At 50.3% G+C, this 57,671-nt stretch carries 52 protein-coding genes, 5 tRNA genes and 1 pseudogene (2 of these 58 cut by a window edge); 31 read left to right on the top strand and 27 right to left on the bottom strand.

All coding sequences use genetic code 11. The features are described 5' to 3' along the window. A protein-coding gene (locus tag DDT52_RS17030; protein ID WP_136157418.1) for a class II glutamine amidotransferase crosses the window boundary here: on the top strand, positions 1 to 135 show its final stretch. The gene continues 633 nt to the left of window position 1, outside the view; only the last 135 of its 768 coding nucleotides appear in the window; its start codon lies beyond the left edge, outside the window; the stop codon is at positions 133 to 135. Here DDT52_RS17030 and dpaA read toward each other — a convergent pair. Beyond that, positions 106 to 828: a peptidoglycan meso-diaminopimelic acid protein amidase gene (dpaA, locus tag DDT52_RS17035; protein ID WP_109055733.1), complete on the bottom strand. Its 723-nt coding sequence runs from the start codon at positions 826 to 828 to the stop codon at positions 106 to 108. The genes DDT52_RS17030 and dpaA overlap by 30 nt on opposite strands. A gap of 396 nt (positions 829 to 1,224) precedes the next feature. Then, positions 1,225 to 1,995, bottom strand: a complete 771-nt coding sequence (locus tag DDT52_RS17040; protein WP_136157472.1) for a class I SAM-dependent methyltransferase — start codon at positions 1,993 to 1,995, stop codon at positions 1,225 to 1,227. Positions 1,996 to 2,210: 215 nt separating this feature from the next. Here DDT52_RS17040 and dinB point away from each other — a divergent pair, with 215 nt between their 5' ends. Next, positions 2,211 to 3,269, top strand: coding sequence for a DNA polymerase IV (gene dinB, locus DDT52_RS17045; RefSeq protein WP_136157419.1), 1,059 nt, complete (start codon positions 2,211 to 2,213; stop codon positions 3,267 to 3,269). Between the two features lie 96 nt (positions 3,270 to 3,365). On the opposite strand, the gene pepD is transcribed toward dinB, so the two are convergent. Both pepD and DDT52_RS17055 read right to left on the bottom strand, forming a co-directional pair. After that, complete coding sequence (gene pepD / locus DDT52_RS17050) at positions 3,366 to 4,826, bottom strand: beta-Ala-His dipeptidase (RefSeq protein WP_136157420.1); 1,461 nt, start codon at positions 4,824 to 4,826, stop codon at positions 3,366 to 3,368. A gap of 228 nt (positions 4,827 to 5,054) precedes the next feature. Beyond that, positions 5,055 to 5,417, bottom strand: a complete 363-nt coding sequence (locus DDT52_RS17055; RefSeq protein WP_136157421.1) for a hypothetical protein — start codon at positions 5,415 to 5,417, stop codon at positions 5,055 to 5,057. Between the two features lie 241 nt (positions 5,418 to 5,658). Here DDT52_RS17055 and gpt point away from each other — a divergent pair, with 241 nt between their 5' ends. The 7 genes and pseudogenes from gpt to DDT52_RS21285 all read left to right on the top strand — a co-directional run. Then, a complete protein-coding gene (gpt, locus tag DDT52_RS17060; protein WP_109055738.1) occupies positions 5,659 to 6,117 on the top strand; it encodes a xanthine phosphoribosyltransferase in 459 nt (152 codons plus the stop codon). 248 nt (positions 6,118 to 6,365) lie between these two features. Beyond that, complete coding sequence (gene frsA / locus DDT52_RS17065) at positions 6,366 to 7,616, top strand: esterase FrsA (RefSeq protein ID WP_136157422.1); 1,251 nt, start codon at positions 6,366 to 6,368, stop codon at positions 7,614 to 7,616. Between the two features lie 124 nt (positions 7,617 to 7,740). Beyond that, complete coding sequence (crl, locus tag DDT52_RS17070) at positions 7,741 to 8,115, top strand: sigma factor-binding protein Crl (RefSeq protein ID WP_136157423.1); 375 nt, start codon at positions 7,741 to 7,743, stop codon at positions 8,113 to 8,115. Between the two features lie 125 nt (positions 8,116 to 8,240). Continuing rightward, positions 8,241 to 9,344 carry a glutamate 5-kinase gene (proB, locus tag DDT52_RS17075; protein WP_136157424.1) on the top strand — a complete coding sequence of 368 codons (1,104 nt, stop codon included), beginning with the start codon at positions 8,241 to 8,243 and terminating at the stop codon, positions 9,342 to 9,344. A gap of 10 nt (positions 9,345 to 9,354) precedes the next feature. Then, positions 9,355 to 10,608 carry a glutamate-5-semialdehyde dehydrogenase gene (proA, locus tag DDT52_RS17080; protein WP_136157425.1) on the top strand — a complete coding sequence of 418 codons (1,254 nt, stop codon included), beginning with the start codon at positions 9,355 to 9,357 and terminating at the stop codon, positions 10,606 to 10,608. A gap of 190 nt (positions 10,609 to 10,798) precedes the next feature. After that, positions 10,799 to 10,874, top strand: a tRNA-Thr gene (locus DDT52_RS17085). Positions 10,875 to 11,049: 175 nt separating this feature from the next. Beyond that, positions 11,050 to 11,124: pseudogene (locus DDT52_RS21285) on the top strand (Arm DNA-binding domain-containing protein); the annotation flags it as partial. 84 nt (positions 11,125 to 11,208) lie between these two features. On the opposite strand, the gene hxlB reads toward DDT52_RS21285, so the two are convergent. The 7 genes from hxlB to DDT52_RS17130 form a co-directional block, all read right to left on the bottom strand. Beyond that, positions 11,209 to 11,769, bottom strand: a complete 561-nt coding sequence (hxlB, locus tag DDT52_RS17095; RefSeq protein WP_136157426.1) for a 6-phospho-3-hexuloisomerase — start codon at positions 11,767 to 11,769, stop codon at positions 11,209 to 11,211. Between the two features lie 15 nt (positions 11,770 to 11,784). Further along, complete coding sequence (locus DDT52_RS17100) at positions 11,785 to 12,537, bottom strand: SDR family NAD(P)-dependent oxidoreductase (RefSeq protein WP_136157427.1); 753 nt, start codon at positions 12,535 to 12,537, stop codon at positions 11,785 to 11,787. A gap of 115 nt (positions 12,538 to 12,652) precedes the next feature. Then, positions 12,653 to 13,297 carry a ribulose-phosphate 3-epimerase gene (gene rpe, locus DDT52_RS17105; protein ID WP_136157428.1) on the bottom strand — a complete coding sequence of 215 codons (645 nt, stop codon included), beginning with the start codon at positions 13,295 to 13,297 and terminating at the stop codon, positions 12,653 to 12,655. Positions 13,298 to 13,315: 18 nt separating this feature from the next. Continuing rightward, positions 13,316 to 14,569: a PTS transporter subunit IIC gene (locus DDT52_RS17110; protein WP_136157429.1), complete on the bottom strand. Its 1,254-nt coding sequence runs from the start codon at positions 14,567 to 14,569 to the stop codon at positions 13,316 to 13,318. 26 nt (positions 14,570 to 14,595) lie between these two features. Then, on the bottom strand, positions 14,596 to 14,889 hold the full coding sequence (locus DDT52_RS17115) for a PTS sugar transporter subunit IIB (RefSeq protein ID WP_136157430.1): 294 nt from the start codon (positions 14,887 to 14,889) through the stop codon (positions 14,596 to 14,598). Positions 14,890 to 14,909: 20 nt separating this feature from the next. Further along, positions 14,910 to 15,389 carry a PTS galactitol transporter subunit IIA gene (gatA, locus tag DDT52_RS17120; protein WP_425591562.1) on the bottom strand — a complete coding sequence of 160 codons (480 nt, stop codon included), beginning with the start codon at positions 15,387 to 15,389 and terminating at the stop codon, positions 14,910 to 14,912. A gap of 492 nt (positions 15,390 to 15,881) precedes the next feature. Next, positions 15,882 to 16,847: a sugar-binding transcriptional regulator gene (locus DDT52_RS17130; protein WP_136157432.1), complete on the bottom strand. Its 966-nt coding sequence runs from the start codon at positions 16,845 to 16,847 to the stop codon at positions 15,882 to 15,884. Between the two features lie 301 nt (positions 16,848 to 17,148). On the opposite strand from DDT52_RS17130, the gene DDT52_RS21045 reads away from it, so the two are divergent. Next, positions 17,149 to 17,352, top strand: a complete 204-nt coding sequence (locus DDT52_RS21045; RefSeq protein WP_247595579.1) for a tail fiber/spike domain-containing protein — start codon at positions 17,149 to 17,151, stop codon at positions 17,350 to 17,352. Beyond that, positions 17,289 to 17,588, top strand: a complete 300-nt coding sequence (locus tag DDT52_RS21050) for a hypothetical protein (protein WP_210732734.1) — start codon at positions 17,289 to 17,291, stop codon at positions 17,586 to 17,588. Before DDT52_RS21045 ends, DDT52_RS21050 begins: the two co-directional genes overlap by 64 nt. Positions 17,589 to 17,965: 377 nt before the next feature. Here DDT52_RS21050 and DDT52_RS17145 read toward each other — a convergent pair whose 3' ends face one another. From DDT52_RS17145 to DDT52_RS17195, 11 genes are all read right to left on the bottom strand, one after another. After that, positions 17,966 to 18,307: a hypothetical protein gene (locus DDT52_RS17145; RefSeq protein ID WP_136157434.1), complete on the bottom strand. Its 342-nt coding sequence runs from the start codon at positions 18,305 to 18,307 to the stop codon at positions 17,966 to 17,968. A gap of 432 nt (positions 18,308 to 18,739) precedes the next feature. After that, positions 18,740 to 19,474, bottom strand: coding sequence for a hypothetical protein (locus tag DDT52_RS17150; RefSeq protein ID WP_136157435.1), 735 nt, complete (start codon positions 19,472 to 19,474; stop codon positions 18,740 to 18,742). Between the two features lie 16 nt (positions 19,475 to 19,490). After that, positions 19,491 to 22,241, bottom strand: coding sequence for a glycosyltransferase (locus DDT52_RS17155; RefSeq protein WP_136157436.1), 2,751 nt, complete (start codon positions 22,239 to 22,241; stop codon positions 19,491 to 19,493). 18 nt (positions 22,242 to 22,259) lie between these two features. Then, the gene (locus tag DDT52_RS17160) at positions 22,260 to 29,297 is read right to left on the bottom strand and encodes a hypothetical protein (RefSeq protein ID WP_136157437.1); all 7,038 of its coding nucleotides are present in this window, start codon (positions 29,295 to 29,297) and stop codon (positions 22,260 to 22,262) included. Positions 29,298 to 29,365: 68 nt separating this feature from the next. Then, entirely contained in the window at positions 29,366 to 29,851 is a 486-nt protein-coding gene (locus tag DDT52_RS17165; protein ID WP_136157438.1) for a hypothetical protein, read from the bottom strand. Further along, positions 29,848 to 30,138, bottom strand: a complete 291-nt coding sequence (locus tag DDT52_RS17170; RefSeq protein WP_136157439.1) for a hypothetical protein — start codon at positions 30,136 to 30,138, stop codon at positions 29,848 to 29,850. The genes DDT52_RS17165 and DDT52_RS17170 overlap by 4 nt, the downstream gene beginning before the upstream one ends. A 20-nt stretch (positions 30,139 to 30,158) precedes the next feature. Continuing rightward, on the bottom strand, positions 30,159 to 33,758 hold the full coding sequence (locus tag DDT52_RS17175; protein WP_136157440.1) for a hypothetical protein: 3,600 nt from the start codon (positions 33,756 to 33,758) through the stop codon (positions 30,159 to 30,161). Positions 33,759 to 33,801: 43 nt separating this feature from the next. Beyond that, positions 33,802 to 34,167: a hypothetical protein gene (locus DDT52_RS17180; RefSeq protein ID WP_136157441.1), complete on the bottom strand. Its 366-nt coding sequence runs from the start codon at positions 34,165 to 34,167 to the stop codon at positions 33,802 to 33,804. A gap of 184 nt (positions 34,168 to 34,351) precedes the next feature. Further along, positions 34,352 to 34,720, bottom strand: a complete 369-nt coding sequence (locus tag DDT52_RS17185; RefSeq protein ID WP_136157442.1) for a hypothetical protein — start codon at positions 34,718 to 34,720, stop codon at positions 34,352 to 34,354. Between the two features lie 185 nt (positions 34,721 to 34,905). Next, entirely contained in the window at positions 34,906 to 35,370 is a 465-nt protein-coding gene (locus tag DDT52_RS17190) for a hypothetical protein (protein WP_136157443.1), read from the bottom strand. A 318-nt stretch (positions 35,371 to 35,688) separates the two neighbouring features. Further along, complete coding sequence (locus DDT52_RS17195; RefSeq protein WP_136157444.1) at positions 35,689 to 36,852, bottom strand: mandelate racemase/muconate lactonizing enzyme family protein; 1,164 nt, start codon at positions 36,850 to 36,852, stop codon at positions 35,689 to 35,691. Between the two features lie 242 nt (positions 36,853 to 37,094). Between DDT52_RS17195 and DDT52_RS17200 the strand changes: the two genes are divergently transcribed. Both DDT52_RS17200 and DDT52_RS17205 read left to right on the top strand, forming a co-directional pair. Then, entirely contained in the window at positions 37,095 to 38,024 is a 930-nt protein-coding gene (locus tag DDT52_RS17200; RefSeq protein WP_136157445.1) for a LysR family transcriptional regulator, read from the top strand. Between the two features lie 619 nt (positions 38,025 to 38,643). Beyond that, a complete protein-coding gene (locus tag DDT52_RS17205) occupies positions 38,644 to 39,666 on the top strand; it encodes a sugar kinase (RefSeq protein WP_136157446.1) in 1,023 nt (340 codons plus the stop codon). Between the two features lie 621 nt (positions 39,667 to 40,287). Here DDT52_RS17205 and DDT52_RS17210 read toward each other — a convergent pair. Next, complete coding sequence (locus DDT52_RS17210) at positions 40,288 to 40,962, bottom strand: MarC family NAAT transporter (protein WP_136157447.1); 675 nt, start codon at positions 40,960 to 40,962, stop codon at positions 40,288 to 40,290. Positions 40,963 to 41,046: 84 nt separating this feature from the next. Then, a complete protein-coding gene (locus tag DDT52_RS17215; RefSeq protein ID WP_136157448.1) occupies positions 41,047 to 41,538 on the bottom strand; it encodes an SRPBCC family protein in 492 nt (163 codons plus the stop codon). Between the two features lie 260 nt (positions 41,539 to 41,798). On the opposite strand from DDT52_RS17215, the gene pncC reads away from it, so the two are divergent. From pncC to luxS, 13 genes are all read left to right on the top strand, one after another. Then, positions 41,799 to 42,293, top strand: a complete 495-nt coding sequence (gene pncC, locus DDT52_RS17220) for a nicotinamide-nucleotide amidase (RefSeq protein ID WP_136157449.1) — start codon at positions 41,799 to 41,801, stop codon at positions 42,291 to 42,293. A gap of 104 nt (positions 42,294 to 42,397) precedes the next feature. After that, a complete protein-coding gene (recA, locus tag DDT52_RS17225; protein ID WP_109055766.1) occupies positions 42,398 to 43,468 on the top strand; it encodes a recombinase RecA in 1,071 nt (356 codons plus the stop codon). A 45-nt stretch (positions 43,469 to 43,513) separates the two neighbouring features. Further along, positions 43,514 to 44,002 (top strand): recombination regulator RecX, encoded by a 489-nt coding sequence (recX, locus tag DDT52_RS17230; protein ID WP_136157450.1) that lies wholly within the window; start codon positions 43,514 to 43,516, stop codon positions 44,000 to 44,002. 137 nt (positions 44,003 to 44,139) lie between these two features. Beyond that, positions 44,140 to 46,767, top strand: a complete 2,628-nt coding sequence (gene alaS / locus DDT52_RS17235; RefSeq protein WP_136157451.1) for an alanine--tRNA ligase — start codon at positions 44,140 to 44,142, stop codon at positions 46,765 to 46,767. Positions 46,768 to 47,087: 320 nt separating this feature from the next. Then, complete coding sequence (gene csrA, locus DDT52_RS17240; protein ID WP_005972168.1) at positions 47,088 to 47,273, top strand: carbon storage regulator CsrA; 186 nt, start codon at positions 47,088 to 47,090, stop codon at positions 47,271 to 47,273. Positions 47,274 to 47,575: 302 nt separating this feature from the next. After that, positions 47,576 to 47,668: transfer RNA gene (locus DDT52_RS17245), tRNA-Ser, on the top strand. Between the two features lie 7 nt (positions 47,669 to 47,675). Further along, positions 47,676 to 47,752, top strand: a tRNA-Arg gene (locus tag DDT52_RS17250). A 218-nt stretch (positions 47,753 to 47,970) separates the two neighbouring features. After that, a tRNA-Arg gene (locus DDT52_RS17255) sits at positions 47,971 to 48,047 on the top strand. A gap of 206 nt (positions 48,048 to 48,253) precedes the next feature. Then, a tRNA-Arg gene (locus tag DDT52_RS17260) sits at positions 48,254 to 48,330 on the top strand. Positions 48,331 to 48,761: 431 nt separating this feature from the next. Continuing rightward, complete coding sequence (gene yqaB, locus DDT52_RS17265; RefSeq protein WP_136157473.1) at positions 48,762 to 49,328, top strand: fructose-1-phosphate/6-phosphogluconate phosphatase; 567 nt, start codon at positions 48,762 to 48,764, stop codon at positions 49,326 to 49,328. Next, on the top strand, positions 49,325 to 49,753 hold the full coding sequence (locus DDT52_RS17270) for a YqaA family protein (RefSeq protein WP_136157452.1): 429 nt from the start codon (positions 49,325 to 49,327) through the stop codon (positions 49,751 to 49,753). Before yqaB ends, DDT52_RS17270 begins: the two co-directional genes overlap by 4 nt. An 81-nt stretch (positions 49,754 to 49,834) precedes the next feature. Further along, the gene (gene gshA, locus DDT52_RS17275) at positions 49,835 to 51,388 is read left to right on the top strand and encodes a glutamate--cysteine ligase (protein WP_136157453.1); all 1,554 of its coding nucleotides are present in this window, start codon (positions 49,835 to 49,837) and stop codon (positions 51,386 to 51,388) included. Between the two features lie 156 nt (positions 51,389 to 51,544). Continuing rightward, complete coding sequence (gene luxS, locus DDT52_RS17280; protein WP_136157454.1) at positions 51,545 to 52,063, top strand: S-ribosylhomocysteine lyase; 519 nt, start codon at positions 51,545 to 51,547, stop codon at positions 52,061 to 52,063. Between the two features lie 107 nt (positions 52,064 to 52,170). On the opposite strand, the gene DDT52_RS17285 is transcribed toward luxS, so the two are convergent. Next, on the bottom strand, positions 52,171 to 52,965 hold the full coding sequence (locus DDT52_RS17285; RefSeq protein WP_136157455.1) for a cytochrome C assembly family protein: 795 nt from the start codon (positions 52,963 to 52,965) through the stop codon (positions 52,171 to 52,173). 170 nt (positions 52,966 to 53,135) lie between these two features. Here DDT52_RS17285 and ffh point away from each other — a divergent pair, with 170 nt between their 5' ends. The 5 genes from ffh (at position 53,136) to rplS (ending at position 56,675) form a co-directional block, all read left to right on the top strand. After that, positions 53,136 to 54,497: a signal recognition particle protein gene (gene ffh / locus DDT52_RS17290; RefSeq protein WP_136157456.1), complete on the top strand. Its 1,362-nt coding sequence runs from the start codon at positions 53,136 to 53,138 to the stop codon at positions 54,495 to 54,497. A 158-nt stretch (positions 54,498 to 54,655) separates the two neighbouring features. Next, entirely contained in the window at positions 54,656 to 54,904 is a 249-nt protein-coding gene (gene rpsP, locus DDT52_RS17295) for a 30S ribosomal protein S16 (RefSeq protein WP_009111755.1), read from the top strand. Positions 54,905 to 54,922: 18 nt separating this feature from the next. Next, positions 54,923 to 55,471: a ribosome maturation factor RimM gene (gene rimM, locus DDT52_RS17300; protein WP_136157457.1), complete on the top strand. Its 549-nt coding sequence runs from the start codon at positions 54,923 to 54,925 to the stop codon at positions 55,469 to 55,471. A 38-nt stretch (positions 55,472 to 55,509) separates the two neighbouring features. Further along, positions 55,510 to 56,265, top strand: coding sequence for a tRNA (guanosine(37)-N1)-methyltransferase TrmD (gene trmD, locus DDT52_RS17305; protein WP_109055777.1), 756 nt, complete (start codon positions 55,510 to 55,512; stop codon positions 56,263 to 56,265). 62 nt (positions 56,266 to 56,327) lie between these two features. Next, positions 56,328 to 56,675 (top strand): 50S ribosomal protein L19, encoded by a 348-nt coding sequence (rplS, locus tag DDT52_RS17310; protein WP_009111758.1) that lies wholly within the window; start codon positions 56,328 to 56,330, stop codon positions 56,673 to 56,675. A 383-nt stretch (positions 56,676 to 57,058) separates the two neighbouring features. On the opposite strand, the gene DDT52_RS17315 is transcribed toward rplS, so the two are convergent. Together DDT52_RS17315 and DDT52_RS17320 are read right to left on the bottom strand one after the other, a co-directional pair. Continuing rightward, positions 57,059 to 57,466 (bottom strand): hypothetical protein, encoded by a 408-nt coding sequence (locus DDT52_RS17315; RefSeq protein WP_247595577.1) that lies wholly within the window; start codon positions 57,464 to 57,466, stop codon positions 57,059 to 57,061. Then, on the bottom strand, positions 57,456 to 57,671 hold the final stretch of the coding sequence (locus DDT52_RS17320) for a hypothetical protein (RefSeq protein ID WP_136157458.1). It continues 486 nt past the right edge of the window; only the last 216 of its 702 coding nucleotides appear in the window; its start codon lies beyond the right edge, outside the window — the gene reads right to left on this strand; it ends in the stop codon at positions 57,456 to 57,458. The genes DDT52_RS17315 and DDT52_RS17320 overlap by 11 nt, the downstream gene beginning before the upstream one ends.

Below are 57,671 nucleotides of genomic sequence, written 5' to 3' on the forward strand. Positions count from 1 at the left end.
GATTTTCAGCAGCAGACGACGCCGAATGATGTCGTAACCGTGCTGGCAACGCAGCCGCTGACCGGAAATGAAACCTGGCATCAAATCATGCCAGGAGAATTTGTCTTATTCCACTTTGGTGAACGCGTAATTTAATACTGGCTGGCTGGTGGTCAGCGGTGGATTAACGACATATTGACCGTTAAATACCGCGACGGCCGGCGGCTGGTTGTGTTGATTGAAATACGCATAACCCGGCTGCAATTGACGCCAGAAGCTGTAATAGCTTGAATTGCGATGGCGCTGCATGTTTTGTTCCGTCATACGGAACGGATAAATCGCCAGATCGATTTTCGTCTGTCCGTTAAGCAGTGCCTGTTCAGCGTAACGATAAATTTCATCAATATAATTATTGGTCATGGCGTAGCAGCCAACGGACACGCATTCGCCGTGAATCATCAGATACCGGCCGGAATATCCCTGCGATTTGTCATATTCGTTGGGGAAACCGATATTAATTGCCCGGTAATATCGGCTGTCTGGTTTGAGCTGGCGCAGATCAACCTGATAGAACCCTTCGGGGCTTTTCAAATCACCCTCGATACGCTTAGGCCCTAATCCGCCTGAATATTTACAAATGGGATAACTCTCTAATAAGCGATATTCGCCGCTTAACTGAGCATAGAGTTCTAATACTCTCTCTTCTTTGAATATCTGAATATAGATCGGAGAGCCTAATAATTGCTGTTTTAATTCTTTTGTTATCGGCGCAGGTTCACTGGCTGTGCTGGTAACAACAATAGCGGGCAAAAAAAACAACATCGCAAAAGACAGCGCGATTTTTTGCATTATGGATCCTGATGAAATAAAAAGCTGTGCTACATACGGTTAGTTATCGTTCCGTATTCCTTTGCCTTTAGGCGGATTTATAACCAATGTATTTCAATTGCTGTCAGAAGGTAACCAAACTTGTCTTATGACTGAACCCTCTGGCGAAACAGGGAAACGACCATTGTTGCAATCTGAAAGACGAAGGATATAAAACGGTTTCACATTATCATCGCCTTAATTTTAATCAAGCATGAAAACCGTTAAAAACTATTTTCGAGGTAAAAATGAGATGCGAAGAACGCTGACGCCGTTCTTTTCGACGGTCGTGAGCATTCCAGGGACAGCAGATGGCGGAATGCTATACCCCTGCTGTCCTTTATGGTACGTTTCACGAATACCCAGATGGCCGATCAATTACGCCCGTGTGGCTTCGATCATCATAATGTCGGTGACAAAAGTACCGTCTGACTGTACTTCAAAATGTCGCGTCACTTCTTCCGCCAGCGTTTTTTGCAATTCCCGAATCGCGATGGCGAAATGCTCCGGCGTGCGCATGCGGGCAATCCAACTGTTGAACTCCAGCGGCAATCTATCGCTGGTCACATTGCGCACCACAAATCCCGCTTCAGTGAACATACTCAGCCACTCGCCGGGGGAATAGTCACGTACATGCGAGGTGTCGCGCAGCTTCTCAACGGTCTGCAAATAGATATCCAGCAGCGGATGACCCGGTGATACCACATCCATCATGATGACTTGACCACCCGGCTTCAATACCCGTTTCATTTCGCGTAGCGCCTGGCCGACATCGTGCCAGTGGTGGGCGGAGTAACGACTGATGATGATATCGGCGCTGGCATCCTCAAAAGGCAGGGATTCGGCAATGCCTTGTCGGACGCGAATATTGCTCAGCCCCTTCTGTTTGGCCGCCTGGCTGACCACGTCCAGCATTTGTGCCGACAGATCGTATGCCACAACGTCGGCCACGGCCTGCGCGGCGACAAAGCTGGCGTGCCCGGCGCCGCAGCCTAAATCTATAACGTGGGCGGAGGGAAAGGGGGCTAATAAAGTAGCAAGCCGCGCCAAATCTTTTCCCTGCGCATGGACGGCGCTGGTCAGATAATTTTGTGCCTGCGAGCCAAACTGGTTCTCAACGCTGTTGGTGTGGCTGTGCTTATTTTCCATCATTACTCTCTTTTTATTTCCCGGACAACGGCTGAAATTGCGCCGGTGAAGCCCATGCCCACCGCCTTGAAACCACTATAAAGCGCGATTTATACGGGGACAATATAAGTATTTAAACGGGTGCGGCTGATTGCTGAACAAACGCCTTGACCGGTTTCTCAGCTTGTCTGTCTTTATGTTTTACTGTATTTTTATACAGTAATTCGGGAGGGCGCATGCGAAAAATCATTCATGTGGATATGGATTGCTTCTACGCAGCCATTGAGATGCGTGACGACCCGCGTCTGCGCGATATCCCGCTGGCGATCGGCGGCAGCGCCGATCGTCGTGGCGTAATCAGCACCGCGAATTACCCTGCGCGGCGTTATGGTATTCATAGCGCGATGGCCACCGCGACTGCGCTACGTCTTTGTCCTCATCTGACCTTGCTGTCTGGCCGGATGGCGGTGTACAAGGAGACATCCCGGCAGATCCGTGACATTTTTGCCCGCTATACCTCACTCATCGAACCGCTTTCTCTGGATGAAGCCTATCTGGATGTCACCGACAGCCCCTATTGCAATGGTTCGGCAACGCTGATGGCAGAAGAGATCCGTCAGGCGATTTTCAGGGAGTTGAACCTGACGGCATCGGCAGGCGTGGCGCCCATTAAATTTCTCGCCAAAGTCGCCTCCGAGCTCAATAAACCCAACGGTCAGTATGTGATCCCGCCCGATCGGGTGGATACATTTATTTTGCAGCTACCGCTGGCGAAGATCCCCGGTGTAGGTAAAGTCACCGCAAAACGGCTGGAAGAAAAAGGGATGCTGACCTGTGCCGATGTGCGCCGCTATGAACTGGCGGAATTGCTAAAAAGTTTCGGAAAATTTGGTCGTGTTCTGTGGGAGCGTTGTCATGGCATCGATAAGCGGCCAATCTCACCAGATCGATTACGTAAATCGGTGGGCGTTGAGAAAACACTGGCGAAAGACATTCATCACTGGCATGAATGTGAAGGGCTCATCGAACAGCTTTATCAGGAACTTGAACGGCGTTTAAAGCGGGTCAAACCGGATCTGCATATTGCCCGGCAGGGGGTAAAGCTGAAGTTTGATGACTTTCGGCAAACGACGCAGGAACATGTTTGGCCGGTATTGAACAAGCAGGACCTCGTCACGCTGGCGCGGCAAACCTGGGAGGAGCGGCGAGAGGCGCGTGGGGTTCGTCTGGTGGGGGTGCATGTCACGCTGCTCGATCCGCAAATTGAACGACAGCTGGTGCTGAACTGGGAATAGTCAATGAGCAGGACAGACAATCCGCCATAAACAAACAATCCGCCATAAAAAAGGCGGCTTTTGCCAGCCGCCTCTGTTTTTCTTACCAGCACGCGATTAGGTGCGTTCAGGGATCGCTTTCAACAATGCGGTAAGCAGTTGCCAGTATTGGCCCACGCTGGCGATATGGACTTGCTCATCCGGCGAATGCGGGCCGGTAATGGTTGGCCCGATAGAAACCATATCCATATCCGGATACGGTTTCTTGAACAGACCACATTCCAGCCCGGCATGGATCACCATGATATTCGGCGTCTTGTTGAATAGCTTCTGGTAGGTTTCGCGCACCAACTGCATAACCTGTGAACTTGCATCCGGCTGCCAGCCCGGGTAGCCGCCTTTTGGCGAGGTATGTGCGCCCGCCAGCTGTCCCAGCGCGCTGAGCATGCCGACAACATAGTCTTTACCGCTGTCGATCAGTGAACGAATCAGGCAGATAATTTCCACTTCCTGCTCGTTCATGGTGACGACGCCTGCGTTCAATGACGTTTCCACCACGCCTTTTACCGCATCGCTCATGCGGATCACTCCGTTTGGCATTGCGTTCAGCAATGCCAGCAGACGATCGCGACTGTCTTTGGTCAACGCCTGTGATTGCGTTTCGCAGGTTTCTACCAGTACGTTCAGGTTTTTCTCGACGGCGGACAGCTCATTTTTCAGCGTGGACAGGTATTCCTGGCTCAATGCCTTCAGTTGATCGACATTGGCCGCGGGCAATGCCAGCGTGGCAAAGGATTCCCGGGGAATCGCGTTACGCAGCGTACCGCCGTTCATGTCAAGAATACGCAGGTCCAGTTTATCTGCCTGTTCAAACAGGAAACGGGCCAGCAGCTTGTTGGCGTTGCCCAGTCCAAGATGAATATCACAGCCGGAGTGACCGCCTTTCAGACCCTTGATGGTCAGTTGCAGCGTCTGATAACCGGCTGGCAGGGCTTCACGCACGAGTGGTAAACGGGTAATGAAGTCAATGCCACCGGCACAGCCCATGTAGACTTCGCCTTCTTCTTCCGAATCGGTGTTGATCAGGATTTCACCCTGTAGCCAGTTTGGTTGCAGACCAAAAGCGCCATCCATACCGGACTCTTCGGTCATGGTCAGCAGGACTTCCAGTGGGCCGTGTTTGACGCTGTTATCCGTCAGAACCGCCAGCGCCGACGCCATACCGATACCGTTGTCGGCGCCCAGTGTCGTACCACGGGCTTTTATCCATTCGCCATCGATATATGGCCGGATAGGGTCTTTGGTGAAATCATGCACGGTGTCGTTGTTCTTCTGAGGCACCATATCCAGATGGGCCTGTAGCACAACCGGTTTGCGGTTTTCCATGCCGGAGGTGGCCGCTTTGCGTAACAGGATATTGCCTACCCGATCGCGTTCGGCATGAATGCCTTTTTCTTTCGCCCATTCAAGGATGTGCGCCGCCAGCGCTTCTTCATGGTAAGACGGATGGGGAATAGAACAGATCTTGGCAAAAATGTCCCACAGCGGTTGCGGGGCGAGTTGAGACAATTCAGACACTATTTACGTCTCCTTTTCAGCAGGCCTGTCTTTGCGTCCGACGTTTTTGGCGCGACAGGTGGAAAGTTAATCACGGTCAGCCATTCGATATGGTGTGTTGGAACAGAATATCACTTTCTCCCGGGAGCGGGGAAAATTGGCGTGAAAAACAAAAAACAGCGCGCCAGATTAACTGGCGCTGATATGGGCGATTTGATAGGAAAAAAATATGCCTGAAAAACTCACGATCTAAATAATATCATCCGGGTGAGGGTAGATGGTGATGCGATCGCCAATGGATAAGGCGCGATACTCGGTTTCCGATGTTTCAACCTGGTAGCGTTGGCCGTTGGCTTCGACATCCAGAATAAACCGTTCGTTTTCCAGCGTCGGAACGGGGACATAACCGTAAAAATTATCGACCAGCGTCAGCGTTTTTTGCGCCGGCTGATAATATCGGTGTACGATTTTCCCCTCCAGCGGTTCTGGCTTTTTCCACCGTGATTGGAAATGGGTGCTGAGTTCAAGGCAAAGCAATACGGTCAGCACAATGACTAAAATGGTTCCGATAACCGTGAGTTGATCTTGAATCAGGGTATACAGTGCTGTCATGGTCGGCTCCGTCTGGTTTCCGCTTTAGGTGTTTAATATATTTTTCCTCTGCGATCGTCCAATGTCATTTTGTACTGACTTAACACAAAATTTTGATTTGGACAGCGCAGATAGCGTGGAAACTCGGTTGTTAGGCTGAGAAATACTGGTTTTTATGTCGTTGGATATCTATAATCTCGCGCAACCTTTTTCCCCCTCAGACTCAAATTAAGCCAATTTCAATTCGGCTGGGATATATTTTATGAGCGAAAAGTACGTCGTAACCTGGGATATGTTGCAAATTCAGGCTCGCAAACTGGCGCAGCGTTTACTGCCGGCCGAACAATGGAAAGGCATCATTGCCGTTAGCCGCGGTGGGTTGGTTCCCGGCGCCTTGCTGGCTCGTGAGCTGGGTATCCGCCACGTTGATACCGTTTGCATCTCCAGCTATGACCATGATAATCAGCGCGAAATGAAAGTGCTCAAGCGTGCAGAGGGTGATGGTGAAGGCTTTATCGTTGTCGACGATCTGGTTGACACCGGCGGTACGGCCAAAGCGATTCGCGATATGTATCCGAAAGCGCGTTTTGTCACCATTTTCGCCAAACCGGCTGGCAAACCGCTGGTTGACGACTATATCGTCGATATCCCGCAGGACACCTGGATTGAACAGCCGTGGGATATGGGTGTGGTGTTTGTTCCGCCGTTGTCCGGCCGTTAATCGCTATCTATCGTCTATTCCAATGCCCGGTTCGACCGGGCATTGTTGTTTATGGCCGCCGGTTAACTGCTGAGTTAGCCTCTCGAGGAATAACGGGCCGTTTTATTTTTTCACCATTTTGATCTGAACGTGGGTTTCTGCGTTCTGCCGTTTGTCTTCACCATCATGAGTTCGTTACACTCTGATTTGTTAAATACGGTAATTGTCTGGTTGGCCGATAACGGCGGTTTACCTTAACGGAGGTTGCTTTGGCGCAAGCTAATCTGTCTGAAACCCTATTCAAACCCTCCTTTAAACATGCGGAGACATCCACGCTGGTAAGGCGGACGCGCCATGCGCCGGAAGCGTTGGGCGTGCATTACACGCTGGAAGGCGAGAAGACTCGCAACTGGTATCGCATGGTCAACCGGTTGATGTGGATCTGGCGCGGTGTTGATCCGTGGGACATTGAAGAGGTGCTGTCGCGTATCGCGGTGAGTAAAGCGGAAAGGAGTCGCGAACATTTACTCGATACCGTCATTGGCTACCGTAGCGGCAACTGGATTTACGAGTGGTCAAAACAGGGCGCAGGCTGGCAGCAGCGCGCGATGGACAGCGGTGATAGCGTGCAGAGCGGGCAGTATTGGCTGAATGCCGCCAACCTTTACAGCATCGCTGCCTATCCTCATATAAAAGGTGATGAACTGGCCGAACAGGCGCAGACGCTGGCTAACCGGGCTTACGAAGAAGCCGCGAAATTCCTTCCTTATGAGCTAAAAGAACTCACGTTTCCGATTCAAGGTGGCGGGTCGCTGACCGGCTTCCTGCATTTGCCTCCGCAAGGCAAAGCTCCTTTCCCGACTATTCTCATGTGCGGCAGTCTGGATATGTTGCAAAGCGACAACCATCGCCTGTTCCGGGATTATCTGGCGCCGGCCGGCATGGCGATGTTGACCATTGATGTACCCTCCGTCGGTTTCTCGTCCCGTTGGAAACTGGATCAGGATTCGAGCTTCCTGCATCAACAGGTGCTACGGGCGTTGCCGGATGTGCCGTGGGTTGATCACTGCCGTGTCGGCGCGTTTGGTTTCCGCTTTGGGGCTAATATCGCGGTACGGCTGGCCTATCTCGAATCGCAGCGTTTACGCGCTGTCGCCTGTCTGGGGCCAATGGTACATCACTTACTGTGTGACGCGCAGCGCCAGCAACAGGTGCCGGATATGTTTATGGATGTGCTGGCCAGCCGGCTGGGTATGCCATTTTCTACCGATGCGGCATTGAAAGTTGAACTGGGGCGTTATTCCCTTAAAACGCAAGGATTGCTGGGGCGTCGCTGCCCTACGCCGATGCTGGCCGGGTACTGGGATAACGATCTGATGAGCCCGAAGGAAGAGGCTAGCCTGATCGTCAATTCATCCGCGCAGGGGAAACTGTTGCCCATTAATTTTTCACCGGTCTATCAGAATTTCCACCGGGCACTGCAGCAAATTAGCGATTGGCTGGGGAAACAATTACGTTAGCGGCTGATATTCGTGGTGCCGGAAGCCTTTGGGTAAGGTCATTCCGTTGCCTCATTGTTTCGCCAAATTTTTGATAAATTGCCATTCTCTGCTAAAAAGAGTGTTCAACCTGAGGAGATTGCCGATGATGTTACCGAGTGGACACCCGAAAAGCAGGCTCATGAAGAACTTTTCATCGCTGGGGCCATACTTGCGTGAAGGACAGTGCGGACACCAACATTTTTTCTTTGATTGTCTGGCCGTATGCGTCAACGTAAAGCCTGCTCCTGAGAAACGGGAATTCTGGGGCTGGTGGTTAACGCTGGAAGATCAGGGAGATGCTTTTACCTATGACTACCATTTTGGTCTGTATGATAAAAGCGGCAACTGGCGTGAAGAGAAAATCAAAGATAAGGACGTAATGGCTCAGCTTGAAAACACCAGACAGGCCTTCCATGTTCGTCTGGAAAAAATGCTGCAATCGCTGGAACCCGCCTGTGCATTAATCACACGACCGTGATACTTCCCATCTGATCCCCCATTTATTCACAGGTTTTCGCGTTGAGCCTGTTGGCATAACGCGTCTGTCCTGTTACAACGTTTTTCTGATTTGTCTTTTTTATGACTTCTAACGGTAGAGAAATTATGAGCGGCAGCCAGACTTTGGTTGTGAAACTGGGCACCAGCGTGCTGACTGGCGGTTCTCGCCGTCTTAACCGTGCCCATATTGTTGAACTGGTTCGTCAGTGTGCGCAGCAACATGCGGCGGGGCACCGGATTGTGATTGTCACGTCAGGGGCGATTGCCGCCGGTCGTGAGCACCTGGGCTACCCGGAACTACCCGCAACCATTGCGACTAAACAACTGCTCGCGGCCGTGGGGCAAAGCCGTCTGATCCAACTATGGGAACAGCTGTTTTCCATTTATGGCATCCATATCGGTCAGATGCTGTTGACCCGTGCGGATCTGGAAGATCGCGAACGCTTTCTGAACGCACGAGACACGATGCGGGCACTGCTGGATAACCACATCGTCCCGGTAATCAATGAAAATGATGCGGTTGCCACTGCGGAAATCAAAGTCGGCGATAATGATAACCTTTCGGCGCTGGCCGCCATTCTCGCCGATGCGGACAAGCTGCTGCTGCTGACCGATCAGGCCGGGTTGTTTACCGCCGATCCGCGTAAAAATCCCGATGCGGAGCTGATCCGCGAAGTGACCGGGATTAACGACGCCCTGCGCAGCATTGCGGGCGACAGCGTATCAGGATTGGGCACCGGTGGAATGTCGACCAAACTTCAGGCGGCGGATGTGGCCTGCCGTGCGGGCATTGATGTGGTGATTGCCTCGGGAAGTAAGCCGGGCGTGATTGGCGATGTGATTGCCGATGTTTCTGTTGGCACGCGTTTCCGTGCGTTGGAAGCCCCGCTGGAAAGCCGTAAACGCTGGATCTTCGGCGCACCGCCGGCAGGTGAAGTCACCGTGGATGACGGCGCATTATCCGCTATTCTCGAACGCGGCAGCTCCCTGTTGCCTAAAGGCATTCGCGAAGTGGTAGGGAATTTCTCCCGCGGTGAGGTTATCCGTATTCGCAGTTTATTGGGGCGCGATGTGGCTCATGCGGTCACCCGCTATAACAGCGATGCGCTGCGCATGATTGCCGGACACCACTCCCAGCAGATCGCCGATATTCTCGGTTATGAATATGGCCCGGTGGCGGTTCATCGGGACGATATGATTATCAATTAAGGAGCAAGCCATGCTTGAACAGATGGGCAAAGCGGCAAAAGCGGCGTCTTATCAGTTAGCGGTGCTGAGCACGGCTGAGAAAGATCGAGTGTTGCAGACGATCGCGGATTTGCTGGAAGCGGAAAGCGCGACGATATTGACTGCCAACGAGCTGGATCTGGCCGATGCGCGTCAGAATGGCATGAGCGATGCGTTACAGGATCGTCTGCTGCTGACGCCTGCACGTCTGGCGGCGATTGCCGACGATGTACGTCAGGTATGCCGTTTAACCGATCCGGTCGGGCGAGTGATCGATGGCAGCATACTGGATAACGGCCTCAAACTAGAGCGTCGGCGTGTACCGCTTGGTGTGGTCGGCGTGATTTATGAAGCGCGTCCCAACGTCACGATTGATGTCGCTTCTCTGTGTCTGAAAACGGGTAACGCGGTCATTCTGCGCGGCGGTAAAGAGACATATCGCACCAATGCGGCGACGGTGAAAGTGATTCAACAGGCGCTGACCCAATGCGGATTGCCAACTGCTGCCGTTCAGGCGATTGAAAGCCCGGATCGCGAACTGGTCAATCAACTGCTAAAACTGGATCGCTATGTGGACATGCTCATTCCTCGTGGTGGCGCGGGCCTGCATAAATTGTGTCGTGAGCAATCGACGATCCCGGTAATCACCGGGGGCATCGGGGTATGTCATATCTATGCTGACGAGAGCATAGATTTTGACAAAGCGCTGACGGTAATCGAGAGTGCCAAAGTTCAGCGTCCCAGCGCCTGTAACAGCCTGGAAACCTTACTGGTTCAGAAAAGCATTGCCGCCGCCTTCTTGCCTGCACTGAGCAAAAAAATGGCGCAGGCTGGCGTGACGTTACATGCCAGCACATTGGCGATGCCGTATCTGACGGAAGGGCCAGCGAACGTTGTTGCGGTGGAAGAGGCTAACTACGATGACGAATGGCTCTCTAATGACCTGAACGTCACGTTAGTGGACGATCTGGATCAGGCCATCGCTCATATTCGTCAGCATGGTACGCAGCATTCTGATGCTATTCTGACGCGTTTCCTGAGCAATGCGGAGCGCTTTGTCCGCGAAGTCGATTCCTCGGCGGTTTACGTCAATGCCAGCACCCGCTTTACCGATGGCGGACAGTTTGGTTTGGGCGCGGAAGTGGCGGTTAGCACGCAGAAATTGCATGCGCGCGGCCCGATGGGATTAGAGGCGTTAACCACCTATAAATGGATCGGCTACGGCGAGGATCTGGTGCGGCCATAACCCTATTTTTTAATCCGCAAAGTTATAGGGATCTCTGTTATTAGTGTGGAAAATTATCAGAGAATCCCTATCTTCAATCCAGCGATTATAAAACCAGCAGACGATAGCCAATCGCTTGACTTGCCGTCTCATTTTCAATAGTTTGTCACCCCGTAGCTCATCGTCATGCATTCGCCAAGACGATCCCGAAGCCGATATAGCTCAGTTGGTAGAGCAGCGCATTCGTAATGCGAAGGTCGTAGGTTCGACTCCTATTATCGGCACCATCCTACCTATTTTAACGTCTCCCTAAGTCTACTCAAATACCCTTTAAACCCTTATAATACGCGGTTTCACGGCCCTTATTGTCTCTGCTCGTCTACTCACGTTCACAGAAATCTACGGTGAGTTGGGGGCATCGGTGGGGGCATATCGTGTTCGGTCTAAAGGAGATGCCCCCAGATGAAGCTCAATGCCAGACAGGTAGAGACTGCCAAGCCCAAAGAGAAACCCTACAAGATGGCTGATGCTGTTGGAAGAAAAGTCTTTTTTCATGCTGAATGGGAACCAACTACAAAAATACGGAAAAGGAAACGTCCCATACGGAACGTTTCCTCGTGGTTACTCAAGGTTAGCGTGTCTTTTAAACATGCCGTCGCTGGTTTCGCCAAGCAGGGCCATCAACTCGAGCACAATCGCGTCATAGGTGATAAAACACAGTTGCTCAAAAGCAGAACCCATAGGCTGGGAAAAGGTATTTTCCTGCCGGTCATTGTCTTCTTTAACCGTGCCCGGTAAAACAAGTACACTTTTTGCCAGCTTGCCGATCGTGGACTCTGCTTTCATGGTCACGAGTGCCACATCTACGCCGCAGGCCACTGATTTTTGTGCCAAACTGACCAAACTGCCAGTTTCTCCGCTGCCGGAACCAATAATGACCAGATCACCCGGCTTAGTATGAGGAGAAGAAATTTCGCCAACAATGCTCACTGAGAATCCCAGATGTAACAAGCGATTCGCAAAACCGCGGATCGCAATACCACTACGCCCAGCGCCCTGCAGAAAAATATGTTTGGCATTCTTGATTTGATCAACGAACTGCTCTGCCTGAGCATCGTCAATCTTCAGGGCGTTTTGCTGTAATTCGCTTAGAATATCGAATGTATTTTGTTGAACGCTCATTTGATTATCTCCCTCTTAAGCGATGGTGCGGCCGCCATCCATCAGAATTGTTTGACCCTGAATGTAGGCGTTGTCCTTATCAGCTAAAAAGATCGCCAGATTCGCCACATCGTCAATGGTGCCAAGACGGCGTACCGGGATTTTCTCCAGGACGGCATCCAGATCGGCTTGGGTTGGATAATTGACGCGCATCATTTCGCCTGTATCAATCAGACGTGGAGCGATGGCGTTAACGTTGACACCTTTAGGTCCCAGCTCTTTTGCCAGGCCACGAATCAACCCCTCGCCTCCAGCCTTACTGGCCGGGTAACTTACACCACCGCCAGTGCCTGAAAGCGCTGAACCGGAAGAGATATAAACAATAGAACCACGGTTAGTGGTGAAGTCGTTATAGAACGCTTTCACCGTATTGAATAAACCAGTAAGGTTAATTGCGATAGTTTTATTCCATTCTTCGAACGTAATATCGTTAACTTTATTAGCAAAAGCCACTCCCGCGTTTAATACCAGAATGTCAATGCGACCAAAAGTTTCAAAAACTTTCTCACGAACGGATTCTAATGCTTTAGGATCGGATACATCTGTTTTAACGAATAAGGACTTTACATTACCGAATGTAAGTTCTTCTGAGGTTTTCTTACCATTCTCTTCGTTATAATCGACGATAACGGTATGTGCACCGCGCTCAGCAAATTGCTTAGCAATACCTTTACCAATTCCGTGTGCTCCGCCTGTTACTAACGCGACTTTACCTTCAAAACTACTCATTTCCGTTTACTCCTCAAAGTCTCATAACAAAGGGGAGGATTAACTCCCCAAGTTGGTAATTTAAATTATTCTCAAAACAGCTCGGCAGGCGTTCAGGAATTTATATACTGAATAATTATTGAATTGCAGTTCTTAACGCCTGGTAACTTTCCTTTGGATTGTCATTGAATAATGCGCCCCCCACAATAATCAAATCAGCACCGGCGTCTTTTACCTTTTTAGCAATTTCAGGATTTATCCCGCCATCAACTTCAATCTGAATATTGCGCCCGGCAATCATTTTTTTTGTATTCTTGATTTTCTCCAGACTCTTTTCGATAAATGTCTGTCCAGGTTGACCGGGGTTAATAGTCATAATTAAAATGTAATCAATATCATCAAGGAGATATTCAATTATATTTTCTGGCGTGCCCGGGTTGAGAACAACGCCAGCTTTACGGCCTGCTTGCTTAATTTTCTGAATAATATAATGCACATGCGGCGTAGATTCGTAGTGTACCGAAATCATTTCAGCACCGGTTTTGATGATATCATCAATATGCCGTTCCGGATTTGCCAGCATCATATGTACATCAAACGTCATTGAACTTGCTTTTTTCATTGCCGCAATCTGGTTCGGTCCGAAAGCAATATTGCTTACGTAGGTACCGTCCATTAAGTCGACATGCAAAATTTCCGTTTTCTCTGCTTCCAGAAACAGAATTTCTTCCTGTAAACGTAAGATATTTGCACCAAAAATTGATGGTAGAATTTGTGCCATTTTAGTCAACTCCATTAATTAGTGAGTCACTGTACTCAACCAGTAGGTCAGAATTTCCCATGGGCCGGTTAATACGAAGTCCGTCCCCTGACCGCTCAGGCCGACGCCAGCACCGTTCAGGAATTGAGTTGCTCCAGGCGCTACATACCCACCCAGGTACATAACAACCACACAGAACAGCAAGGTTGAGATAATGGAGCGGATCACGTTTCCGTTACTTACCATGACCGTCATGGTCGTCATGTAAATAATTGACATCAGTACGCCGATCGGGAAGATCTGAATGCCTGGTAAAACCAGAGCGCAAAGCATTGTTAGTGGGATGGTAATGACGGTCACGGTCACTGTTGCCGGGTCGCCAAGTGCCAGTGCACAGTCCATCCCGATATTCAGTTCAGCATCTTTACCCATCTGCTTTTGCATAATTTCTTTGGCGCTCTTACCAATCGGGTTAAGCCCTTCCATGAGAACACCAACCACTTTTGGCAGCAGTACCATTACACCGGCAACGCCCATCGCCATTGGTACGATTGTGGTGATGGCTTGTTTGGTTAAAACACCGAGGAGGCAGCCTACAATGACACCGATAATTGCTGGTTCACCAAATACCCCCAGTCGTTTCTGAACACTCTCCAGATCGACATCCAACTTATTTAAGCCTGGGATGAAATCGATGATCTTATTGACCAGCCATGCGAATGGCAGTGTCCAGCCGATGTGGATCATCGTTGTACAAGTTGTTCCCTCCAGACCGTAATATTTCTGCCATCTTGGAGCAATCAAATCACCGATAAACAGTGCCGCAACGCTCAAAACCACGGCGACCCCCAGCCCCAGGAAGAAACTATCGAAGACAAAGTACGCAAGTGCGCCAGGAACTAAGAAGTGCATGTAGTTCCAGATATCCACATTCAGCGTTTTGGTCAGCTTCAAACGAACCAGAATCAGGTTTAGAATAATACCGATTGGGATAACCAACGCTGCAAATGGCGCCACCCACGCTGCGGCACCTACTGCCGGCCATCCAATATCGGCAACGGTAAATCCGCTGCCGATATTGGAGTAATACGCGATTGCTGGCTGAAGAGAAGCATTCAACAGGCCAACAACCAGACCTAAACCAATAAAACCAATACCTACGGTGATGCCCGACTTAATGGCAGCACCTACTTTCATGCGGAAAAGCAAGCCTAAAAGGAAAATAACAAGCGGTAATATAGCGGTTGCGCCCATGCTTGTAATTGTAAACATGATGCTTTTTAACATTTCCATTTAACCATCCCCCGTCTTTTTAGACTTTAGCTCTTAGCTATTTCAGTTAACAATTCGCCTAATTTCTCGCGAAGCGCAGCTTCATTAATCCCGGTAATAAATCCGGCTACGCTCATATGGGGTTTTCCAATATCACCTTTATAGTTATTGGTGGTTAACACCACATCAGCACTTTGCATTTCGGAAACTAATTCTGGCATGCTGCATTTATTGATCTTAAAGTTGGTAATACCGTATTCAGCACAAACCGATTTCACTTCATCAGCGGCCAAAGTGGATGTTGCTACACCGCTTCCGCAGGCTACGAGGATAGTAATCATGATAAGACTCCGGGTAATGGTTATTTAATTATCGTGTTAACGAACAGTGCCTTAGCTTCTTCTGCGGGAAGCTCCAGCATTTGGTGGTAAAAATCTGCCATCTGGAGGTGGTTAAACAGGGCCTTCAGTAACTGCAATTGATCAGAGGGATGGGTAACTACCAGATTGACAACAAGTCGAACCCACAATTTTTCATCCCCATCAGCCTGATTAACTTCGATGCCTTCCGGCAAACGGATAATGTAAATTGCCGGGCTGATTGCATGCTGGCTGTCACAGTGTGGAATGGCCACAGCGTAACCATCAAGTAAGATCCCGGTTGGGTAATCCGCTTCTCGTTCACGAAGCGCCTTCAGGTAGGTATCTTTAACAATCCCATCTGCAACATGTTTCTCGTAAATATGTTCTAGCACTTCATCGTAATTTTTAAATGCCGCACCATCCGCGACATTGATTGAAATTGCACCCACAGATTTCTCCTCAATGCGCCTATTGCTCATGTGAGCAATTAATTAATCACATGAGCAGTTATAGCACATCATCGATGTGCTGAAATGGAGAGCTTTCAAAAATTATATCTCGATCACATAAAATCACATACGCGCAATATAAATTTCGCTCATAAGAGCAAAAGTGGCAGTCAGCAATCATTGGGGAGTTTTATAATTTATTGATTTATAGGTTTTTTATAAAAAATGACATTTTGAGTAACTGAGGAAAGGAAAAATCGAATTCGCTCTTATGAGCAATAGTGTTTAGACAGTTTCAGTTGCAGGGGTTAACGGCGCAAATTATGCACCGTTATTAGATATTTAAAGATTTAAAATCAGCAGGTTATAACTGTAGTATGTTTCGATACCTCAGAAACACCTTCTTTATCAGCAATTTCATTGGTAATCAGCGCGGTAAACCTTAATGAAACGGGACAGACAACGAAAGAACACCATGCCGATATTGAGTAATACCGGAACGGCGTGAAGTAACTTCGGCCATTAATCCAGAAGTTTAATGGCCGTATCAAAATCAGTAATGAGTACATTCAGAAGCCCGGATTTGAGTGATGCAACAATCCCCTCATATTTTTCATCCCCTCCTGCGACACCAATGAGTTTCTTCGTTGCCCTCAGTTGATCCGTTGTGATGCCGAATCCAAGGCGGTTCAATGGGCTATCCAGTATCTCACCTTTGCTGTTCACAAGAGTAACGCACACATCGGCAGTGATATCCTTACTCATCAAAGCGTTGCGCCATGCCTCAGGGACGATATCGCACAAACTGGAAGAGCCGGTTTTCCACGCGCCAATGCCGGTGATGACGACATCCATACTGGAATAAAATTTCTGCGTGTCCAACACAGCCTGATCATCAGAAAGTTTTTTAGCCAGGCCCTCATCATCAACCCACATTGGGACATACATAGGGTGCGCTCTGCCTTGAGAAATGGCGGCAATTTTATGTATTAAGTCTATTGGCCCCTGGCTAAACTCAATTCCCGGATGAACACCTGAAAGCTGAACAACATCCAAAACAGGTAACGTGGTCAGTTGGCTTACAGCACTAGAGAGAACTCGTCCCCATGCGATGCCAAGCTTCATGTTTTCTTTGAGAGTCTCACTCAAATAGGTAGCAGTAATGCCACCCAACTTGACGTTTAATTGTTCCTGAGAAGACCATGATTCGGAAACAGATAGCACAACAGCATCCTGTAAGCCGTACTTCTTGCAGAGATTTTGAGCAATTTCTTCATCCAGAGCCTGTTGTTTTGGAAAGATAAATTTTACGTACTCCTGCTCGATAGCTTCATCAATAAGACGTGCTATTTTGAAGCGCGATACACCGAGTTCCTCAGCGATTTCGATCTTTGTCTTCATCTCGGAGAAGTAACGTTTGACGACAAGAGAGTATATGTAGCGTGGATCGTAGTTTCGTAGTTTCGGATTTTTATTCTCTTTTGACATACAGATTATCCATACATAATGAGAGGCATCATTGATCAATTGAGTATTCGGCTCAGATGCAATACTCAAAAGAGTACACTTTTTCACGCTCATCAGATATGGTGGCTGAATGGATTTTTCTGTTCTGTGATGTATAACCATTTGCAAAACTAGCTATGGGACGCACGAGTTTGTATTAAAAGGCCCACGGGGCCAGTGCCCGACAGGTAAACTCAGGCCTTTGATTTGTTCTTATCACCACTGGATAGCCTCTGAACAGGGCAATACTGTCCAGAATTCGTTCACGAAGAAGTCTTTTGCGCTGGGTAATCCCCTCCGCAATCCTAACGAAGTTCTCTTCAGCGAAGGCGATGGGGAGTATTACCGATGGGACGGATCGTTGCCCAAAATCGTCCCCCCCGGTTCGACACCCGAATCAACCGGGGGGGTTGGAAATGGAGCATGGAAAGGTGTTGTGATGCCAGCCTTCGTGCAAACCTTGGTTCAAACGAGGGCGCCGCGTTAGTTGGCTATGATCCGGAAATAGAATATACGGCGAATTCTGTTGGTAAGGCGATCGGGCCATTTAAAGCCGAAAACGATATGCATGAGATGACTAAAGAAGCGCGAGCGGCGGTGACCTACGGTATTTATGATTTCTCTGAATATCCTGTAGATGCAGGTGCGGCCGCCAATTCCGTAATTACTCAAATTCGAGGCGAGGCTGACCCGCGTACCCTGATATTGCGGGTGGCACGATAAGGATTCCCCGCGGGAGGTTAACCAGCAATACCCCTATCGATATTAATATTACCCCTGGTGCTGGCGGATATGGAGCGGGAGTATCTACTGTTGACGTTATGGTGAATGGCCCCGGTGCCCGGCTACGCCTGCATGGTGATAACGTACTGCCAAATGGTTGGCTTGCAGTAAATCAAGGATATATTGATTACGTCCCTGTAACGTTATTAGCGAATAAGATTATCCCGCTCAATACCGGGGGCGGTATTTGCGCCCTCAAATCCACACAGGGATATTCAGTGCGCTACGCGGGTACTGTGACGGTACAAACAAGATATTAACTAATGTAATAAATAAAATATAAATCAGGCATTGTTTTTATTATCCGCTATACATATTTATGGCTGAATATGTATAGCGGATAATATGTCTTCAATATGCTTTTTTGCTCGTTTAAGTAATAACGTCTTTTCATTTTCGTAATATTTTTTATCGATTAGACGCTCTTTAATTTCCCTGTATGACTTTAAATGCTTACGGAATTCTTCTTTTTCATTCTGGTCCAAACATTTGATGACGTTTTTAATCACACTGAATTGAACCTTTTCCGCTAAGTTAAGTTCCCCGACATCAAGTTCTCTGTGCCTTTTTTCAAAAAACAGGACCAACGGCTCAACGAGTCTGTTTCTTTCCCTCTTCTGTTTGTTTTTTTTATATATTATAAAAACAATATAAAACATGACTGTTAATATAATAATGGTATATATATACAGTTTAGCCCCCAGTACGACGTTGACGTTAGTTCATTGTAATCAATAGCTATTTTACCAGAATTAATTCTGCAGATCCAGACAGGTTTTATTGTTTAAGAGGTAATGATCACTAAATAGTGGACATGCTGCTAAGCGAATAAAATCGTTAACAGGTGAACCATGACACAAGCAAAATCCGTGAAGCAAACATCCGTAATAAATACACGACAGAGTTCCGTCAGCAGGCTATGGCCCACGCCGACCGTATCGGTGTCGCTAAAGTTGCCTCGCCTGCATGAATCTTAACTCTATGTCACTAGCGTTCGAATCGGTGAAGGCTTTTCAAGCCAACCTTTGACCGTGACGCGCTCGATGATGACGAGCGCACCTATCCATTGGTAATTTCGGGCCTCTACCGGTTTATTTCAGCAGCCCAACCAACTGATTGATACCGTCCAACGCCTGTCGCCAACTGGGCATGTCGTCCCAGCATCCAGGAGCGGTGGTTTCTTTAATCTTCAGATCGGGCACATCGTTAATCAGAAATCCGCCGCCGCGAAGGTAGAATCCCTGTAAGTCGCAAATCCGGCTGAATTTACCGGCGTCAGGCGTCATGAAATCAGCGATCTTCTTCAGGTCGGCGCGCGTTTTCGCCAGGCTGGCTGAGGAGGTACTAAAGCTACGAATGCTGCTGGCCAGTTCCGGGATATGACCCGCGTTGATCTCATCGTCAATATTGACGAATTCACTTTGGTTGACCCAACTCACCAGATAGCCGGCACATTCCTTCGATTTTTCTCTGGCGCAGTTTAATGGCGTCAGGATATCGGTACGAAAATCGACGGTTGCCAGCCCGGCCTTCTTAACATTAGACAGATTCGTTATCTCTTCTGTAATCAGCGCCTCGCAGCTTTTGTCCTCGCTATAATCGGCTTTCTGACAGACTAACAGCCCAATAGTTGGAATACTTTTTAACTGGCAGGCCATTTTATCTTCACCAGAGGGCGTGCTGGAGCAAAACGAGCCGTAACTAATATCAGGTTTAATTTTATTAATTTTTGCCGCTGCCTGAGAAAAATCATCGGCATAACTACCAGCTGAACTGGCGAGCAGAATGGCAGCCAGACTGGGACGGCAGAAGTGGGGTATTTTCATCGGGTGGCTCCTTTGATCAGGGTTGAAGCGTTTTTTCCGGTTTCACCGCGGGTGTGGCGGCGATCTGTCCGGCACGGGTTTCGCAGATATGCTTAATCACTTCCAGTACGGTCTGACTTAGTTCGTCCGCCAGCAGGCTGAACGGGCCAAGATCGATGGCTTGCGATTCAGGCTGTTGTACAAAGCGCAGCGCATCGCCATAAAAGTCCCGCAACCGTTGCGCCAGGGCCTTGTGTGACGGCGGATAAACGATTGCCTGTTGTCCATCCCAGGGGGCTGAGTGTTGTCGGGGAGCTGGATATTGCTGGTTAAATGTTGTGGGGTGGCGCGCCGCCCGCATACGCCGCAGCAACTGAACATTGTCGCGGTAATGGGGATTGGCGGCGATGTGTTCTCCCTGGCGGCAATAGCCGGATGACATCGGGTGGTAAAGGTGATAGAGCACCCGCTGCCTGTCTCCGGTGTAATCGATTTTGCCCAGCACGCTGACCTTGTGGAACCACGCGTTATCTTCGCCGCCCCAGCCCTGAAATTGTTCCGGCATGCCGCCGTGCTGCATGACGAAATCAGTACGCACCAGTACCGCTCCACCTTGTGCGCCTTTACGGAGTTGATGTTCCGGCGGGCAATCATCAGGTGCGCGTTGCCCGAGCTGAACCTGCTGACTGTCTTCCTGCGTAAGGAAATACACCGTATTCCAGGTAATCAGACAGTCGAGCTGCCGCATTTCGCACTCTTCCCGCGCCTGCCGGACAAAATCCGGTGGTAATAGCAGATCGCTGTCCAGCCACAGCAGATGCTGCGTTCGCACAAAGGGCAGAGCAATATTCATCGCACGTGATTTGCTGAACGGTTTTTCGGTCAGGGCGAACAGATAATCGTCGGCCAGCTGTGAGGCAATGGTCTGCGCGTTGGGATGCTGGTCCAGCTCCACCACAATCACGCGGCGCACGTCGGTCTGGTTTTTCAGCCTCTTCAGGACGGCTTGTAGCTGCATCAGCCGTGATTTACCGGCAAAAGGAATGATAACGCTGACTCCGGTACTGAGATTAGGCTGGGTTATTAATCGCGCTAGCGGTGCGGTGAGGGTGACTGAGGGGGCGCTATTCGGCTGCTGCCGGCGTACGGTTTGCATTGCCGGGCGATCCTTCCCGAGAGCTTGCTGTAGCGCTGGCAGCCAGAACTGTCGCCACTGTGCGGAAAAATCCCAGTGCTGCTGGAGCCAGGTGCGGTTGCGCGCCCCAAGTTCACTCAGGCGCTGCGGGCCGAGTTTAATCAGTTCCGTCAGCACCGCTTCCAACGTGTCGAGGCTGGCACAGACAAACGGCGAGGATGCGTTGCCGGTACACTGCTGTAACACCGCGCTGATGTCGCTTTTTAATCCCAATCCGTTGATCACTACCGCCCCGGCCGCCAGCCCTTCCAGGCTGTTGCGGTGATAGCTGCCGGTCACGCATTCGTCAATCACGATATGTGCGCGGCGTTTCATCGCCATCGACTGACTGAAGCTGACCTGACCGGACTGGATGGTCAGCAGTTGTAACGGGTAGTGCCGCGCCAGCCGTTTTAGTATCGCCATCGTGCTGTGATAGCCCTTCGAATGCCAGTACAGGCGGTGGCCGGCAGGGTATTCGTCGTGTCTGACGCTGGGCGTGTAGGCAATGGCGATCGGCGTCTCTTTTTCCGCGCTGTCGAACAGCGGATTCCACAGCGGAACCGGATTAGGCACTGCGCGCCATTGCGCAAATTCCGGTAGCGATGCCTGATACTGCGCAACAACCATGCCGGGCATGCCGCGGTTAACAAACTGCTGATTCACGTTCCGCATGTAGTTGTGGGCGAGGGTGATCACCGGTTTGTCTTTGAAAATCGCGTTGTGCTGTGGGGCGGTATAGCCGTTATGCACGATGACCAGATCGGCAGCCTCCAGCAGCGATCTGGCTATATCGGGCTGTTGTTGCCATTCCACCTCGCGTTCAAATTGCACCCCGTTGCCGTATTGATGGGTGGCCCAAACGGTGCGGCAGCGGTGCGGTGTACAATGCTCGATGCACTCGCTTAACAACTTTGGCACCCCGACCACCGGCGTAGTTGCATAGGAGACGATATTCAGCGATTTGGTGCTTTTAGCCTGGCGGGCAAACTCCGCCAACGGCTGATAAGGCAGAGTATCCACCGCGCTTGTCGCGCTGAGATTGACGATTTCAACACCGTGGCGGGAACTGGCTTCCGCCAGCCGGGCGTACTCCTGGCGAATATGTGATAGCTCACCGCTGAGTGAATGCCGCCCGCTTTGCGCAAAAAAGTGATGCTCGGTGAAATCGACGCCGATCAAACCGATGCGCTTTGCCCCCATAAAAATCGCCAGACATGCCGCCACATAGGTTGAGTTGCGCGTATACGGCAGCGAGTGAGTATCGCTGACCTCGACTCCACCGCGCTGGCCCAGCAGAAAGCGCACTATATTAGGATGACTGATGCCGAGTTGCAGGTGGGTGAAAATCGCCTGTGCCTGCGAACTGGCGATGTGGGTAAAACGTTCCTCAGTAAACTGATGGCGGCCGTTGAGTACCACCAGATAATCAGGGTGAAATTTGCGCCCGATATCGTTGACGCCGATGGTGGTGTAATGTTCAGCCTCATGCAGCTGGTTGAGCGAACTGCCGCAGCCGCACACCAGAATACTTTCCCCCGCGTGCCGCTGATAAAAGTCGGCAAAACGAGTCGGAATAGTGTGATTGCTGAACAACGGCTGTGTATTTTCCATTACCAACTCCCCCGATCGTCAGTTAAATACCACGGGAATGTTATTAATCTGCACCAGTGGCAACTGCTGGCCGTTCACCGAACCGAACAGGGTGAAGGCGAATTCCATCCGCGCCTGTACCGCCGGCTTTTGAGGGGGGCGCTGATACCACTGCCAGATTTCTTCCGCCACCATGTCGGCGATGGTACCCGGCGAGGCGCTGTCCAGCTCAAGAGCATTGATCATCAGGACCGGTGACTCCACCAGCAGATCGGAGCCGGGGAACAGTGCATAGGCGTAGTTGGCCTGCAGATTAATAATCGGATTAATGCCCAGATCGCCGACCGCCGTCAGCGGCGTCATGATCTCCCGCAAGATCTGTTGCAAGACGACGAGGCTGATAGCGCCGACATGGACCTCCGGCAGGCTGTCGCGTTCGATCAACGGGATCATCGCGTTCGGGAAGTGGATTTTGTCCGTCTGATAGACGAATAGAGGGTTGGTTTCCTGCTGCGGCACCAGATCGTCGTTGCGCACGGTCCAGGCGGTAAACTGCGCATTCTGATAATCGAGGATCGCCAGCGGCTCCCATCTCAACACGGTGGTGGAGAATTCGGGCGACGGTGTCAGCGTATGGTTTAATACCCACCAGCCGTCATCCAGCACAGCCTGGCTACGGTCCGGGATCCACGGGCTATCATCCGCCAGTTGGAGAGAGGGCCAGATTGCCGGATTTTGCCCGCCCTGCTCGGTCTTGGCCCGCAGTTGCAGGGTCGTACCGCTGAAGCTGAGGCAGAAATGGTCGATCTCGCTGACGCTGGCCGCGAGAGACATCGGCGGATTCCAGTTGGCGGGCCAACTGGTCGCCACGTCATTGGCCAGTGTGCAGAACTGCTGAACGATGTCGGATGCGCTGCCTGACTGGCTACCGTAAGCCTGTTGCAGGATGCTGTCTAACTGTGACGACAGTTCCGGCCAGGCGAGGGTAAAGCGGGCCAGCGCCGCGAACAGCCGATCCAGCAGCTGTGCGGTTTGCTGATGGCTACTGAGCTGCATCGTCTGGTCCGCCGGCACGTTGCGGATGAAATCGAAATAAAACCGATCCTGATCCTTCAGATCCAGCGAAACCTGCACCTGATAGCACCACTGCAGTGCCTGCGCAATTTCATCGGCTAACGAGCCGGGGCTGGATGACGGCGAACTCATCGCCACCCCGAGACCTTGCTGGGAAACCAGCATCGGCAGCGGTGGTTCGAACGGCAGTGGAATCGGGATCGTCGCCATATCCTGTGGCGAGCCGACAGCGGTAATCGGCATCACCAGCGGCGCGCTATCCGGCAGGACAAATTTCAGCCAGGAGCTGGGTACGTAGCCGTGCTGTGATTCATCCGGTTCGAAATCATGTTGCAGATAGCTGACCTGGTATTGCAGCGGTAGCGCAATGCAGGACTGATCGCCAGGTTTCGCGACCGTCAGCAGGCTGGTGGCCCACTGGGTGCCGGTAGCCAGATCCAGCGTCACCGGTGTGAACTGATACAGCTTAGTATCGTCGCTGCCGTTCTGCGGTGATCCCTGCGAAGGTTGTTGCAGGCTGCCGTACAGCTGCGGTGCCTGCTGTGGGCTGACATTGTCGGCAATCCCGTGTACGGTCACGTTCGCCGGGGTTTGTATGATGGTGGAAACGGTGTAAGCGCTCGACAGATTTTCCAGCAGCGCCTGCTGCAGGCGCTGCTGCGCGGCGGTAATATCCCCCGTACTGCGGTCGGCATCTTTTTTCAATATCGCCACCAGCCCGGAAGGGATAGATTTTGCCAGGGTTTGCTTACTTTGCATCAGCATATCGTAATAGCCGGTGTGGTTCTGCTCATCGAGTAGCGCGACGGCGACCCCCATCTGCGGCGACAGGAAGGTATCAAAGGCGCTGAAGAAGCTGCTGGCCCAGGCATCCATATCCACATCGTTATACTGGATGTTATCGACTGTGCCGCTGCGCGGGATGATATTGAGCGGGCGCAACGCGAAATAGAGCGGATCGTTGGCGAAGCTGACGCTGAATCCCTGGCTTTCGCTGAAGCGAACTGACCACAAATCCTGGGGCCTGCTGCTGTCGCTGATTTGCGCGCCCGCACGCTGCGCCAGTTTCAGCATGCCGCCCTGACCATCGAAATTCGAGAAAGCCTGCTCGAAGTAAGTGGCAAATACGCTGATGTTGATATCGTTACCAGCCGTGTCGACGGAGGGAGAGTTAAACTCCGACGGGGATAACTGGGCAAACAGCGGATAGCTGACCTGATAAACCTGCGGTAATTTTTCCACCACGCTGCTGTCAACCAGATCGCGCTCGCGCCGGGCGTTAATACACACGCCAATATCGACGATATCGTGCACCTGCTGCGTCAGCAGCGTAAACGGAATAGTAAAGAGAAATGCCTCTGTCAGCTCGCCGTCGGGAGAATCGACCGGCGCCACCCCTGACGGACTACCGTGAATATACCCGTCAATGTAGTCGATAATCTGGCTGGCGAAGCTTAGCAACGCCGGTTGCGGATCGTCGGGAATCGCGTCATTCAGCAGGCTGCAGGTGAGTGAGAAATGCGTGTTGGGATCGTTTAGTTGATCAACAATACGTTGATATTTATCACGCATATTGTACCACGGCGAGCGGTTGTCATCGCCCGGTGACGTGAAGCTGTCCGCGATGTTCGGGCTAAACGCCAGATCGATATGCAATAATGCATTTCCCGCCGTGCCGGGTTTAAAGTAGAAAGCGCTCTGTAACCCCGGCCATTCTCCCAGCGCAATGAGCGGGTCGCTGTAATAAGGCGTAAAGCTGTCGCTGTGTCCCTGCGTCAGCGGGTTGCCATACATATCGCACAGTCGGAATGACAGGCAGGCCTGCTGGCCGATGACCGCATAGGGATTACTGTTGCCTTTGCAGAACGGAGCCAGCGGGACCAGTTGCTGGAGTTGCCACATGGCATCCGGAGAGGATGAATTGCCGTTGTCGGTGGGACCGACCGGCAGGCTCCATACCGACTCGCGGTACGCTGAGCCGTCATCGACGATGCGGTACTGCATCAGGTGATACAGATGGCTGACCGGTATTGATGGGGCAGGAGAGGGATCGATGGCCGGAGTCCAACTGGCGGCGAAGCCAATATTTCCCGGCGCGTAGGTGGATTGCCAGGCATACAGCGGCTCACCGGCGGCATCGTACAGTTTGCATACCAGCGCGGCGATCTGGCTATTTGCCGCTATCCACAGGCTATTATGATACGGCGCCAGCGTGAGCGTGCTGGCCGTCTGGCTGTTGAATTCCACGACGATCATAAAATCGGCTGTGCCGGAGCCGCTGCCCGCAACGGTTTGCTGGGTCGGGTCATCCGGCGAGCTGTTCGAGCTGGCGGTATCGGCAAACAGCGCCGCCGGCAGCCCCTGACCATCCTGGGTGCGGTAGTGCAGATAATAGCCCTGCGCGCGCACTACGCTCAGTTCCCAGACCAGGCGCAGGAAATTTTCCACTTCGCTCAGTAGAGCGGCATCGCTGTCAGCAGGCACGGCGGCCAGCATCAGGCTGTGCATCCGGCTGACCTGTTCCACCTGATTCAGCGTTGACAGATTCATCTTGGCCAGCAGCACCAGCGGGTCCAGTTCGTCAGACACCCATTCAGAACCACCCGGCGGCAGATAGAGCAGGCGAATGCTGGCGCCGGAAAGATCGGCTTGTAGCGCCTGATAGATCAGCTCGCGAGTGGCTTCATCGGTGCCGTTCAACTGATAGATATTTGGCTGTACTGTGGTCTGCGGCGACGCAGGAGAACCGCCTGAGCTTGCCGCCGTGGCGGTCACCTGGGTCAGCGACAGGCGGATTTGCAGCGTGGCGATGCCATCGACGGCGGCGCTGGCAACGTCCTCATCATATTCACTTCCCTCCAGACTCAACTGCAGGCGGGCCTGTTGCGGCGGCAGTCTCAGCAGCGCCTGCAGGCGGTTCAGCAACGGCTGCGGGAAGTTAAACATCGTCCGTGCGCTATGGCTGGCATTCCACGCCAGACTGTTTTTCAACTGATAACCCAGCGGCGCTGAAATCGCGGCGGGCAGTGGCTGCACCAGCAGCGTATCCGCCGATACCGGGTCGGGGGACGCAGGGGTACTGTGGAAAACCCACTGCGGGTCCGGGTTATCCGGCAGGGTGGCCGGTAAATCGAACTGCGCGCTGGCATTTTCGGGGCTGGCACCGGCAAACTGAATCCAGTCTGCGTTCAGACCGGGAGTGAAACTCAACGTGGCCTGAGCGTCGTCCGGGCTGCCGCTCACCGCGTACTGCTGGCCGGACAGCGCATACAGTGCCGCGGTCGGGATACCGGTAATATTTTGCGGCGTGACGTCTGGCGGCACCTGCGCCGGGTCCGGCAATTGCAGGCCTGACATCAGATAGCGTGAACCGAAACCGGCAATGCTCCAGTAGGCCAGATGGTCCAGCAGATAGTTTAATTCCTGCGTCGGATTACTGATGAGGTATTCAGCGCTGAGCGAAGTCAGCGCGGCCAGCGGATTATCGGGGTCAATGCCAGCGGCGGCGGTCTGCTTCGCCCAGCGTCTCAACTGCGTTTCCTGCTGTTTCTCGTACTGTTGCGCATCCTGAATCAGCGTGGAGAGCGTATAGCGGGCGATCATCAGGAAATAATCGCCGAACAGATAGCTGACCATACTTGGGCCATCAGGCGGTGAGGCCTGCGCCAGTAAGCGGCCGTTTTTACTGCCATCCGGCACGGCGGGTCCGATCAGCCCCACATTTTCAAAATAGAATTTAATCGCCGCAGTGTAGTTATCCGGCGTCGGATTGAAACGGGAGAAATCAACGCTGCCGCCACCGGCCTGCAGACGTAAAACATCGAACATCGGCAGTACGGCGGCGGTATCGAACGGTGATTCACCGGCACTGACGCCGCGAATAGTGAAGCACAGCGTATTGGCGAAAAACGCTTCCAGATTGCTGACAAATCCCGCTCTGCCGCCAAAAGCCGGGCCGGGTTCATTGCTGCCGCTGCCGAGCATATCCGACAAACTCTGCAAGGTGGCCGATAACGGTTGGTCCGCGTCTGGCGCAGGGGCAAAAGTCAGTAGCCATTTCACCAGTTTGATAATCAGCACTTCGTAACCGCTGGCCGCACCGGGAGAAACCAGCGGTGTCTGGTTTGGCGCCGGACAGTCCATCACCAGCGAAGCGATCAGATGCACTCTGGCCTGCTGCTGTTCGTCCCAGACCACGGTGGGTTGCAGTACGAACGCCACGTCCAGCCCGGTCAGCGTTGAGCGGGCGTTGTTCCAGCGCGCATGCGGGGCAGCGCCTGCACGGAAGCGTAACGGTTCATGCACATCGTGCAGTGGGCGCAGAGCCTCCGCCAACTGTGAGCGTTGCAGTGCGGCGTACTCTTTGGCGCTGGCGAGCATTTTCCGCCAGGCCTGCGGGGTCGATGACATGACATTCAGACCGGGCGCAAGCGGGCCATTGAGCGAAGCCGGGGCGCCGTGACCAATATGGAAAGTATGGTTTACCGTGGTATGGAAAGAGAGATGAATGGTGAAAAAGATCACCTTCAGCGATACGCTGACGCTCACCGAGGCGGAGATCGGGATTACCGTCTGATAGCCGGTTTCAAACGCCACCCCGGCGCTGACGCTGAAGCTGACCATTACCGAGGCTTTGATAATCGCCAGATCGACACAGCCCTGTAACACCACTGAAATGGAAGCGTTGCCGGCAAACCAGTAATGGTCGGGCTGGTTGGCGATAGAACTGCCGCCGCCTGTCGGTTTCCACGCCAGCAGCCCCTGAAAACTGGCGGAAAGACTGACCGCCAGGCTGGCGCTGAGCGGACCGGCGTTAATGCCGATCCCGGCCGTGACCGCCACGCCAATGCCGAATTCCAGAATCGGATTGTAATTGACGCTGGGCAACGCACCGGGATTGTCGCCGCTGCGTAATTTCGCAAAGTAGAAACCGGCCCAACCGGTGAGAATATCGAAAGAAATACCGATCGAGTTGTTGGGGTTAACCGGCCAGCCAACGTTGATGCGGAAATCGCCGTTGGTGTAAATCCAGGCGGAAAAACCGGGCAGGATCAGAATAAAACCTTCCAGCGGAATGCGCCGCATACCGTAAGGCAGCGTCAGCGCGCCGTAGTAGACTCCCAGATTCGGTCCGAGTTTTTGATAGAGGATTTCGAACAGCAGCCCGCTGAAGAACGACGGTGGGCAGGTCATCGGGATGCTGACCTCAAGGCCGTACATCGCCGGGTCATTAAACAACACGCGCAGGCGCAATTCACGCAGCTGCATATCCGCCGCAATAAACCAGTCGCGATCCGGCTGATAAAAATCACGTGCCAGTTGGGTGATAATGGTTTCCGGGTCGCTGCCCACCAGTTGGTTTTCCAGTTGCGTGAAAATGGCCTCCATCGGATTGCCGCTGCCAATCACCTGCACCGTCGGGCCAACGCGCTGACCGATGCCGAGATAATGCAACTGGAAGGATGACACCGAGTTTTGTGCCGGAAGCGGGAACGGGAAATTCACCAACTGCTCTTTGCTTTTAGCCGGGCTGCCCGCGGCGCCCAGACTGTTACTGCTGCTGACCGGGGTTTTGATGCGGGCTTTTACCGTCAGGCCATCGCCCGCGCCGTCATAGCCAATCATCAGCCCGATAATGGTAATGTCCGGCTCAATGGTGATGTCGAACGATCCGGCATTGTAATGCGTTCCCAGATGCAGCGCTTCTTCCAGCGTCAGTTGCAGAAACGCACTGGTGTTGCCGGTCGTGCCGTCAGGGGTGATCCATAGCGAGGGAATAATCCTCACGTCCATAATCTTTTGCCAGGGACCGGGCGGAATGGTGGGCAATGCCACGCCGGTCACTGACTTAAGCTGCTCGCTGAATGTATCCCAGATATCGTTGATAGAAATGGACTCTTGCGTCTTCAGTGAAAACGAAAAGGGGCCCCCCGCCACTCGCAGATCCACGTCCATCGGCACACCAAACGCGCGACCTGCAATTTTCAGAATGATATCAGTCATAGTCAGCCAGCCGGTTAGAGGAGGTGAGGATTACGCCACAACAGCTAAGGTCAGAAAAAAATCAGCCTTTACGGACTCGTCGGGCTGCCGGACACAGGTTCTGTTGAACCGATCTCAACACCGATAGTTTCGAGGCTCAGCACATTAAGAATGTTGATGGGTTCCAACGGCGTCATGGTGACGCCGAAGCGGTACTCACCCGTGGCGGTGTTGACGGACAGCACCGTGATGGTGATGACGGCAGACAAAATGCCATTAAGCGCATCTTTGATATTTTTCACCACCAGCGGCGTGTCGGGCAGTTTGTCGATCATGCTACCAAGTTCTTCTGCCGTTAACGGAACACCAAATGTATCGTGCAGCCAGTCAAGAAAATCATTGATGCTACCCAGCGCGACGGGCTGCGCCAGTTGAAAGTTGATTCCTTTCTTGATGTTGTCGATATCCTGGCTGCTGATCGCAACGGATTGCCCGTTAATGAGAAACGAGCTGCTGATCGCCACTGTTACTGGATTAACCGTGGGAGACGCTGTTACCGCCAATTTAGTCATCATGCCTTCCTCTTGTGGATTAAGGGGTTACTGCCGGTTTTTTCGGAATCGTGAATTTCGATCCGAATGTTGGTTACGGTAAAACGACTGCCTGCAAGAGGTTGCCAGTCACCCTCGACCTCGATGATTTGCGGCAACGGGCCGGAAGCGGGCATCCCATTAACGTTTTTCTGCCACAGCGCCACCACCGACTGCACCCAGCCCTTTAACGGTAAAATCGGCAGGGACAGGCCATAGTGCTGGTTCAGCCAGAGCATCACATCGTTGACGACTTTTACGGTTGTTTTCATCGAACCTTCCTGTTGCCCGGTTAAGGACTGGCTTTTTGCGGCTGCGCTGATAAGAACCACGCCAGGTTATTGGCGTTGGTCGCTTCTTTTTTGCCGGGAGTGACGGCCCCGGCAAACACCATAAAATCAATCAGCACGCCGGGAGGGAAGCGGTAACCGAAGACGCTGAGCTGAATGTTGTTGAATAAAAAGGCGTAAACAGTCTGCCGACCGTCATCGAGATCCACCTTCAGCAGGTTGGCATCGCCGAAAGTGGTTTTTAGAATGCCCTCCAACTCGAAGCCGCCGGCACCGGCCGACAACTGCGGCAACTGCACGAACAGCGCCGCCGCATCGTTATCGGGTACGGTAGCGGAAGGTCCCCAGGCGAGGATCACTTTGGCATTCAGTCGGGCGCTGGCGCCAAGTGCGCCAAGCGAACCGAGCAGCATGTCGTACTCCAACCCATACCGCGCGGAACTGGTAGCGTAGGATACCGGCAGCGCCGCCGTTACCGAGGGAGAGTCGCTTAGCGCGGGAGTGTGCCCCTCCAATTGCAAAATATTGACGCTGGTGGCGCCGAGCATGCTGGCGTTGATCGGCGGCCCGCTGTCGGCGCTGAGAAAGCGCGAGAACTTGAGGGGAATGCTGTACAGCAGACTGTCTGAGCGGATGGCGTCATTTTTTGGCTGCGCGCTGAGCGTGCTGATATCCAGTGCCACCGTTTTAGTGCCCGGCACACAGTTGCCATCGGGGCCGAGGGTAAAACCGATGTTTACCGTCAGCCCGGAGATCGCTAAACCGGCATCGCCCTGACCGTAAGAAAACAGATCCAGACCGTCGCTGAGCGGAAAAGGATCGGTATTGAACCACAGCTGACCGGATAGGATAAATTGAGCCTTCACATCGGTGCTTTCGCCGGGACTGCCCGTATTGCCGGTGCTGCTGACCGGAACCAGTGAAGCCTTATCGAATTTGACGCGGTCAACCACCTGGGTGGCATAGTCGCTGGCGGGGTTAACGTCGTAGATAAATCCGTTATCGTTCATAAAGATCACCCGACCGACGCCATCGCTGTTGGCCTGATATTTCCCTTTAATACTCAGGGTGTTCGGATTGATATCCGGGCTTGGCGGGGAAGCGTTGCGTTTGGCAACGGCGCGGCCAAATAGCTGGTTCAGCGTCAGGCCTACCGTGGTGTTGAACTGGACAATCGCCGAGTTGCTGAATACCACGATCAGCTTTTCCACCTCATAATCCACCGGCTGATCCTGTACCGCGGGACTGGCGGGAGGGCTGGCGCCATCGTAAAAAATCACGCCAAACAGCGATGATTTCCTGATATCTAATTGAAGCGGCGAAGCGCGTCGCTCAAATAAGTTGCCCTGGATGCCAATATGGTGTGCACGCAGGCCACCATTGATGCCGCCCAACAGCATTTGCAGATCGGCGGGCATCCCGTTGCCGTTGATTTCCGCATTGAAAAACAGCACGCCGGTCCACTCTTTATCATTAACGATACGGTTGAAATTCTCGAATGGATTATCCGGGGCGCTAGCTTCCGCCTGGGCGCAATCGACATAATTTTGCAATGCAAGGGAAACCGCCGCAGGGTCGTTATTATAGCTGGCCGCCGCAGTCCACAGTCCGGGACGTTTGCTCAGCTCGTTAAGCGTGGTAGTGGTGTTGAACTTGAACACCATAATGGTCTGTTCCGCTGGAGTGCCGGTACCCTGCGCATTCAGCTCCATATTGAATTTGAAGCCGCCTAAATAGGTGGTGCAGAGAAACTCCCAGTCGTCGCCAGGGACCGTTACTACGTAAAACAGCTGGTTCTGCGTCAGGGTCAGAGCCAGATCTTTCGGAACACATGGCGGCGAACTGGTCGATGAAAACTGTAAAAGGCGCTGTGGCTCCGGTGGGCTGGCATCGGCATGGCTTTCTTCCATTGCCAGCGTCAGGCGGTTCCAACCGCCGTCAGGGTTGATATCGATCAGCACCCCCTGCGGGTTGGTGGCGCTGCGCAGGGCAGAGTAAGGAACGGTGGCATTTTGCGGCATAAACACCGGGCCGTCTGAGTTCTCCGTCAGCTTCCTGTGGCGCACCGCGCCAATAATCGTGGCTTCAAAACGGGTGAGGTCTGTGGCCTGCGCGGTCGGATTCAGCGCGACGCTCTGATAAAGCCCGCCATAAGGCACCCAGGGGAATAGCGCGCTGGTGGTGAATTTTTCCAGCAGTACATCAATGGCGATCGGAAATGCCGCATCATCGACTTCGCCAAAAAAGGGGGAGGCACTCGGCTGGCCGAAGTATTGCCCGGCTACCGGCAGATCCTGCCACTGAGCCCAGGAGGTGGAATAAGTCGCAGAGAGAATATCAACCGTGTCCGGCGCGGGCCCGCTGGGGGAAGCTGATAACGTAAAGGCTTCAGCATACGCGGGCTGGTTGTTAATAAAACGCAGCCTGTCGCCGCTGTTGACCCGGAAATACTCACGGGTGAACAACCCCGGCATGACCTGTAATGAGGTGGCGACATCGGGCGAGTTGGCGGTTTCAATCAGGTATTCCCCGACCGGGGAGAGATACAGTTCGCGGGAGAGCGGCGGCGAAGCGGCAGGCCGCCAGGAGAAAGCAAACCCGGCACCGACCGCATCCGGCGCGGGCGAGCCTGCGGCCCAGGGATCGAGGGGCCGCAATTGCAGCGTGACGCCGTTGTTGGTGAAAAAACAATCTGACGCCAGACTGGCCGCCTGGTTTTCCCAGTTGATTTTACCGATGCGACCGGTGATATCGAACTGAAAACGGCTGGAGCCGGCCTGCAACGGCAGCAGCGGATTGAGCCAGATATCGAATGCGCAGTAGCTGCCGGACTGGTACGGCTCGGGGCCATACAGCGGATATTGCAGCAACTGCGGACCGGACTGGCCGATGGCGTAGCTAAAGTTACAGCCGAAGCTCTCTGCCAACTGATTCAGATCCAGACCCACGCCGAAGTTCAGACTTCCCGCCCCCGGACCGCCAAGATAGAGATTAATCAGCCAACCGTCGCTGCGATAACCCAGCGTCTGCCGCACCTTGTAGTAATTGAGATTCACCAGATCGAGATCGGCGGTTTTGGTGGTGAACTGTAGAGCCGGATAACCATCCGCCTGCACCAGATCGGCCAGGATACCGCTTTGCAGCTCAAGGGATAAACCGGACCATGTTATTTCCAGCGGACTATTGATGGTATTAAAGCGGCCCACTTTCTGGGTGCTGATGCGGGTAATGTCGCTGGGTATCTGCTGGTCGGGCAGCCACAAAATAGTGTGCGCCAGGTTGGTTGACCCCGGCAGAGGCGGGAATTTCTGCCGGGCGTTGCTGACAAACTGCGGTGCCTGTCCTGCGCTAATCTCTTCGCCAATAAAAAAGTACCAGCCCGGCAGAGTGCTCCAGCTACTCTCCAGCGTGATATCAGCAGAGCCTTGCTGAGTGGTTAATTCAGCCGATTTATTCCTTTTATTTTTTCTTAATGGCTTGCTGATATTATTGACGAGGAAATAAACCCACAGCGGGCTAGTATCGGCGTCAGGGGAACCCGGTCCGGCTATCAGATAAAGTCCGGGATAAATCTCTGTTAATGGCGTGGCTGGACTCGACATTAGAGATAGACTCCTGATGAGTTAATTAGCGCGACGGTTGAATTTACGGTAATGAAATGGTCTGAATAAACTGCCCGCCATTGCAAACCACCGTGCCAAGATTTTTCGCATCTTTCCAGAAAAAATAAATTTGTACCGACGTAATAATTATACTTTCTGGAATAATGACGTTTACCGTGGCGGAAGCCGCCGCGCCGCTACTTTTTGGATACAGGGTCAGCGTATTACATCCCAGCCCCAGCACGCCCTGTGGCGGATTAAGCTGGTTGCGGAAATCGGGATTATTAGTCAATGGTAATGGCATCCAGTCAAAGGTGTCACTGGTGCTCGCTATTGGCATAAATTCACCATTATTAATACTGAACATCAGCCCGACGCTACTGGTATTAAACAGATAAACTTTTGCCATTATCGACCCCTTGTAAAAACACGCTTATTAGAAGTGTTTAAACAACATGGTTTATTTATCCTGGGCAATAAAATCACCCAGGATAAATAAAAACGCCAACAAAATAAAAACATAATAGCGACGGCTATATATAAAATATAATCAGATTATTGGTGGCGTAAATTATGAATATTGTATTGCGTAATTATGACACTTGCACCGTTGATACCTGGATAAATTGCCCGCCATTTAGCGCGGAAAAGGCAATGTTTTTGGCATCTTTCCAGAACAGATAAAGCTGTAGCGAACTGACGGTAACGTCGAGCGGGATATTTAAGGTGAAATTTGCGCTGGATGCCGGGCCGCTGGTGGATGGATAAACGGTGATGGTATTAGGACCTAATCCCAACTGCCCGATGCCCGGGCTGGTGTTATTAACGAAGGTTGGCTCGGTGGAGGGAGTACTGGGAACCCAGCTAGTACCATCTGCCGGATTGACACTGAAGAATTCACCGTTATTAACACTCACTGAAATTTTTACAGCAGAAGCATTGAAAATATATGCGTTTGGCATGATCTTCCCTTCCTGTTGTCGTGTTACGGCGCTTAACTAATCTGTGTTAAGCGATGTTGTTTAAAAGTCAGTTGTGATAGGTTTGAGCGGGCTAATAAAATCACTAGGAATGTTCTGAATTTATTGGCGCACGTAAATGAGTATAGTGAAGCGTTTTCCGTTCGCAACAAAATCATAAAAAAAATTTACATATTAATTTGCACCTCGCGTACCGATGCGCCCTGCACGGCTTTCAGACCTGCGCTGGCCTGTACGGGCTGAGTGCTGGTGGTGATGCTGGCGGTATCGCGGGTAACGATGGATGCCTGGAATGGCTGGCCTTCCTGCAGGGCGATCAGGGCAACGCTGGTGGCGCTTTTCCAGAACAGATAGATCTGTACTGAATCTATCGGAACATCGGTGGGAATATTCAGCGTGCAGTTGCCGGAATACGCGGGGCCAGAGGTGGAAGCGTAAGTCGTTAGCGTATTGGTTCCCAGTCTCAACTCTCCTGGATTCGCCACAAGATTGTTGACGAATATGGGGGGTATCGCTGGCTGGGCTGGTTCCCACGATGGCAGATTAGCCGCCGGGACCTTAAAAAAATCCCCTCCATTGAGGCTGACGAAGATCGGCGTTTTACTGGCGTTGAAAATCACAAGTTGTCCCATAGGCTATTGAGTCCTCATAATGGATTACCGGCTTTTGATAAGCATTAGTAATGTTACTGCTGTTAATTTGCGCTTGATTCATAAGCCAGTCAATGTGCCGGGGAGCGGGGATTAGTGCTCTCCGTTCTTAGGGGGTTATCTGTTCGGCTATAGGTCTTAGCTGGTGAGCTGAGGGGGTTAAACGCCTGAATAGAACTACCTTAGAGCCAAAAACCGGAATTAAAGGCGATTGGTAGCCTAAACTCCTTTCCACTCAGGCAAAAAATAACAACCTATATATCCAATGATTACAACGGGTTTCCTGTCAACGTCCTGAGATTATTCAGCCAGTTCGCGCATGACTTTTATCAGATCTGATTTACCTTCAAAGCCGATACCCGGTAGCTCTGGCATGATGATGTGGCCGTCTTCGACTTTTACTGAATCGGGGAATCCGCCATAAGGCTGGAAAAGGTCGGGGTAGCTTTCATTCCCTCCTAATCCTAAGCCGGCAGCGATGTTTAATGACATCTGGTGGCCGCCGTGAGGAATACAACGAGTCGGGGACCAGCCAAACTGTTTAAGTACATCCAGCGTCCGCAAATATTCAACCAGTCCGTAGGATAACGCGCAGTCAAACTGTAGATAATCACGGTCTGGGCGCATATCACCATATCGGAGAAGATTACGCGCATCTTGATGCGAGAAGAGATTTTCACCTGTCGCCATCGGGCCCGGATAGAATTCGGATAAAGCTGCCTGTAGCGAGTAATCCAGCGGGTCACCCGCTTCCTCGTACCAAAACAGTGGGTAATTGCGCAGCATTTTTGCGTAGGCAATCGCGGTTTCCAGATTAAAGCGGCCATTTGCATCAACGGCCAACTGTGCCTCATTACCGATTTCTTCCAATACGGCATCAATACGACGCCGATCTTCATCCAGTGATGCGCCACCAATTTTCATTTTAACGACGTTGTAACCACGATTCAGATAGCCACGCATTTCCTGACGCAGTGCGGTAAGGTCCTTGCCTGGATAATAGTAACCACCGGCGGCATAGACAAAGACGCGCGGGTTTGCTTCGACGCCTTTCATGGCTGCCAGCATGCGAAATAGCGGTTTTTCTGCGATTTTTGCCGTTGCATCCCAGATGGCCATATCCAGCGTTCCGACGGCGACGGAACGTTCTCCATGACCGCCTGGCTTTTCATTCGCCATCATCACATCCCAGATTCGATGTGGATCGAGATTATCGCCTTTGGTATTCAACAAACTGTCCGAATCCGCCTGTAGAATGCGATCGCGGAAACGTTCACGGATAAGGCCACCCTGACCGTATCGGCCGTTAGAATTGAAACCATAACCCACTACGCGACGGCCATCGATTACCACATCGGTCACTACCGCCACCAGACTTGTTGTCATTTTACTGAAATCGATATAGGCATTTCTGATCGGGGAGGCAATCGGCTTTGTAATTTCAACTACGTCGGTTATACGCATTTTTCTCTCCAGATATGTTGTACCGAGAAACCGGGATAAAACGGTTCAGAACAAACTTTCCGTTTTGAATTCTTTCGGACTCATATATGCCAAAGGTATGAATCCGGGTTTATGGCGATGGGTTATGCCGTTTTGTAAATAGGAAACACGATGGTGAAATCATAAAAAGGTTAATCGCCTTGTTGCGCTTTATATTAAGCCCTTAAGATGTGTTGCATCTAATGCGAAGAAGGATTGCTGTAATGCAAAATCGGCATCACTTAGAGCTAACATGGCTTGAGGACTGCATCGCCCTGGCGGATACACTCAATTTTTCTAAAGCCGCAGCTTCACGATATGTGACCCAGCCCGCATTTAGCCGCCGGATCCAGTCGCTTGAAGAGTGGGTAGGTACATCTCTTTTTGAGCGCAACAAGCGGGGCGTGCATTTAACGAGGGCGGGCGAGGTTTTTTGTAAGCAAGCCCCGGATTTGATTAGAGCGCTCTATGCGGTGAGAAGTGAAACCCTGGATATCGCGGGGCAAGGCCAGCCGGATATTGTGTTTTCAGCCACTCATGCATTGTCGTTTTCCTTTTTTCCCGCGCTATTGAGGCGTAATGAAAAGATTGCCAGGTTTGGTTCGTTTCGCCTGCTATCTGATTCGATGAGCGCCTGTGAGAGGCTGCTTATTCAGGGAGCGGCTCAGTTTTTACTGTGTCACTACCACCCTCATATGCACATCAATCTCGATCCAGAAAAGTTTCTCAGCGTACGTTTGGGCTGGGATGTCCTTATCCCTTACAGCGTGATGTCGCCCGAGTCATCAACGCCGCTGTGGACTGTCGGGAATAAGAAAACATTTCCTTATTTATCATTTAGTAGTGAGTCAGGTTTAGGGCGTATTATTTCGAATACCTCATCGGTTAACCGGGCAAAGAGAGGAATGAATATCGCTTTTACTTCAGATCTGGCGGCAACGTTGTTGGCGATGGTAAAAGCGGGTGAGGGGGTCGCATGGCTCCCACAAACGCTCGCTGAGCAAGATATTGATAACGGAAAGATCGCGGTTGCCGCAGATGAAAACAGCGATCTTTGGATACCCATAGAGATTCGGCTCTACCGGCCCGCAACAAAAATGTCTAAAGCGGTAGAAGACTTATGGCGTATTTTTGTTGAGGCATGCTGTGATTAATACGTTCGCGGCGTCACCGCAGAACCAGCCTTGCCGGTGAATAGCGGGATGCATTAAATAATTTTAGCGGAAAGATATTATTATTGGCGGCTAAATTTGATTAATTCATTATCTCTCTGCGAACATTGTTGAGGCTTATTTGGCTGACAAAAAGGCCCAGGTATTCATCTTATTAAAATAGCCATTGATGATGCATAAAAATCGAATTTTAATATCTGTATGATATTTATGTAGAATGAATTGGATAAATATGGATTAGAAAAAGGGTGTGAAAGCTGAATATTTACTATTGGTGAGGAATAAAGAGATAAGCACTCTGGCAATGCAGTTGTAGAATAATATACACAGATATATATTCTTTATGGGTATAAGAAAAAATTCCTTTATTGCACAATTATCAATAATGCTCCGTGATTGAGATACCGATTATTCTCAATTTATGACACATTATGGGGCTTGCTCTATCAATGAGATTGTCATGCGTCGCCGATATTATTTTCGGCATGGAGTGTGACTATCACTTAAAGTTATTGGTGGGTAAAGGTTGAAATGTGCTGATTAATCAATCCTTTTTCTGCTGGATATCGTGTGTTAATTGATTCTGAGATGGATAAAAGAAATGAAAGTGTTAACTTTTGGAGAAATGATGCTGCGATTGAAGCCTCTCGGTAACAATCGCATTATTCAGTCTGATGTTCTTGAAGCTGCATATGGCGGCGCAGAAGCCAATGTTGCCGTGTCATTGTCGCTGCTGGGTAATAAGGCGGCATATCTTACCAAGCTGCCGGATAATTTGTTGGGTGAAACCGCGCTTTCCACGCTACGAAAATATGGCGTCGACACGACAAAAGTGTTGCGCGGTGGCAACCGTTTGGGGATCTACTTTTTCGAGAAAGGGGCCAGCGTACGTTCAACCAATGTCGTTTACGATCGTGCCGGCAGTGCTTTCGCGCAGGCCAAACAAACGGAGTTTGACTGGGAAGTTATTTTCAGGGATGTCGATTACTTCTATTTTTCCGGTATCACGCCTGCCATTTCAACTGAGCTGGAACAGGCCGTGACGGCGGCTTGCGTCTATTGTCAGCAACACAATATCCCTGTTGTCTGCGATATGAATTATCGTGGCAAGATGTGGTCGCCGGAAAAAGCGCAAGTCGTCATGTCCAAATTGATGAACTACGTGACGATCTGTATCGCCAATGATGAAGATTTTGAAGCGACGCTGGGCATTAAAGCATTTGATGGCGATATGTCTCGCGGTATCGATCAGATCGATGCCTTCAAAGAAGGCATGCTGGAAGTTACCCGCCGATATCCAGGATGTCAGGTTGTTGCCAGTGTCCTGCGTAATATCCAGTCTGTAGAAGACAGCCAATGGATGGGGCTTTTGCTGAACCAAGGCAAATTCCATGAAACCAACCGCTATAAAGTGCATGTAATGGAAGGGGTTGCGGCGGGCGATGCTTTTGGTGCCGGGTTGATGCATGGTCTGCTGCATCGATTTGATGAGCAAGAATGGATTGAATTTGCCATCGCCGCCAGCGTGTTGAAACTAACCATCAGCGGTGATTTGAATCTCGTTCAGGAATCGGAGATTCGTTCGGTCATGAAGAAAGGCGGCGGTGCGAGCCTTAGCCGCTAAGCGCCTTGTCAAATTGCCAAATCCATCGGTTCGGTCAGTTTCGAGCGATGTGATTTGGCTTTTTTATGTTTTTCTCGCGTATATCTTCCGTACCCACGGGTCTGCGTTTTCAGTGAAACGCAATGTATTCATGACGTAGTTAATGGGTAATGGTTCCTGATATCGATAATTAGCCACGTGATGCTCAGTAACAAAAGCGGCAGTATTACCGTATGGCGCAAAAAGAGTCCGACAGTGAATACGTTCCAGATATCAATGTTGTTTTACATCCGCCTGATTAACCTTACCTGATGATGACAATACTATACATTTTTCTTGTTATATTTCTTCCATCCCTTGTAATACATCACACCCCTGTGAATGTTGTGTTAACCATCCCTGTCATTAGAATGACTTTTCCCGCCTCATGCGGGATTTTTTTTGCCTGAAATAGCGAGGATAACCGGTAAATTGTCAATGAATCGTCATGTCAGTCATATATTGTAATATATGCTGCATCTTTCATGATAAGAAATAATAATCGCTGAGGATTGTTATTCCCCCTGCCAGGTTTATACCTGCCACGGTTAAATCTATTGATGTGGTGATATCACCACAACTCAAGCTTAATGATAGTTTCTCTTAATGATAGTTTTTCACGATCTCTAATGTGCCATTAATGACGAATTGAACGCCCATGCACACCAGCAGAAAGCCCATCAGGCGGGAAATTGCCTCAATGCCGCCTTTCCCGACCAGTTTAATAATCAGATGAGAACTCTTCAGTGTCAGCCACAGAATAAAACTCACCAGCATAAAGGTCAGTATGGGCGCTACCGTAACCACCCATGGCGTAACATCAACACCACTTTTGATTTGTGAGGCGGTACTGATGATGAGTGCAATTGTCCCTGGGCCAGCGGTACTGGGCATTGCCAACGGGACGAAGGCAATATTGACCGTATTGGTCACGCGGCTGTTATTAATTTCATCCACTTTGCTTTTGACTTCGGGAATATGCTCAGGTTTTTGCTGGGGGAAAAGCATGCGAAAGCCGATAAATACCACGATTAACCCACCGGCAATGCGTAAGCCGGGAATCGAAATACCGAAGGTGTTCATGACTAACTGACCACCATAAAATGCGACGGTCATAATGATGAAAACGTATAACGAAGTCTGAAATATTTGTCGGTTCTTTTCGCCCTGACTCATATCTCCGCTCAGTCCCAGAAATACGGCGATGGTCGTGAGGGGATTAGCGAGAGGTAAAATAAGGACTAAGCCAACGCCGATAGTTTGAATCAATTCCAGCATTTAATCTCCAGTGAACGATAATATGCGGTGTAACGCTAAATTATGCCTGTTTGTGCGGGAAATGCAGCACTCGTGCCTGCCTATTCAACTGGCACTGTCATTTTCAGCCAGACTTTTGAAACGCTGTAACGTTTTTGTCAGCATATCCTTGGATAAAATATCGAACATCTGGCTGATTTTTTTTCCCAATAAACCGCCGGGGGGATCGAAGCGGATCATCAGGGTCACTTCGGTGCCTGTTCCTGATGGCGCGGGCCTGAACGACAGTCGACCTTCGTTAGGAATTCGAGCGCCTTCGAGGGAGCGCCAGTGAATATATTCACCGGTTTTTTCATCGATGATTCGAGCCTGCCACTCAATGAGGGCGCCGAACGGTGTGTTAACGCGCCACCGTGAATCGGTGTGATTGAGAATGTCGATAGTCGCAAAATGATTCATCAGGACCGGCAGCGTTTCTGGTTTACGCCAGAGAGCAAACAGAGTCTCCGCCGGCCGATCAATCGTGATGCTGCTGCGAATTTCATCTGAATCTTTCTCACTTTTGATTCCAATATTCTTCAAAAAAGAGGGGCGCACCAGAAATTCTCCCTATGGATTCTCAGCCCGGAAGGGCGTCTTTAGGGCATTTTGACTGATATTGACGGTGAAGCAAAGCCAGAAGATCTATCTTCTCGCTTCTCTTCATGCTCATTTGGAACTGCCTCCTGCGGCGAACATAATTTTATGTACCGCAGTATTTTCCTTTGCGGTACGTTTCGCACATCAGATGACAAAACCGCTTTTATAAGGAAAAGTGTTACCCTAAATCTATTCCCCCTTATTAAGATGATACGGCAATGACGGAAACTGACATTTCACGGTTAAGCGGTCTGGTTGGCGATCGCCTCAAAGCAAGTGGTGCAAAGGTAACCTGTGCGGAATCTTGTACTGGCGGGTGGCTGGCGAAAGTTATCACTGATGTCGCCGGCAGCTCTGGCTGGTTCGATTATGGTTTTGTGACATACAGTAATCAGGCCAAGCAGGATTTGGTTCACGTTAATGAAGGCACGCTTTCCCGGCATGGCGCGGTAAGCGCCGAAGTGGTTGGGGAAATGGCGGCGGGAGCGTTACGCGTGGCCGGGGCGGATTTTGCTGTCTCGGTCAGCGGTATTGCCGGCCCGGACGGCGGTTCTGATGAAAAGCCGGTCGGGACGGTCTGGTTTGGTTTTACCAATAAACAGGGACTCGCCTTTACCCGCAAAGTGTTATTCAGCGGAGACAGGAATGAGGTGCGCCTGCAATCGGTGCATTTTGCGTTACAAACGCTGTTGGACGAGTTTCTGCAAAAATAATCTTGATGCTGTATGCGCATACAGTATAATGTCAGTAATTATTCGGCAATCCATGATTAAGCGACCGCGTAGAGACAGCTTTACGCCGCATGACAGGAGTAGAAATGGCTATTGATGAGAACAAACAAAAGGCTCTGGCGGCAGCGCTGGGTCAGATTGAAAAACAGTTTGGTAAAGGTTCTATCATGCGTTTGGGCGAAGACCGCTCAATGGATGTTGAAACAATTTCTACCGGTTCTCTGTCTCTGGATATCGCCCTGGGTGCCGGTGGTTTGCCGATGGGCCGAATCGTCGAGATCTATGGCCCTGAGTCATCAGGTAAAACTACGCTGACTTTGCAGGTTATCGCTGCTGCTCAGCGCGAAGGTAAAACCTGTGCATTTATTGATGCCGAGCATGCGTTGGATCCGATTTACGCCAAAAAGCTTGGTGTTGATATCGATAACCTATTGTGTTCTCAGCCGGATACAGGTGAGCAGGCGTTGGAAATTTGTGATGCGCTCACGCGTTCTGGCGCGGTAGACGTCATCATTGTCGACTCCGTTGCCGCCTTGACGCCCAAAGCGGAAATTGAAGGTGAAATCGGTGATTCGCACATGGGCCTTGCCGCTCGTATGATGAGTCAGGCAATGCGTAAGCTCGCGGGCAATCTGAAACAAGCGAATACGCTGCTGATTTTCATCAACCAGATTCGTATGAAGATTGGCGTCATGTTCGGCAACCCTGAAACCACAACGGGCGGTAATGCATTGAAGTTCTATGCTTCCGTGCGTCTGGATATTCGCCGCATTGGTTCTATCAAAGAAGGCGAAGAAGTTGTTGGTAGCGAAACCCGTGTGAAAGTGGTCAAAAATAAAGTGGCGGCGCCTTTCAAGCAAGCCGAATTCCAGATCCTGTATGGTGAAGGGATCAACATTCATGGTGAACTGGTTGACCTGGGCGTTAAGCACAAACTGATTGAAAAAGCAGGTGCCTGGTACAGCTACAACGGTGAAAAAATCGGTCAGGGTAAAGCGAATGCCTGCAATTTCCTGAAAGAAAATCCTGCCATTGCCACCGAGCTGGATAAGAAACTGCGTGAAATGCTGTTGCACAAAGGTAATGAACTCTCCCCGGCAGCGGCAGGTGAAAGCTACGATAAAGAAGTGGCGGGTGAAGGAAGCGAAGAGTTTTAATGCGCGGACATTATGTATGGCATAACGTTGCTTACGGGTTTGTGAATGAATAAACCATTACGTTATGCGATGAACGTGCTTGCTGTTCGTGATTATAGTGAAGTAGAAATACGCCGCAAACTTGCGGCGTATTTACATCAATCAGAAACGACAGAAGCCGATTTGGCTGATATAGCCAGAAGCGTTTCTGTTGAAGAAATTGAATCAGTCATTCTCTACTGTATCGAACATGGCTGGTTGGACGATGAACGTTTGGCTCGCCGTTATATCAGCAGCCGTAGCCGTAAAGGTTACGGTGCTCAGCGCATCAGGATTGAACTGGGCCAAAAGGGCATCGACAAAGAAACCATCGCCGTCGCGTTTAATGAATGTGATATTGACTGGTGTGAACTGGCAAAATCAGTAGCAGAACGTAAATTTGGGTATCCTCTGCCCGAAGAATGGAAAGAAAAAGTAAAACTGCAGCGATATTTGCTATATCGTGGTTTTTTCCATGAAGAAATCCAATCTGTTTATACGAATTTTTCAGATTGATGCATACGGGATTTTACTTCCCATCGAAGAAAATTTATCTTATTCCCACTTTTTTGTTCGTGAGTTGCACGGTAGCGTCAGCATGCTGCACTAACCTTGCCCGCGATCTGTTCTTTTAGTTTGATTTCAGGACAATTATGAGCAAGAGCACCGCTGAGATCCGTCAAGCGTTTCTCGATTTTTTCCACAGTAAGGGACACCAGGTTGTTGATAGCAGCTCCCTGGTACCGAATAACGATCCAACGCTGTTATTTACCAACGCGGGTATGAACCAGTTCAAAGACGTGTTTCTGGGACTGGATAAACGTGGCTATCTGAGAGCGACGACTTCGCAGCGCTGCGTACGTGCGGGTGGTAAACATAACGACTTGGAAAATGTTGGTTATACCGCGCGCCATCATACTTTCTTTGAAATGTTGGGTAATTTCAGCTTTGGCGATTACTTTAAGCAGGATGCAATCCATTTCGCATGGGAACTGCTGACGGCACCAGAGTGGTTTAACCTGCCGAAAGAGAAATTGTGGGTCACGGTATACGCCACGGATGACGAAGCCTATAACATTTGGGCAAATGAAATCGGCATTCCTCATGAGCGCATCATTCGCATTGGCGATAACAAGGGCGAACCCTATGCGTCAGATAATTTCTGGCAAATGGGTGACACCGGTCCTTGTGGTCCGTGTTCTGAAATTTTCTACGACCATGGCGACCATATCGCGGGGGGCCCGCCAGGAAGCCCTGATGAAGATGGCGATCGCTATATTGAGATCTGGAACCTGGTTTTCATGCAGTTTAACCGTCAGGCCGATGGTACTATGTTGCCGTTGCCTAAGCCGTCGGTTGATACCGGTATGGGACTAGAGCGTGTTTCCGCTGTACTGCAGCACGTAAATTCAAACTATGAGATCGATTTATTCAAAACGTTGATTGCTGCTGCGGCTAAAGCCGTGGGGACCAACGATCTGGATAATAAATCGTTGCGCGTTATTGCCGATCACATTCGTTCCTGTGCTTTTCTGATCGCTGATGGCGTAATGCCTTCCAATGAAAACCGTGGCTATGTCCTGCGCCGTATCATTCGTCGGGCGGTTCGACATGGTAATATGCTGGGCGCGACAGAGACATTTTTCTATAAACTGGTTGCTCCGCTGATCGACGTCATGGGCCCTGCGGCGACTGAACTGAAAAAACAGCAGGCAATGGTTGAACAAGCGCTCAAAACGGAAGAAGAGCAGTTTGCCCGCACGCTGGAACGTGGCTTATCGTTGCTGGATGAGGAAATCCAAAAGTTGTCTGGCGACACGTTGGACGGCGAAACCGCTTTCAAACTCTATGATACCTATGGTTTTCCCATTGATTTAACGGCGGATGTATGCCGTGAGCGTGGGTTGAAAGTAGATGAAAAAGGATTTGATCAGGCCATGGAGGCACAGCGTCAGCGTGCGCGTGAAGCCAGTGGTTTTGGTGTTGACTACAACAACCTTGTCCGCGTAGATGCAACAACCCCATTCAGTGGTTACGAGCAGACACGCCAGCAATCCACCGTTATCGCGCTTTATCATGATGGAAAAGCGGTAGAGCAGGTTGTGGCAGGCGAAGAAGCCGTCGTTATTCTGAATGAAACCCCTTTCTATGGTGAGTCGGGTGGACAGGTTGGCGACAAGGGTGAATTGAAAGGCGCTAACATTAGCTTTGTGGTGCAGGATACCCAAAAATATGGTCAGGCTATCGGCCATATCGGCAAGCTGGCTCAGGGAACGCTGCGTGTTAATGATAACGTTGAAGCCGTTGTTGACAGTGCACGTCGCGACCGCATTCGTTTGAATCACTCTGCGACCCACTTGCTGCATGCCGCGCTGCGTCAAGTATTGGGCGATCACGTTGCGCAGAAAGGTTCGCTGGTTAACGACATCTACCTGCGTTTCGATTTCTCTCATACCGAGGCGATGAAACCAGAACAGGTTCGTCAGGTTGAAGATATCGTCAACGCACAGATTCGTCGTAACCTCGCGGTACAAACCGACGTTATGGCGCTGGCTGATGCGAAAGAGAAGGGCGCGATGGCGCTTTTTGGCGAGAAGTATGACGACCATGTTCGCGTGTTAACCATGGGCGATTTCTCGATCGAATTGTGTGGCGGCACGCACGCCAGCCGTACAGGTGATATTGGTCTGTTCCAGATTGTTTCCGAATCAGGCACGGCCGCCGGCGTTCGTCGTATCGAAGCCGTGACGGGGGAAAATGCCTTGTCCTCGTTGCATCGTCAAAGCGATGTGTTGCAGGATATTGCACAGCTTCTGAAGGGTGATAGCAACAATCTGAGCGATAAACTCCGTTCTGTACTTGAGCGTACTCGTACACTGGAAAAAGAGCTTCAACAACTGAAAGCTCAACAGGCTGCGCAGGAAAGTTCTTCTCTTTCTGGTAAAGCGAAGGATATCAACGGCGCTAAACTGCTGGTCACTCAGTTGGACAATGTGGAAGCCAAATTGCTCCGCACGATGGTGGATGACCTGAAAAATCAGTTAGGATCAGCCATCATAGTGCTGGCAACAACGGCTGAAGGTAAAGTCAGCCTGATCTCTGGTGTGACGAAGGATCTGACTGACCGTGTGAAAGCCGGTGAGTTAATTGGATTCGTTGCCCGGCAGGTTGGTGGTAAAGGCGGCGGTCGCCCAGATATGGCTCAGGCTGGTGGTACCGATGCGGCGGCGTTACCTGCTGCATTAGCCAGTGTTGAATCCTGGGTCGCTGACAAGCTGTAAATCAACATTCGTGTTGCCCAATAAAACGCTATGGCTGAATGAATTGGTTATGGCGTTTTGTCTTGCAGGAAAGGTATCCGGCAAGCAAGATGAACGGTGTGTCGCTTTTGGAAATCCTGAAGATGGATATGTTCAGCTGTCTTGTTGCGATAACAAAAGCACAAGCTATTTATATCGACTAAACTAACAAGTAGCTACAAACTAGGAGTGTGATGGTGGGCGTTATACCATCGTCTAGGTTTACGTTTTCACGGTACATAATGGATAGTGGCGGGGAGACAGAGAGACCGGACTCTTCATAATCTTTCAAGGAGCAAAGAATGCTTATTTTGACTCGTCGAGTTGGCGAAACCCTCATGATCGGCGATGAGGTAACTGTTACCGTACTAGGGGTAAAAGGTAATCAGGTGCGTATTGGTGTTAATGCGCCTAAAGAGGTTTCTGTCCACCGAGAAGAGATCTATCAACGAATTCAGGCAGAGAAATCTCAGCCGACTTCGTATTGATTGGCAATGCGTCTCGCTGAAACGAGACGCTATTGTTTTCCCGTTTTTCCCTTCGTATGCTTATCAACACGTTTTTCCTCCTTTGATTGATAATCTTTCCTCATCGCAGGATAAGCACCTGTTTTTCTGTTGATAAAATGCACTTTTTGTTGTGAATTCGCCCGTCTTGGACGCGAATTGCGCAAACAAACATAAGTTGGGAAAAATTGTTTGACTTATAAGTCCGGGAAAGTAATATGTGCGCCACGCAGTGCCGGTGAGTACTAACAAGAAGTTCTTGGCAGTGATTACAGGTAATGCATGGTGAGGTGGCCGAGAGGCTGAAGGCGCTCCCCTGCTAAGGGAGTATGCGGTCAAAAGCTGCATCGAGGGTTCGAATCCCTCCCTCACCGCCATTTAATTGCATCCGTAGCTCAGCTGGATAGAGTACTCGGCTACGAACCGAGCGGTCGGAGGTTCGAATCCTCCCGGATGCACCATGTTAAATTGGAATGGCAGTCATCCTGGTCTGATATAAATCGTTTTTTCCAAACGATGACCAGGGAGGATAACGTTGCTTCAGCAACGGCCCGAAGGGCGAGGCTTTGCCGAGTAATCCTCCCGGATGCACCATGCTAAATTGGAATGGCAAGTTTTAATCGGCATTCTGAATGTCGGCGGTGGAAAGCACCCACTACGTTATACAAAGATTACCAATGCATCCGTAGCTCAGCTGGATAGAGTACTCGGCTACGAACCGAGCGGTCGGAGGTTCGAATCCTCCCGGATGCACCATATTGAATTAGAATAGCGGCAATCCTGGTCTGATATAACTCGGCGTTTCGCTAAACAAAGGCTAGGGAGGATAACGTTGCTTCAGCAACGGCCCGCAGGGCGAGGCTTTGCCGAGTCATCCTCCCGGATGCACCATTCTGAATATTCTGCGTTATCTGGCTTAACAACCATTCGCTGATTCACTAAAACAACATTTTTACTCTAATGCATCCGTAGCTCAGCTGGATAGAGTACTCGGCTACGAACCGAGCGGTCGGAGGTTCGAATCCTCCCGGATGCACCATATTAAATTGGAATGGCAGTCATCCTGGTCTGATATAATTCGTTTTTTCCAAACGATGGCCAGGGAGGATAACGTTGCTTCAGCAACGGCCCGCAGGGCGAGGCTTTGCCGGGTAATCCTCCCGGATGCACCATCACTTCGTTAAGCTTCACTTCTTTCTTATCCCGCAGCTTGTAATATTCGTTTTAGACGTTCCATTTCCCTTATAACTCATCGTTTGTCGCGCTATTAGTGCCTGCCTTTTGACGACGAAAAGTTATCTCCTATGATTTATTCTGCTTTGGATTGTGTTTGCAAAAGATCAGGGGCTTACTCTATTGCTCCAATATGACAGTAATAATGACATGATTATTATATGGTTATTGAGTGAGCGACAACGTTTTTACTTTGCGATAAAGTAGGCCCTCTTTTTCAGTGAGCATGGAGTCATGATGTACGATCGTTATCAAGGGCTGATCTTTGATATGGACGGCACCATACTCGATACAGAACCAACACACCATAAGGCCTGGGATCAGGTGTTGGCGAAGTACGAAATGAAATATGATGCGGCTGTTATGACAGCATTGAATGGATCGCCTACCTGGCGTATTGCCCAGTTTATTATTGACCGTCACCAGGCGGATATTGACCCGCATAGGCTGGCCGATGAGAAAACGGCGGTTGTGGAAGAAATGTTACTGGATACGGTAACGCCGCTGCCGTTGATTGATGTCGTCAAACATTATCATGGGCGTCGTCCTATGGCTGTTGGAACAGGCAGTACCCATGGTATGGCCGACCGGCTTTTGCAACATCTTGGGCTGTATAACTATTTTGATGCAATCGTCGGTGCTGACGATGTCATCAATCATAAGCCTTTCCCCGACACCTTTTTACGCTGTGCCGAACTTATCGCTGTTGCACCAGAACACTGTGTCGTGTTTGAAGATGCCGATTATGGTATTGAAGCGGCCAGGCGTGCGAAGATGGCTGTGGTTGATGTTCGTAAACGGTGACTGAATTCTGGGCGATATTCTCCCTTTTCTGGAGTAGTTTGCTGAGTGCAACGCTATTGCCCGGCAGTTCGGAGGTGTTGCTCGTCGCGCTCTTGGTTTCAGGCAGCGCCAGCCCCATTTTGTTAATTATTGTGGCAACGGTGGGAAATACCCTGGGAGGGGTAACAAATATTTTTATAGGGCGCTTACTGCCTCAGCCAAAACAGCAGACGGGATATACGATGGCGATACGCTGGTTACAGTGTTATGGCCCTGCTGCGCTATTATTTAGCTGGGTTCCGGTAGTCGGCGATTTATTGTGCGTGTTGGCGGGTTGGTTGCGTATGCCTTGGATGCGTGCGGCTGTTTTCATCGGTATCGGGAAAGCGTTGCGCTATATCGTCCTGACAGGGATAACCTTACAAGGTATTGCATGGTGGCATTAGCTGGTCGATATAAGGTCTGGTGAGTGGCGCCAAGTTTCAATTATGCTTACAAACATTACATTTTAACAACGGGAGGTCGATTTGATCCCGGACATATCAAAAGCGCTTTCCTGGCTGGAAAAACATCCACATGCAGTGAATGGCATTCAGCGTGGAATTGAGCGTGAAACTTTGCGCGTATTGGCGAATGGACATCTTGCGACAACAGGTCATCCTGAGCGGTTAGGCTCGGCGTTAACGCACTCGTGGATTACGACGGATTTCGCTGAAGCATTGCTGGAATTTATCACTCCGGTTGATAATGATGTCGACCACTTGCTGACGTTTTTGCGTGATATCCATCGCCATGTCGCGCGTAATCTGGGTGATGAGCGGATGTGGCCATTAAGCATGCCGTGCTTTATTGCCGCAGAGCAGGATATTGAGTTAGCGCAATATGGGTCATCCAACATTGGACGTTTTAAAACGCTTTATCGTGAAGGGTTGAAGAATCGCTATGGCGCGCTGATGCAGACAATCTCCGGTGTGCATTACAATTTTTCATTACCACTGGCGTTTTGGCAGGCCAAAGCGGGGATCCGCGATGTTGAAAGTGGCAAGTCTGAGATTTCGGCCGGTTATTTTCGCTTGATCCGTAACTACTATCGGTTCGGTTGGATTATTCCCTATCTGTTTGGCGCTTCTCCCGCCATTTGCTCGTCTTTCCTGCAGGGACGGGAAACGTCGTTGCCGTTTGAGCGTACGGATAAGGGAATGTGTTATCTACCGTATGCAACGTCGCTGCGGCTGAGCGATTTGGGTTATACCAATAAGTCACAAAGTAATCTTGGTATCACATTTAATGATCTGGATACTTATGTCGCTGCGTTAAAACGCGCGATAAAAACGCCTTCTGAAGAGTATGCTCAGGTAGGGGTGAAGAAAGAGGGTCGGTATCTGCAGTTGAATACCAACGTATTGCAGATCGAAAATGAGCTTTATGCGCCAATCAGGCCGAAGCGAGTTACCCGGTCCGGGGAGTCTCCTTCCGATGCGCTTCTGCGCGGAGGGATCGAGTACATTGAGGTGAGATCGCTGGATATTAATCCTTTCTCTCCGACCGGCGTTAGCGCCAGCCAGGTGCGATTCCTGGATTTGTTCCTGATTTGGTGCACCCTGGCGGATGCGCCGGAAATGAGCGCCGATGAGTTGGCGTGTACGCGTAAAAACTGGAACCGGGTGATACTGGAAGGTCGCAAGCCGGGACAGACTATTGGTATGGGTTGTGATACTGAACAACAGCCTATCGCTGATGTCGGAAAAGCATTGTTTGCAGATTTGCGGCGCGTTGCAGAGGTACTGGACGACGGGAGTACTCAGCCATACTACCAGCAGGTTTGTGATGAACTGATTACGGGCTTTGATGATCCGGAAAGTACATTCTCTGGACGATTGCTTGAGCTGATGAAGAAAGATGGCTGCGGTGGCGTCGGTATTCATCTTGCGGACGAATACCGTAAGATATTGAGCAGTGAGCCGCTGCAAGTCTTGACGGAAGGGCAGTTGAAAGCGGAATGTGAACGTTCCTGGCTTCGTCAGCAGCAGATTGAAGCTGAAGATACACTGAGCTTTGAAGCGTATCTTGCCGCGCACTGACAAAAGAAAAGGCCACAGTAAATGTGGCCAAATAAACATCTCTAAATAGGGATGATGATAATAAATGCGCGTCTTTCAGTAATTCAGACCCGCATGAAGCAGAAAAGTTTCCCAGAAATGAGGAAAAATAAAATTTTTCTATGAGGAGGTGACGTTATGCCGTTACTAGATAGCTTTACTGTAGATCATACCCGTATGGCAGCGCCTGCTGTCCGGGTCGCGAAAACCATGAAAACCCCTCATGGCGATAACATTACTGTCTTCGACCTGCGTTTTTGCCGTCCTAACCTTGAAGTGATGCCAGAGCGCGGAATTCATACGCTGGAACATCTGTTTGCCGGCTTCATGCGTGATCACTTGAATGGCGACGGTGTCGAGATTATTGATATTTCACCGATGGGATGCCGTACTGGTTTCTACATGAGCCTGATTGGGACGCCAAATGAGCAACGCGTAGCGGATGCCTGGAAAGCGGCAATGGCGGATGTGCTGAAAGTGACCGATCAGCGAAAAATTCCGGAACTCAATGAATATCAGTGCGGAACCTATGAGATGCATTCCCTGGCAGAGGCGCAGGAAATTGCACAGCATATTCTGGATCATGATATTGGCATCAACCAGAATGACGCTCTGGCGCTACCGAAGGATAAGCTGGCAGAACTGCATATCGGGTGAATGCTTGATTCGCCGTATGCCGGAATGAAAAAGAGAGTCAGAAATTGACTCTCTTTTATTTTTACCGTCATTTCCATACCAGATTGTACGGTAGGCCAGTCAGGCGTTTAGGCGGCGACGAAGTGCTGTATGACTCTGCTGCCGAAATAGGAAAGGGTCAATAATAACGCGCCCAGCAGGCTGAACCAGACTACCCGGCGTCCACGCCAGCCTTCATGGTAATGCCCCCAAAGCAGCAGAATATAGATGAACCAGGCAAACAGGGAAAACACGGCTTTATGCAGATTTTCTTTGTTACCAATCAGGTCATCCATGTAGAACAGACCGGTACAGAGCGTCAGCGTTAACAGAATGACGCCAACCTGAGTAACGTGGAACATTTTCCGCTCGATACTCATTAACGGCGGCATATCGGCGGCAAACCCCAGCTTTTTATTCTTTAGCAGATAATCCAGCCAGACGAGCTGTAGCGCGTAAAGTGCGGCAATCAGCAGAGTGGCGTAAGAAAACAGGGCGAGGCCAATGTGGATCATCAGACCCGGAGTCGCTTCCAGATGCGTAATGAACTCTCCCGGCATAAAACTGGCAAAAGCCAGGTTGATTAGTGCAAACGTATAAACGATAGGGAGCAGAAACCATCCACGGTTACGTGAGGCAACAATCGTCATCACGATACAGATCATGAGGCTGACGAGAGAGCCAATGTTTAACAGACTAAGGTTTTGACCAGTCTGGACATCAAAAATGCGTTGATAAAGCGCTACTGCATGACAGATAAGCGCAACGCTGGCCGAAAGTATTGCCAGCCGACGATATGCACTGTTCTTGCGTAGCAGACTGGGAATAATCAGTCCAAGGCTGAATGTGTAGGCGACCAGCGCCACAATAGCGAAAACAGACATACAAGTAGGTTATTGAACATCAACTAAGTAAAATGAAGAGTCAGTATAACGTTAGTCTCACTGGGGACCAACTGTTCTCCATCCGAGTCACAGAGATCGTCGGCGCTTTCGTGTTATAATCCGATCATTCGCGTCGCGGCTTGCGGCTTGTCATACGTTGAGCATGAGATATGTTTGAAAATTTAACCGATCGACTATCGCGCACATTGCGCAATATCAGCGGCCGCGGGCGGTTGACTGAAGACAATATTAAAGAAACGCTGCGTGAAGTTCGCATGGCGTTGCTGGAAGCTGACGTCGCCTTACCGGTTGTTCGCGATTTTATCAATCGTGTCAAAGAACGCGCGGTGGGGCATGAGGTCAACAAGAGCCTGACTCCCGGTCAGGAGTTCGTCAAGATCGTCAAAAATGAACTCGTCAGTGCGATGGGGGAAAGCAATGCGGAGCTGAACCTTGCTGCGCAGCCACCCGCAGTCGTGCTGATGGCGGGTTTACAAGGGGCAGGTAAAACAACCAGCGTCGGTAAACTGGGTAAATTCCTTAAAGAAAAACAGAAGAAAAAGGTATTGGTTGTTTCTGCGGACGTTTATCGTCCTGCGGCAATTAAACAGTTGGAAACGCTGGCAGAATCGATTGGCGTCGATTTCTTCCCCTCAACGGCGCAGGAAAAGCCGATTGATATCGTTAGTCGTGCTTTACAGCATGCCAAACTGAAATTCTATGATGTGTTGTTAGTTGATACTGCCGGTCGTCTCCATGTCGATGACGCCATGATGGACGAGATTAAGCAGGTTCATGCGGCGATCGACCCGGTGGAAACCCTGTTTGTTGTCGATGCCATGACCGGTCAGGATGCGGCGAATACGGCGAAAGCCTTTAATGAAGCACTGCCGTTAACCGGCGTGGTTTTAACCAAAGTCGATGGTGATGCTCGTGGCGGCGCCGCGCTGTCTATCCGCCATATTACGGGTAAGCCAGTAAAATTCCTTGGCGTTGGTGAAAAAACTGACGCTCTGGAGCCTTTCTATCCCGAGCGTGTTGCTTCCCGTATTCTTGGCATGGGCGATGTGATTTCCCTGATCGAGGATATCGAAAGTAAGGTTGATCGTACTCAGGCGGAAAAACTGGCGAAAAAGCTGAAAAAAGGGGACGGCTTTGATCTGACCGATTTCCTTGACCAGCTTAAGCAGATGCGCAATATGGGCGGCATGGCCAGCATGATGAGCAAAATGCCTGGAATGGGGCAATTGCCTGATAATGTGAAATCTCAGATGGATGATAAAGTGCTGGTCCGTATGGAAGCGATTATCAATTCGATGACGCGCCAGGAACGTGCCAAGCCCGAAATTATCAAAGGTTCCCGGAAACGTCGTATCGCGACGGGATCGGGGATGCAGGTTCAGGACGTCAACCGCCTTCTGAAGCAGTTTGATGATATGCAGCGTATGATGAAGAAAATGAAGAGTGGCGGTTTGGCGAAAATGATGCGCGGTATGAAAGGCATGATGCCGCCGGGATTCCCGGGTCGTTAAGCGCGATAATCTGGCGGTGAATATAAAGTCTCACCGCCATTTTACGCTTTAGATTGCTTTTTGCGCCAAAATGAGTAAAATTTTGGGGCTTTTTATATGACACACTGGGCCCCGTTCCTCGATGGGGCCCGGTTGTTTTATTAACTAAAGAGGATGTTATGGTAACAATTCGTTTGGCACGTGGCGGCGCGAAAAAACGCCCGTTCTATCAAGTCGTCGTGACCGATAGCCGCAATGCGCGCGATGGTCGCTTCATTGAGCGCGTAGGCTTCTTCAACCCGATCGCAACGGGTCAGGCAGAAGCTCTGCGTTTGGATCTGGACCGTATCGAGCATTGGGTTGGTCTGGGTGCGACAGTGTCTGATCGCGTATCTTCGCTGATCAAAGACGCTAAAAAAGCAGCATAATCTGTTGCGGTGGTAACAATGAGCAAACAACTTAGTCCGAAAGCACCTGTTAACTCCATCGTATTGGGGAAGATGGGATCGACTTATGGCATCCGTGGTTGGCTCAGAGTGTTTTCATCCACCGAAGATGCCGAAAGCATTTTTGATTATCAACCTTGGTTTATCCAGACAAAAAGTGGTTGGCAGCTTGTCGAGATTGAAAGCTGGAAACATCACAATCAGGATCTGATCATCAAGATTAAAGATGTTGACGATCGTGATGCGGCCAATCTACTGACCAATTGCGAAATTGTCGTAGATTCAACGCAACTGCCTGAGTTGGATGAAGGTGATTATTATTGGAAGGATCTTATTGGTTGTCAGGTCGTGACCTCAACGGGTTATCAACTGGGTAAAGTCATTGATATGATGGAAACCGGTTCAAACGACGTGATGGTAATAAAAGCCAACCTGAAAGATGCATTCGGGGTCAAGGAGCGGCTGGTTCCGTTCCTCACTGAACAGGTTGTCAGGCATGTTGACCTTTCTGCTCAAACTATTGAAGTAGATTGGGATCCTGGTTTTTGAGCTCTGAGCTGACCAGTAGTACTAAGTGGAACGAGACGATGTGGATTGGGGTTATTAGCCTGTTTCCAGAGATGTTCCGCGCAATTACTGATTACGGAGTCACTGGCCGGGCAGTTAAAAATGGCCTGCTGAGCGTACAGTACTGGAGTCCGCGAGACTTCACTTACGATCGGCATCGCACCGTGGACGATCGCCCTTATGGCGGCGGTCCCGGAATGCTGATGATGGTGCAACCTTTGCGGGATGCGATCCACGCAGCAAAAGCAGCGGCAGGCGAAGGTGCGAGAGTGATTTATTTATCACCTCAGGGCCGCAAATTAGATCAGCAAGGCGTACGTCAACTCGCCACCAATCAGAAAATGATTCTGGTTTGTGGTCGGTACGAGGGGATTGATGAGCGCGTAATTAAAACCGAAATTGATGAAGAATGGTCAATTGGTGATTACGTTCTCAGCGGTGGTGAGCTACCGGCAATGGCGCTGATTGATTCGGTTTCCCGTTTTATACCGGGTGTACTGGGTCATCAGGCTTCGGCAGAAGAGGATTCTTTTGCTGATGGATTGCTGGATTGCCCACATTTTACTCGCCCCGAAGTGTTGGCAGGCATGGATGTCCCGGCAGTTTTGCTGTCAGGAAATCATGCTGAGATTCGTCGCTGGCGTTTGAAGCAGTCGCTGGGCCGAACCTGGCTTAGAAGACCTGAACTTCTGAAAAGCCTAGCTCTGACTGACGAGCAAGCAACGTTGTTGGCTGAATTCCAACGTGAATATCAGTCTGGACAACATGAGTATTAGGTGGTCGTTCTGGTACGCCAAACGAACCCAAATATCAGTTTACCTAGGGTAAGAGACATATTATGAGCAACATTATTAAGCAAATTGAACAAGAGCAGATGAAGCAGGACGTACCTGCATTTCGTCCGGGTGATACCGTAGAAGTGAAGGTATGGGTTGTTGAAGGTAGCAAAAAACGTCTGCAGGCATTCGAGGGCGTGGTTATCGCTATTCGTAACCGCGGTCTGCATTCTGCATTCACTGTTCGTAAGATTTCCAACGGCGAAGGTGTAGAACGTGTTTTCCAAACGCATTCTCCTGTAGTTGACAGCATCGCTGTTAAACGTCGTGGTGCCGTACGTAAAGCCAAACTGTACTACCTGCGTGAACGCACTGGTAAGTCTGCCCGTATTAAAGAGCGTCTTAACTAATAGCGCGCTTTCGCAACATCCGAAAGTGGTTAGTTATCAAGGGTTCGCCGATGGCGAACCCTTTTTTTACGTCCATATTCACTTTTGTTCACGGCAGCCTCTTTTCAGAGGCGTAAAAAAACGCTGGTGTGGGCTGGGTTTGCAACGTTTTGAAATCCACAACGGGGGATGACTTTGGCAATTGTCCACACCTGTTCGTCAATTACCTGTTAACCCTTTCAACCTGTTAGGAGAGAAAGAGGATCGCTGTCGCCTTGGTAAAATTAACGCACCCTCAGATACGTGATCTGTCAAGGACGTGTGAAGCCTATGGGGGAAACCAGAATTTAGCGTGGAGCGTTGTCTACTGATTGGGAGGCATCAGCGTTATGCTCGATTTTTTCTTAATCAAGGCTAATAGCTGCCATAATGACTTCTTTTTTATCAGGGTAAACACTCAAATAGATATCATATCCACTGTAAGCCGGTGAGATCCAACGAATAGTATTAATATCGATCTGCTCAGGTGTAAATTTCTTGGCTCTTAAATAGCTTTCTAATTCCGATTTGTCAGTCGTTCCAGTAAAGAATATTACATTGGTCTCAGGTTTATTACCATCACGAGATGAATAGCTTATATAATAACTCTGAGATATAAGGGGCGCGTTTCTGATCAATTCCGTTGAGAAAAAGCGGTCGTAGAACCAATTGTTTTTTGTGTAAGAAACACTATCAATAGTAAGCAGTTTTAAAAGAAAATATAAAAGTGCAACTATGGAGACAAAAAAAGTAATTTTTTTATTAGTTCCCATAAACCCTCCCGCCGTTTAAATATATTCCGGTATCACTATCATTCGCAATGGAAACATTACCCGATTTAAAATCAAAGTATGGTTTTATTGATTTCATAAAATACGGTAACTCACCTAAATAAGGTCTTGAGTTTGGAGATATTGATGGATCTGGAAATAATAAAGGTCTAAATCCTTTATTCTTAAAATTTCCGATAGGTCCATA

This window comes from Brenneria roseae subsp. roseae, from assembly GCF_003115845.1.
Lineage (GTDB): Bacteria > Pseudomonadota > Gammaproteobacteria > Enterobacterales > Enterobacteriaceae > Brenneria > Brenneria roseae.

What these genes read in the sequence shown, in the direction of transcription:
- dpaA (WP_109055733.1), bottom strand. Translation starts at nt 828, where the DNA reads ATGCAAAAAATCGCGCTGTCTTTTGCGATGTTGTTTTTTTTGCCCGCT.
- DDT52_RS17040 (WP_136157472.1), bottom strand. Translation starts at nt 1,995, where the DNA reads ATGGAAAATAAGCACAGCCACACCAACAGCGTTGAGAACCAGTTTGGC.
- dinB (WP_136157419.1), top strand. Translation starts at nt 2,211, where the DNA reads ATGCGAAAAATCATTCATGTGGATATGGATTGCTTCTACGCAGCCATT.
- DDT52_RS17055 (WP_136157421.1), bottom strand. Translation starts at nt 5,417, where the DNA reads ATGACAGCACTGTATACCCTGATTCAAGATCAACTCACGGTTATCGGA.
- gpt (WP_109055738.1), top strand. Translation starts at nt 5,659, where the DNA reads ATGAGCGAAAAGTACGTCGTAACCTGGGATATGTTGCAAATTCAGGCT.
- crl (WP_136157423.1), top strand. Translation starts at nt 7,741, where the DNA reads ATGATGTTACCGAGTGGACACCCGAAAAGCAGGCTCATGAAGAACTTT.
- proB (WP_136157424.1), top strand. Translation starts at nt 8,241, where the DNA reads ATGAGCGGCAGCCAGACTTTGGTTGTGAAACTGGGCACCAGCGTGCTG.
- proA (WP_136157425.1), top strand. Translation starts at nt 9,355, where the DNA reads ATGCTTGAACAGATGGGCAAAGCGGCAAAAGCGGCGTCTTATCAGTTA.
- hxlB (WP_136157426.1), bottom strand. Translation starts at nt 11,769, where the DNA reads ATGAGCGTTCAACAAAATACATTCGATATTCTAAGCGAATTACAGCAA.
- DDT52_RS17100 (WP_136157427.1), bottom strand. Translation starts at nt 12,537, where the DNA reads ATGAGTAGTTTTGAAGGTAAAGTCGCGTTAGTAACAGGCGGAGCACAC.
- rpe (WP_136157428.1), bottom strand. Translation starts at nt 13,297, where the DNA reads ATGGCACAAATTCTACCATCAATTTTTGGTGCAAATATCTTACGTTTA.
- DDT52_RS17110 (WP_136157429.1), bottom strand. Translation starts at nt 14,569, where the DNA reads ATGGAAATGTTAAAAAGCATCATGTTTACAATTACAAGCATGGGCGCA.
- DDT52_RS17115 (WP_136157430.1), bottom strand. Translation starts at nt 14,889, where the DNA reads ATGATTACTATCCTCGTAGCCTGCGGAAGCGGTGTAGCAACATCCACT.
- gatA (WP_425591562.1), bottom strand. Translation starts at nt 15,389, where the DNA reads ATGAGCAATAGGCGCATTGAGGAGAAATCTGTGGGTGCAATTTCAATC.
- DDT52_RS17130 (WP_136157432.1), bottom strand. Translation starts at nt 16,847, where the DNA reads ATGTCAAAAGAGAATAAAAATCCGAAACTACGAAACTACGATCCACGC.
- DDT52_RS21050 (WP_210732734.1), top strand. Translation starts at nt 17,289, where the DNA reads ATGGAAAGGTGTTGTGATGCCAGCCTTCGTGCAAACCTTGGTTCAAAC.
- DDT52_RS17145 (WP_136157434.1), bottom strand. Translation starts at nt 18,307, where the DNA reads ATGTTTTATATTGTTTTTATAATATATAAAAAAAACAAACAGAAGAGG.
- DDT52_RS17150 (WP_136157435.1), bottom strand. Translation starts at nt 19,474, where the DNA reads ATGAAAATACCCCACTTCTGCCGTCCCAGTCTGGCTGCCATTCTGCTC.
- DDT52_RS17155 (WP_136157436.1), bottom strand. Translation starts at nt 22,241, where the DNA reads ATGGAAAATACACAGCCGTTGTTCAGCAATCACACTATTCCGACTCGT.
- DDT52_RS17160 (WP_136157437.1), bottom strand. Translation starts at nt 29,297, where the DNA reads ATGACTGATATCATTCTGAAAATTGCAGGTCGCGCGTTTGGTGTGCCG.
- DDT52_RS17165 (WP_136157438.1), bottom strand. Translation starts at nt 29,851, where the DNA reads ATGATGACTAAATTGGCGGTAACAGCGTCTCCCACGGTTAATCCAGTA.
- DDT52_RS17170 (WP_136157439.1), bottom strand. Translation starts at nt 30,138, where the DNA reads ATGAAAACAACCGTAAAAGTCGTCAACGATGTGATGCTCTGGCTGAAC.
- DDT52_RS17175 (WP_136157440.1), bottom strand. Translation starts at nt 33,758, where the DNA reads ATGTCGAGTCCAGCCACGCCATTAACAGAGATTTATCCCGGACTTTAT.
- DDT52_RS17180 (WP_136157441.1), bottom strand. Translation starts at nt 34,167, where the DNA reads ATGGCAAAAGTTTATCTGTTTAATACCAGTAGCGTCGGGCTGATGTTC.
- DDT52_RS17185 (WP_136157442.1), bottom strand. Translation starts at nt 34,720, where the DNA reads ATGCCAAACGCATATATTTTCAATGCTTCTGCTGTAAAAATTTCAGTG.
- DDT52_RS17190 (WP_136157443.1), bottom strand. Translation starts at nt 35,370, where the DNA reads ATGGGACAACTTGTGATTTTCAACGCCAGTAAAACGCCGATCTTCGTC.
- DDT52_RS17195 (WP_136157444.1), bottom strand. Translation starts at nt 36,852, where the DNA reads ATGCGTATAACCGACGTAGTTGAAATTACAAAGCCGATTGCCTCCCCG.
- DDT52_RS17200 (WP_136157445.1), top strand. Translation starts at nt 37,095, where the DNA reads ATGCAAAATCGGCATCACTTAGAGCTAACATGGCTTGAGGACTGCATC.
- DDT52_RS17205 (WP_136157446.1), top strand. Translation starts at nt 38,644, where the DNA reads ATGAAAGTGTTAACTTTTGGAGAAATGATGCTGCGATTGAAGCCTCTC.
- DDT52_RS17210 (WP_136157447.1), bottom strand. Translation starts at nt 40,962, where the DNA reads ATGCTGGAATTGATTCAAACTATCGGCGTTGGCTTAGTCCTTATTTTA.
- pncC (WP_136157449.1), top strand. Translation starts at nt 41,799, where the DNA reads ATGACGGAAACTGACATTTCACGGTTAAGCGGTCTGGTTGGCGATCGC.
- recA (WP_109055766.1), top strand. Translation starts at nt 42,398, where the DNA reads ATGGCTATTGATGAGAACAAACAAAAGGCTCTGGCGGCAGCGCTGGGT.
- recX (WP_136157450.1), top strand. Translation starts at nt 43,514, where the DNA reads ATGAATAAACCATTACGTTATGCGATGAACGTGCTTGCTGTTCGTGAT.
- alaS (WP_136157451.1), top strand. Translation starts at nt 44,140, where the DNA reads ATGAGCAAGAGCACCGCTGAGATCCGTCAAGCGTTTCTCGATTTTTTC.
- csrA (WP_005972168.1), top strand. Translation starts at nt 47,088, where the DNA reads ATGCTTATTTTGACTCGTCGAGTTGGCGAAACCCTCATGATCGGCGAT.
- yqaB (WP_136157473.1), top strand. Translation starts at nt 48,762, where the DNA reads ATGTACGATCGTTATCAAGGGCTGATCTTTGATATGGACGGCACCATA.
- luxS (WP_136157454.1), top strand. Translation starts at nt 51,545, where the DNA reads ATGCCGTTACTAGATAGCTTTACTGTAGATCATACCCGTATGGCAGCG.
- DDT52_RS17285 (WP_136157455.1), bottom strand. Translation starts at nt 52,965, where the DNA reads ATGTCTGTTTTCGCTATTGTGGCGCTGGTCGCCTACACATTCAGCCTT.
- ffh (WP_136157456.1), top strand. Translation starts at nt 53,136, where the DNA reads ATGTTTGAAAATTTAACCGATCGACTATCGCGCACATTGCGCAATATC.
- rpsP (WP_009111755.1), top strand. Translation starts at nt 54,656, where the DNA reads ATGGTAACAATTCGTTTGGCACGTGGCGGCGCGAAAAAACGCCCGTTC.
- rimM (WP_136157457.1), top strand. Translation starts at nt 54,923, where the DNA reads ATGAGCAAACAACTTAGTCCGAAAGCACCTGTTAACTCCATCGTATTG.
- trmD (WP_109055777.1), top strand. Translation starts at nt 55,510, where the DNA reads ATGTGGATTGGGGTTATTAGCCTGTTTCCAGAGATGTTCCGCGCAATT.
- rplS (WP_009111758.1), top strand. Translation starts at nt 56,328, where the DNA reads ATGAGCAACATTATTAAGCAAATTGAACAAGAGCAGATGAAGCAGGAC.
- DDT52_RS17315 (WP_247595577.1), bottom strand. Translation starts at nt 57,466, where the DNA reads ATGGGAACTAATAAAAAAATTACTTTTTTTGTCTCCATAGTTGCACTT.